Genomic DNA, 50,103 nt, shown 5'->3' with positions numbered 1-50,103 from the left:
TGGATCCGGATCAGCGCGGATACCAGCAGCGGCGCAGCCGGGATGGCAACGGCCGCTGCCAGGATGTTCCTGACGGTGGCCGGTCGCCGGTCCCCGTCCATGGTCGCGGCGAACGGCCGCTGTCCTTCCCGCTCCAGGACGATGGAGACGGCCAGCCGTTGCTCCGGCGCGGGCAGCTTCATCCGGTACTGCCCGTCAACGTCATTGAACGGAGAAACGTAGAAGGCCTTGGGCACGCTGGCCCGGCCGGAAGGATCCGTTTCCAGGAGGTAGCAGTGGCGTTCGCCGTAGGTGTTGTGGACTTCGGCGATGACACACTGCAGCTCCCCGGACTTCCGGTAGCACCAGAAGAGGGTGAGGGGGTTGAAGACGTGGCCGAAGACCCGGGCGCTGGTCAGCATCCGGATGGCCCCGCCGTCGGGCTCTATCCCCCGGGTCCGCAGGAACCGTTCCACGTTGCTGCGGATGGTGGCGTCGGGATCGCCCAGATGGTCGGCGGCCCGGAAGACAGCCAGCGGCCGCATGAGCCGGGGCAGAACCGGGAGCCGGTCCACGTCCACAAACCAGCTGTAGCTCCGGTAGGTGAAAGCATTCTTCAGCGGACTCTGGCGCACGTGGGAGATGGACGTGCGGTAGATGGCTGCCGTCGAGCTCATGCGCCCTCCGAGGCAGAGAGCAGTTCGGGCTCGGGTGCCTGAGCCGCGGGCCCGTCCCAAGTTCGTCCCAGGCTCGCAGCGGCACGGACACCGGCCAGGGCGCCGTCCTCATGGAACCCCCAGCCCAGGTAGGCGCCGGCGTAGGCGATGCGGTCATCACTCAGGGCCGCAATGCGCTGCTGTGCCCGCAGTGATTCGGGGGTGTACTGGGGGTGCTCGTAGACCAAGTGTTCCAGGACCCGGCCTTCCGCGATGAGCTCGGACTCCCCCAGGCTCACCAGGTACGGCAGGCCATCGGCCGGCTCCAGGCGTTGCAGCCGGGTGAGGTCGTAGCTGACCAGGACCTTGTCCGGGCGGGCTTCGCAGTCCGGGAGACGGTAGTTCCAGGACGCCCTGGCATTGTCCGCGGCGGGCAGGACGGCCGGGTCCCGGTGGAAAAGGGTGTGGTTGACGGAGTACGGCATCTGGCCGAGGGCTTCCCTCTCAGCCGGTGTGGCGTCCGCGAGGAAGCCCAGGGCCTGGGCCGGGTGCGTGGCAATGACCACGGCCTCAAAATCCTCGACTCCGTGATCGGTGTCCACTTCCACGCCGAGGGCGTGGCGCCGGATAGCGGTGACCGGACTGCTAAGCCTGATGTCCGGGAGCGTGGCGGCCAACTTCTCCACGTACTGCCCCGAACCGCCGGTGACCGTCCGCCACTGCGGCGAACCCTTGACGCCCAGCATGCCGTGGTGTCCCAAAAACGTGAAGAGGTATCGCGCCGGATAGGACAGTGCCGTGGTGGGATCGCATGACCAGACCGCGCTGACCACCGGCGTCATGAAATGGGAGATGAAGTACTTGCTGAAGCGTTCCTTTGCCAGGAAGTCACCGAGGGTCAGCTCCGCGCCGCCCGCACCAGGGCCGGCGTCGGACGCTGGAGGCGACTCAATCAGAGCGCGGGCCCTGCGGTAGAAGCGCATGACCTCCAGCAGCATCAGCAGGTAGCGTCCGCGCAGCAGGCTGGACGGGCGGGCGATGATCCCGCGGCCGCCCCCACGGGCCCCGGCGTACTCCAAGCCGCAGCCGTCACAGCGGACGGACATACTCATTTCGGAGTCCTGCGTCTCCACGCCCAGCTCGGCGAACAGCCGCAGCAGGGTGGGATAGGTCCGCTCGTTGTGGACGATGAAGCCGGTGTCGATGCCGAGGACGGATCCATCCGGCTGCGCGACATTGTGGGTGTGGGCGTGGCCGCCCAGCCTGCTGTCCGACTCGAAAAGGGTGACGTTGTCGTGCCGGTTCAGGACATACGCGGCCGTCAGGCCGGCCACTCCGCTGCCCACGACCGCGATGCGCCGTCCCTGCGGCTTGAAGGTCGAGTTCCCTGCCAAAGACACTGTTCTGCTCCCCTGCTCGTCTTGCGTGTGCGCCTGCTCGCTGCAAACTCTCTAGGGGCAGTTCGGTGCCGTGGGGCCGGTGGATGACTGAGTTTGCCGTAAATCTTTGTGCCAGAATGAAGCGGGCGTTCCATCCCCGGCACACCGCAGTGCCAAGGCGGCCCTGACCGAAGGACAGCGTTGGTAAATCCCGTACATCTGAAGACCCTCCTGGAAGTGACCCGGCTGGGCTCGTTCGCGGCCGCAGCGGCACGCCTGGGCTACACGGCGTCGGCTGTCTCGCAACAGATGTCCGCCCTGGAACGCGAGACGGGCGTGGTCCTGTTCCAGCGTTCGGCCCGCAGCGTGGTCCCCACGGAAGCGGCGGAAGTGATGACCCGGCACGCCGCGAAGGTGCTGACGGACATCGAAGCCCTGATGGCGGCAGCCTCCAAGACACACAGCAGCACCAGCCAGGAGCTTCGGCTGGGAATCTTCCCCAGCCTGGCAACCTACGTCCTCCCGCGGATCCTGAAGAATCCGGCATGGAAGGACCTGGCCATCGACCTCAAAGTATCGGTGGCCGAACCGGCCCAGACCATCCAGGGACTGCGCACCGGCGGAGAGCTGGACGTGGCGCTGGTCTTCCAGGTGGGCCAGTCCGGGCTCGCCTGGCCGCACACCATTAACCGGCAGTGGATCGGCGATGACAACTTCCGCGTAGTGCTCCCCGCGGGCTGGGGATTCCGCACGGACGCCAAGGTGGCGGCGGACCATCTGTCCGAGCTGCCCTGGATCATGCACCACCCCGGGAGCCCCGACGCCGTCGTGATCGAGCGGCTCTTTGCCAGCTGCAACCTGCATCCGCGCGTGGTGGCCCACAGCGACGACTTCCATGCCAGCCTCGAAATGGCGGCCGCCGGACTGGGCGCGGCGCTGGTGCCCGAGCTCGCATTGCGGAACCGGCCGGCCGGCGTTGTAGTGCTGGACGTTCCCGAAATCCGGCTGGCCCGGAACGTGTTTGCCCTGCTCATCAACGAGAAGAAGACCGCCCGGGTGCAGCTGTTTGTGGACCTGCTCGCCGAGACGATGGCTGCGGCGGGGTCCTCAGGCAATTAGCCCGGAATGCTGGAAAGCGCAGCACTTGGGGTCTATGTTGAAGGTATGAACAGGGTAGCGAGCCAGCACTTTGGAGAAATCGAGCTCAACCACGGCAGGGATCACAACATCGCCGCCAAACATGAGCTGGGTGGCCAGGTACTGGAACTTGACCTGAACATCAACGCACACGACCACTTTGACGAAGCGGCCATGCACAAGGTGGACTACCGGCTGCGGTTCCTCCCCGAGCTGGTGGATGAGGTGCGGCAGATGATCGCCGACGAGCTGGAGCAGGAAGGCACCAGCCCCCAGGAATACCTTCACTTCCACTGCAGCGCCCTCAAGGACGAGCAAATGCAGAAAGTCTTCGGCGTGGAGGAACGCAGCCAGCTCACCAACGACGTCTTCCTCAAAGCCCTCAAGCTCGGCCACGTGGGCATTTTCCCCGGCCAGCCCGAGCGCTACTTTGTCATGGACTTCACGCTGGGCTCACACTTCACGGACGAGGTCCTGGTGGTAGCCGCCGACGAAGACGGCGTGGTGGACGACGAAATCCTCTGGGAGTCCTGAGCGCCCAGCCGGGGTGAAGCACTGCCGCGGTGCGGCTCCCGTGTTTGGCGGGACTTTCGACCCTTACCTCATTGAGGCCATGTGAGTCCATGATGAACGCATGCATGAATTCCCTGCCGGGCGCCCGGGCGCCGGGGCTGAGGGCTGGAGGGAACGGAACACCGACGATCCATTCCTCCGGTACGCCGCGCGCTTCGACCGGCCGGTCGGCGAGATCCCGGACGTGTTGCGGAGCTCCGTTGCCGCTCCGGCAGATATTGCCCGCACGCTGGGGCTGCCCGCGGCAGCGGTCGAAGGACCGGCTTCCTACTTCGCTGATTTTACGGCGCCCCGCGCAGCCCGCCATGTAAGGGTCTGCACCGCTGCCGCCTGCTTTGCAGCAGCCGGTGGCGCGCACCTCGCTGAGGTGGAGGCGGCGCTGGGAGTGGAGGCCGGAGCCTGCAGCGCGGACGGCTCTGTGTCGCTCCAGGCCGTGCGCTGCCTGGGCTACTGTTTCACTGGTCCCGCGGCACTGGACGGCGTGGACCCGCATGCCGGGCCGGAACTGGCGGCACAGTTGCTGGGAGCAGCCCCGCGGACGGCCCCGCCCATCCCGGTTTCTTGCGCTAGCCCGTTTCCCGTGGTGACCGCCGGGCTACTCGGCGGTTTGCAGCCCTGGCAGGTATGGCCGGACGTGGCCGCCTCCGGAACACCTGAGGACGTCCTGGACCGGGTCGAGGCTGCCCAGTTGCGAGGACGGGGCGGCGCCGGTTTCCGTGCCGCCGCCAAATGGCGGGCCGCCCTCGAACACCCTGCGCCCCGGGTAGTGGTGGCCAATGGCGATGAGGGCGACCCCGGTTCCTACGCCGACCGGCTGCTCATGGAAGAGGATCCGCACCGCGTGTTGGAGGGCCTGGCCTTGGCCTGCTTCGCCGTCGGCGCTGCCACGGGCATCGTGTTCGTCCGCTCGGAGTACCCGCACGCCGCCGCCCGGCTGCGGGAAGCGGTGGCCGAAGCACGCGCTGCCGGGCACCTTGGCCCGAACGTCGCGGGAAGCGGGTTCAGCCTGAACTTCCATGTGGTCGAGGGCGCAGGGTCCTATGTGTCCGGTGAGGAAACGGCCCTGATTAACGGGCTGGAAGGGCTGCGCGGCACAGTGCGGCCCCGTCCGCCGTTCCCTGCCACGCGCGGACTCTACGGCCAGCCCACTGTGGTCAACAACGTGGAAACGCTCAGCGCAGTCCCATGGATCGTGCAGCACGGCGGGCCCGCGTATGCGGCGCTGGGAACCCCGGATGAGGCCGGCACAGTGCTCGCCTGCCTGTCGGAACGGTTCCTCCGGCCCGGAGCCTACGAGGTGGAAATCGGCACGCCCGTCCGGCGGATCGTGGAGGAACTCGGCGGCGGGCTTCGCGACGGCAGGGAACTGCGTGCGCTGCAGATCGGCGGGCCGCTGGGCGGCTTCCTCGGCCCGCAGGACATCGACGTGCCGCTGAGCGACGCCGCACTGTCCCGGTTCGGCGCGGCCCTCGGCCATGTGGGGATCGTGGCCTTCGACGATAGGCTCACCGGCGCGCAGGTGCTGCAGAACCTGTGGGACTTTGCCGCGGCGGAGAGCTGCGGACAGTGCTCACCGTGCCGGGTAGGGTCTTGGCGCGGCCGCGCCTTGGCGGAACGGCCGGATACCCCGGACATCGGCCGCGAACGCGGCGAGGTGCTGCGCAGCATGGCCGCTGGCAGCCTGTGCGCCTTCGGCCGCCGCGTACCGGCGGCAGTACGAAGCCTTGCCCGCGTCTATGGGCTGACCGGGTGGCCCGCATGAAACTGCTTATTGACGGACAAGCCGTCGAAGTGCTCCGCGGAGCTACGCTGCTTGACGCCGTGCGGGCCGCGGGTTTGGCCCTCCCGGCGTTGTGCCATGACGACCGGCTCAGCTCGGTGGCCTCCTGCCGGACGTGTCTGGTGGACGTCGCCGGCCGGGGACTGGCCGCCGCCTGCAGCACCCCGGCCGAGGACGGACTGCGCATCGCCGTTGAGGCATCCCGGGGGAACCGGCGCGATGCCTTGCAGGCCATTGTCGCGGGGCTGCCGCCGCGGGCTCTGGATGTACCGGCAGACCGCAGCGAACTCGTCCGGCAATGCGCCGAGTATGGGGTGACATCCCCGGACCGTTCCGTCCTGCCACCGCAGCGCGGCCTCGACCATTCCCACCCTTACGTCAAACTCGACCGTGACCTCTGCATCGCCTGCGGGCGGTGTGTGCGCGCGTGTGCAGAAATCCAGGGCACGTTCGCCCTGACGCTCGTGAACCGCGGCGCCGACACGGTGGTGGCCCCGGGCACGGGCGGTCCCTGGGCGGAATCCGATTGCGTTTCCTGTGGGGCCTGCGTGGACACGTGCCCTACCGGCGCACTGTCTGAACCTGGGCTCCTGCTTAATCTGTTGCCGGTTGAGCGGCAGACCAGGACCACGTGCGGCTATTGCGGGGTCGGCTGCAGCCTGGAGGTCTCCACCCGCGACAACGCGATCATGACCGTCACCCCGGTTGGTGATGGGTCCGTCAACCGCGGCCACGCCTGCGTCAAGGGACGCTTCGCCCACGGTTTCCTCAGCTCCCCGGATCGCCTGACCACCCCGCTGATCCGCCGCAGCGGCACGCTGGCCCCGGCAACCTGGGACGAGGCCGTGGAGTACGTGGCCACACGGCTGGCCGGGATCAGGGACTCCGATCCTGACGGATTCGCGCTCATCTCCTCGGCCCGGGCCACCAACGAGGAGAACTACCTGGCCCAGAAGTTCGCCCGGGCCGTCTTGGGAACCAACAACGTGGACAACTGCTCCCGGCTTTGCCATGCTCCCTCCGCGGCCGGCCTGGCCGCCACGTTCGGGCTGGGCGGCGGGACAAACCCGTTCGATGACCTGGACCGGTGTGACGCGGTCCTCCTGGTCGGTGCGAACCCGACGGCGGCCCACCCGGTGGTCGGTTCGCGCATCTTCCAGCGGGTCATGGACGGCGCCCGCCTGGTGGTGGTGGATCCCCGCCGCACCTTCCTGGCCCGGCACGCAGACATCCACCTCCGGCCCCGTCCAGGAACCAACGTGGCTGTGTTCAACGGACTCGCGCACGTACTGGTCCGGGAAGGGCTGGTGGACACCGCGTTCCTGGATGCGCACGCCACCGGCTATGAGGAGCTGTTGGCTTTGCTCGGCGACTACCCGCCGGAAAGGGTGGCCGATATTTCCGGCGTCCCGGCGGATGACCTGGTGCAGGCGGCCCTGACGTACGGGCACGCGCTGGCGCCGGCCATTTTCTACGGCCTCGGCGTGACCGAACACCTGCACGGCACGGACGGGGTTCGGACGCTGTCCAACCTGGCCCTCCTCCGCGGCGCCGTGGGGCCGGGCGCCGGCGGAGGGGTTAACCCGCTGCGCGGCCAGAACAACGTCCAGGGCGCCTCGGACATGGGCGCACTGCCCGATACGTTGCCCGGTTACCAGAAGGTTCTGGACCCGGTGGCGAGGGCCCGATGCGCCGAGGCCTGGCGGACACAGGTACCGCCGCGGCCCGGGCTTCGGATCCCGCAGATGTTCGCTGCCGCCCGGACCGGGTCGCTGAAGGCGCTCTGGATCATCGGCGAGGACGTGCTCACCACCGACCCTGACAGCGCGTCGGTACGCGCGGCCCTGGACGCCTGCCCGCTAGTGATCTGCAACGATCTGTTCCTTACCGCCACGGCAGCCACCGCCGACGTCGTCTTCCCCGTGGCCTCATGGCTGGAAAAGGACGGCACGTTCGTCAATTTCGACCGGCGCTTCCAGCGGGTCCGGGAGGCGGTGGCACCCCCGGCCGGGGTCCGGACCGACTTTGCGGTGCTGCACGCCGTCGCGTCCCGGCTGGGCGCGGACCTTGGCTGCGCCACACCGGCGGAGGCCATGGCCGAATGTGCCGCAGTGGCACCAGTGTTCGGCGGTATCACTCATGCACGCCTGGACCGGGACGGCCCCCTCCACTGGCCGTGCAGTTCTGCGGACTCCCCCGGCACGCCGCGGCTCTACCGGGACCGTTTCGCCACCCCGGACGGCCTGGCACACTTGGCCGCCAGCCCGTACCTGCCCCCGGGAGAACAATGCGACGCCGATTTCCCGTTCCTTCTTATTACCGGGCGCAGGGCTGAGCATTACAACTCCGGCAGTATGACCCGCCGCACCGACAACCTGCGCCTGCTCTCCCTCGAGACGATCGACGTCGAGCCTGGAGATGCCGTGCTGTTGGGACTGAACAACGGCGATCCCGTCCATCTGAACAGCAGGCACGGAACAGCGGTCCTGCGTGCCAGGATTACCGATGATGTGGCACCCGGCCAGGTGTTCGCCGGTTTCCACTTCCCTGGTGCCGCCGTCAACAGCCTTACGTCGCCCTCGGGGGACGAGGTCACGGGATGCCCTGAATACAAGGTGACCGCAGTCAGCCTTGCCGGACCCCGCTGACCGGGTCTCGCCCGGGGCGGCCTGCCCCTCAGCCGTGGTCGGCCAGATAGGTGATCAGGCCACGCACTGTCGCCACCGCGGGGTAGTCGCGTTCCGGAATCTCCACGCCCGTGGACCTGGCGATGGTCTCCACCAGGCGCAAAAAATCCAGTGAGTCCAGTTCCAGGTCCTGGCGCAGCCTGGCGCTCCCCTCAAGATCTTCCGGTTCGACCTCGGGTGCCACCTGGCGGATAGCTGCCTGCGCCGCCTTCCGGGCGTCCTCGTGGTTCATAGCTCCTCCGGTTTCTGCAGCAACTCATCGATCCGAGACAGGAACCGGCCGCCGCGCAGCCCGTCGCTGACCCGGTGGTCAGCGGAAAGCGTCGCTATGACAGCGTGCCGTACCCCGAGCATTCCGTCGCGCGCCCACGGCTGCTCCAGGACCTTTCCGAAGCCGACCATGGCCACCTGGGGTGGGTAAATGACGCCGTACACACTTTCCACGCCGAGGTCGCCCAGGTTGGTCACGGTGAGCGTGGGATCTGCCATCTCGGCGCGCTGCAGTCGGCCCGCCCGGGCTCGGCTGACTAGGCCGCGCAGCTGGTCCATGAGTTCGTCGAGGGTCAGTGCTTCCGCATTGTGCAGGGCAGGTGCCACCAGCCCGCCGCGGCGCAGTGCCACTGCGACGCCAAGGTGGACACTGGTGCTGGGCCGGAACTCGCCATGGGTGAAGAAGCCGTTCATGTCCGGCACGTCCTTCGCAGCCAGCGCCGTCGCTTTCAGGAGCAATGCCGAGGGGACTAGGCGGGCCGAGACCGGACGCTGCTGGTTGACCGACTGCATCCATGACATGGCGGCTTCCAGATCAAGGGTAGCGGCCAGGTAATAGTGCGGGATTTCCTTTTTCGAACGGGCCATCAGCGAACCGATTGCCTGCCTGAGCGTGCCGGTTTTGGTCTCCGACGCCTCTTTCCGGCTCCGCCGTGGAGCAGGCCCGGCCGGTGTTTCCGCAGGCTGGGAAGGCGCAGGCGCAGGCACCTCCTGCGCCCCGGCGGCGGAGTGCGAGGCACGGCGTACGTCGGATTCAATGACGGCACCGCCCGGACCTGTTCCCTGCAGGCCCCGCAGATCGATGCCAAGCTGGGCCGCCACCCGGCGGGCCAGCGGCGAGGAGCGCAACCCGCGCCCCTCCGCCGGACCGCGTTGGGCTGCTGGAGCCGTGGACTCACCGCGGACCGCACCGTCGGCGGCGCTTTCGACGTCGGCCCGGGTCACCTCACCGTTCCTGCCGCTCCCGCGGACCGACCCGACGTCGACACCCAGCCTGTGTGCCAGATGCCGTACCGGGGGCGAAACGTGCACGCCATGTTCGGGCGGCTCGAACGGAAAGACCCCGGTGTCCTCAGCCGCGGCCGCCGGTGCGGGAACCAAAATCGGCGGCCCGGCCGGGGCCTTTTCGGCGGGTGTGGCGGTGATCCTGGCGATCGGTGTCCCCACGTCCACCGTGTCACCGATCTCCACCAGGAATTCGGCCACAACACCCTCTTCGAAGGACTCCACGTCCATCACGGTCTTGTCCGTATCCACCGCCGCCACCAGATCGCCCTTGTGGACATAATCGCCGGGTTTGACCAGCCACTCCACCACCTTGCCGTGTTCCATGTCGGCGCCCAGGGACGGCATCCGGAACTCAGCCACCGGACCCCGCCGCTCTCCGCGAGGCGGCCACTACCCGTTCAACCGAGGGCAGGGCTGCCAGTTCCATATGTTTGGCGTACGGCACAGGCACTTCCGCACTGCAGACCCGCTCCACCGGGGCATCCAGGTCGAAAAACGCGTGCTCGCTGATCCTCGCAGCTATCTCCGCCGAGATACTGCCGCTCCGCCAGCCCTCGTCAACCACCACCGCCCGGTGGGTCCTGCCCACGCTGCGAAGGATGGTTCGGTCATCGAGTGGCCGAAGGACCCGCAGATCGATGACCTCCGCGTCAATGCCTTCCCCCGCCAACTGCTCAGCGGCGTCCAGCACAGCGGGAAGCGTGCCCCCGTAGGTGATGAGCGTGATGTCCTCACCCGGGCGCAGGACAGCAGCCTCATCAATGCCGACCGGCCCGGCGTCGTCCGCCAGCTCCCCGGCCACGTTATATAGCGAGCCGTGCTCAAAGATCAGTACCGGGTCCGGGTCCTCCAGCGCGGTCCACAGCATCCCGCGGGCATCGGCAAGGGTGGCAGGAGTCAGGATGCGCAGGCCCGGAATGTGCGCGTACCAGCCTTCCAGGCTGTGCGAATGCTGGGCGCCCAGCTGGCGGCCGGCCCCGGTGGTCATCCGGATAACCAGCGGCACGTTGAACTGCCCGCCGGACATATGCAGCAAGGTGGCGGCATTGTTCACAATCTGGTCCAGCGCGAGCAGGCTGAAGTTGACGGTCATGACTTCCACGATGGGACGCAGCCCGCCCAGGGCGGCCCCGATGCCCGCGCCTACGAAACCGGATTCAGACAGCGGAGTATCGCGGATGCGGTCGGGCCCGAATTCTTCCAGCAACCCAAGACTGACGGCGAAGCTGCCCCCATAGCGGCCCACGTCCTCGCCCATCAGGAAGACCCGGCTGTCGCGCTGGATGGCATCACGGAGGGCAGCGCGCACCGCTTCCCGGTAGGTGGTCTTCATCCTGCCACCCGGCTTTCTCTGGACTTGCTGTCTCGGCCTTGTCCGCTGCCGCCGCTGATGGCCGGCTCGCTGGTCACGAATCTGGTGAGATCCTCCACCGGTTCGAGGGTGCCTGCCTCAGCGAACCCGACGGCGGCCGTTATCTCGGCGTCGACCTCCGCCTGCAGCGCGGCCCACTCCTCCTCCGGCAGCTGGCCTGCGGCCTCCAGCGTGGCCTGGAGCAGGCGAATAGGGTCCCGCTCCATCCATCGGGCCACCTCCGCTTTCTCCCGATACAGCTCAGGGTCGAACATCGAATGTGCCCGGAAGCGGTAGGTGCGCAACTCCAGGAAATGCGGGCCACCCCCGGAGCGGACCGCGTCCACAGCCCGGCGCGAAGCCTCTTCCACGGCGAGCACATCCATGCCGTCAACGCTCCAGGCCGGAATCTCATAGCCTGCGGCCTTCAGGGCCAAGTCCGTCTGGGACTCGGAGCGGACCAGGGCCGTACCCATGGCATAGAGATTGTTCTCGCAGCAGAAGAGCACCGGAAGCTGCCAGAGGGCGGCCAGGTTCAGGCTTTCGTGGAACTCCCCCTCAGCCACCGCACCTTCACCAAAGAAGCATGCGGTGACCCGGCGCCGGCCGGCCAGCCTGTCGGCCAGGGCAAGCCCGACGGCGAGCGGCAGCCCGCCGGCTACGATCGCATTGCCGCCATAGAACCGGGTCGCGGCGTCAAACAGATGCATGGACCCTCCCCTGCCGCGGCAGCATCCTTCGGCATGGCCGTACATCTCGGCCAGAATGGCGCTGGCGGATACACCCCGGAGGAGGGCGTGCCCATGCTCCCGGTACGTGGCCACTACTGCGTCCTCAGCTGTGAGGGTTTCGATCACGCCGGCCGCTACGGCTTCTTCGCCGATGTAGACGTGCAGGAAACCGCGGATTTTGGCAGCGCTGTACAGTTCAACGCACTTTTCCTCCAGCCGGCGCACCCGCAGCATCTGCTGCAGAAGATGCCGTGCATTCCCAGCCTCCGAAACTGACTGGCTTTGCAGGGGACTCATGACCGCTCGCCAACCGCCGGTTCGAGGGTTGAAAGGTCGCCTTCCGGAAGCCCCAGTTCGCGTGACTTCAGGAGACGTCGGAGGATCTTTCCGCTCCGCGTTTTTGGCAGGTTGGTGGTGAAGTCGAGCAGTCGGGGGGCCACCGCCGGCCCAAGCCTCTTCCGGGCGAACCCGATAATGTCGAGCCTGAGCTCCTCGGAGGGTTCCGGGCCCGGCCGGAGCTCAACAAAGGCCTTCACCACTTCCCCGGCCACCGGATCGGGAACGCCAATCACGCCCGCTTCGGCCACTGCAGGGTGCTCCATCAGGCAGCTTTCCACTTCGAAAGGACCGATCAGGTGGCCCGAAGACTTGATCACGTCATCTCCGCGGCCCACGAACCAGAAGTACCCGTCCCCGTCGCGCTTTGCCAGGTCTCCTGTGAGGTACCAGCCGCCGGCGAAACAGCGGCGGTAACGCTCCTCGTCATTGAGGTAGCCGCGGAACATCGAGGGCCAGCCGGGACGCAATGCCAGCTCCCCCACGGCGCCGGGCCCGGTGACGAGCCGGGCCTCGCCGTCCTGGATGACCGGCGTTCCGTTGGCATCCCGGGCCACCAGCGCCGCCTCGATGCCGGGGAGCGGCCGTCCCATGGATCCGGGACGGATTGGCGTGGCAGCATAGTTGGCGATCATGATTCCCCCCGTTTCGGTCTGCCACCAGTTGTCGTGCACGGGCAGGCCCAGCACGTCCCGGCCCCAGAGAACAACTTCGGGATTCAGCGGCTCACCCACGCTGGCCACGAACCGCAGCGCGGACAGGTCATAGCCTGCCGCCTTCTCTGCTCCGGCCTTCATAAGCATGCGCAATGCTGTCGGAGCGGTGTACCAGACTGTGACCCGGTGTTCGGCGAGGATCCTGTACCAGCGGTCCACGTCCAGTTCCTCTTCGTCCACCACGGCCGTGACGCCGTGCACGAGCGGGGCAATGATGCCGTAGGAGGTACCCGTCACCCACCCCGGATCGGCGGTACACCAGTAGATGTCGTCAGGATGCAGGTCCAGGGCGAAGTATCCGGTGGCGTAGTGGGCGGTCACGGCGTCGTGAACGTGGATTGCACCCTTCGGCGTCCCGGTGGTCCCGCTCGTGAAGTGGAGCAGGGCCATGTCCTCGGGCTGCGTGGCTGCAATGGGCTGGTCCGGCGGGGCGGCCTGCAGTAGTTCCGCGAGGTCCAGGGTGCCGGGCTCCGGGTTCCCTTCGGCATCCACCAGCAGGACAAAGCGGAGCTCCGGGAGGGAGTCCCGGATAGGTGCCACCTTCTTGCGGTACAGCGCCCTGGTGGTGATCAACGCTCGTCCCGAGCCCAGGTAGAGCCTTTGCCGCACCGGTTCCGGTCCGAAGGCGGAGAACAGCGGACAGAAGACGCTGGCGTTCTTGAACGTGCCCAGGACGGCGGTGTAGAGTTCCGGGCTGCGGCCCAGAAGCGAGAAGACCCGGTCACCTCGTCCGATGCCCAGCGTCCGGAGGACGGAGGCGAACCTGTCGGTGTCCCCGGCAAGCCCGGCATAAGTCAGGGAGCGGATGCTGCCGTCCGCCCGGACGAACCGGAGTGCTTCGGTTCCGGCCAGATGGCCTGCGGCATGGCGGTCAACTGCCTCGTAGGCGATGTTCAGGCCTCCGCTACCCGGGAGTCCGGCCAAAGCCCGCCGCACCCCATCCCAGGTGAAGGCCGCCCGCTCGGCCTCGTAGTCGGCCAGGTTGGGCTTCACCCGCAAGGACCCCGTGTCCTTGGTGATGACGGGCCATCGGGTGGAGCGTTGGGTTCCTGCACTCATGGTTCCATCCGACGCCCGCACCGGGCCTCGGGGGTAGAGTCCAAGGTCCCCCAGCCGGCAGCCCGGTCAGCAGCGGGTTGAGGCACGGCTTAGAAGCCGGTCGGCTCGGTTTCGAGCTCGGGCTCTGTGGGCACGTGTTCGTGGTGCAATGGCTCCAGCGCCGTTGTCCGGGGAAACCACAACAATGCGTCATAGCGCTGGCCCATGGCGGTGGGGACGTAGTTGCCCCTCTCGCGATGGGGGTCGTAGACAACCCCGATGGCCCGGTGTCCGCGCCAGGAGGGGAGCCAGCGGCCCGCACGGTCCGCGCCGAATATCAGTGTGGACGGGCTCTGGAGGGCTGAGTGAAGGAGGTCTTCGTGGCTGCCGGGCATGGCTTCCGGGACGTTCATGACCTGTTCTGGGGAACCCCAGGAACGTGCGGCAGTGACGGATCCTTGATATGAGGCAAAGCCGACGAGGACCACGGATCCGTGATGCCGCCTACGCATCAGCTGGCCGATGTTGACCATCCCGCCCAAAGCCATATCCGTCGCCCTGGCATCACCTATGTGCGTATTGTGGGCCCAGACCAGGCCCTTTGAGCCGGGACCGTGGTGGCGTGCCAGCCGGTCTATAGTGTCGCTCATGTGGTGGTCACGGATGTTCCAGGACTGCTGGTCACCGCGGATCATGGTCCGGTAGTAGCGCTCGGCATTCGCTGCGACGATGGCGTTCTGCACCGCGTCAAAAGCTGCAGGGTCGTCCTCCACCCGGCCCAAGGTCTGCCGGTGCACCTCGGCAAGGAGCGCGACCACGTCCGCCTCGCACGACTGCGGCACCAGCCGTGTGCTCGCGGCATACCGCTGGGGGTCTTCCCGGAACGGTACAAAACATTGCCACGCCTTCAGTGCGGCAGGTACGGCTTCGGGTGTGTTGGCGTCGAGCCAGCCGAAGATCTCCCGCAGGGAATCCCAGAGAGAGTAGACATCCAGCCCGTAGAAACCGGTGCGCTGATTCTCCGCCCGGGCCAGGTTCCAGTCGCGCAGCCAGGTAAGAAACTCCGCCACCACCTGGTTGGCCCACATCCAGGTGGGCCACCGTTCGAAGCCAGCCAGGAGCTGCCGCGCGTCGAGGTCCTGATCGGTTTGGCCACGGACCCAGCAGTTGATGCGCCAGCAGTCCGGCCAGTCGCCCTCCACCCCGATCCAGCTGAACGTGTGCTCTTCGATGAGCCGGCGGCTCAGGGCCGCCCGCCACTGGTAGTACTCCTGCGTGCCGTGCGACGCCTCGCCAAGGCACACGAAGCGTGCCGGCGAGCATAATTCCACCAGATCGTCGAGGGGGCCGGACACCGTTTCCAGTGGCCGGGCCAGGGCTCGGATCTCCTCCAGTTCCGATGCGTGGGCATAGGGTCGGCGCTCGTTTCCGACGTTCACTGCAATAGCTCCTCAGCGGGTTCTCCCTGCCGGGACGGCAGCAGGTACCGGCTAAACCAGCCAGCCGCCAGGGTGGCCGCGCGGGCCAGCGTGCCGGGTTCTTCAAAGAGGTGGGTGGCCCCCGGAACGATTTCGAGCCGGGTGGGGGCCCGCATCAGCGCCATGGCTTGCCGGTTGAGCGCCAGCACCTGGGTGTCCGCCCCGCCCACGATCAGCAGGGTTGGGGCCCGCACGGCCGCGAGCCGGTCGCCGGCCAGGTCCGGTCGGCCTCCCCGGGACACGACGGCGGCGATGTTGGCATGCGGTTCGGCGGCTGCCCGGAGAGCAGCGCCTGCACCCGTGCTTGCCCCGAAGTAGCCAATCCGCCCATGCCACCCGTCCTGCTGCCCCTCAAGCCACCGGGTGGCAGATCCCAGCCGCTGTGCCAGCAAGGCGATATCGAAGACGTTGGCCCGGTTGACCTCCTCCGCCGGGGTCAGCAGGTCGAGCAGCAGGGTGCCCAGCCCGGCGCCGTGAAGAACGGAGGCCACGAACCTGTTGCGGGGACTGTGCCTGCTGCTGCCGCTGCCATGGGCGAAGATAACGATGCCCTCACACCCTGCCGGCCGGTACAGTGTGCCGCTCAGGCGAAGCCGACCGTCGTAAATCTCGACCTCCTCCTCGGCGCCCTCGGCCAGGGCACCCTTCTGCCGAACACGGTGCAGTGCGCGGGCGGCGGCGTCGAGCAGCCGCACCACCTCCTCATCCTCCGTGGGTGAAAAGTCGTGATAGTAGTACCCCACTGCGCGGAAGTCCCGCGGTGAAACCAGGCATATGACCTCATCCGCGTCCTTAAACGAGGCCACCGTCCGGGCGGGCGCCACGGGCACGGCCAGGATCACCCGCGCCGCACCGAACTGCCTGGCCACCTGGCAGGCCACCCGAGCCGTGGAGCCCGTGGCAATCCCGTCGTCCACCACGATGACGGTGCGCCCGTGCACTTCGGCCCGGTTCCTCCCCTGGCGGTACCTGGCCAGGCGCTGCTCCAGGAGTTTGCGTTCTTTCGTTTCAACCGTGCGGAGGTCCTCCTCCGTAACACCGGCCAGGGCAATTGTTCGCGTGTCCAGGACCCGGGCGCCGCCTTCCCCAATGGCACCCAGGGCAACCTCCGGCTGGAACGGAACCCCCAATTTCCGCACCACAACCACATCCAGCGGCGCATCAAGGGCTCTCGCCACCTCGAAGGCCACCGGCACACCGCCGCGGGGCAGACCCAGCACCACCACGTCCTGACCCCGGAGCCCGGCAAGCCGCTGTCCCAACCGCCGGCCAGCATCGGTCCTGTCCAGAAACTCAAACATCATCTCTCACCGTTCATGGACTGTTTCCTCCCCTTGCAGGGGAGCCGCCCTACGGGCCCAAGACGCGCAGGACAAAATGGGCGTCCGACACACTTTTGGCTACCAACGCGGCCCGCGTCCCCGGCCAGTGCGGCTTCTCCTTGTCCGGTTTCGTATTCTCGCGACTACCGGCCTTGGCCGGTGCGGGCCGTACCGCGGCCAAGCGCAATGCCCAACGCGAGCATGAGGACTCCCAGTATGGCGTGGAGCCAGTTATCTGCTGTGTTGACGGGGATGAAGTTGGCTGCGGAGGCCTGATCAATCAGAAGCCCGTACAGCCAGATCACAAGGTATAAAGCTCCTCCGCCGATCAGGAAATACTTCGACTGGGCGGGGGTCCTTCCCATGAGCAGGCCGGCTGCCCCGAACGCCAAGTGGACAATGTTATGCAAAATGGACACTTGGAAGATGCCCAGGAGCAGGGCACCTGAGCCGTGGCCTGCGAAGGTCAACTGTGAATAATTTGTCGTGATGCCGGGGATGAAGCCGAGGACTCCCACGAGGGCGAAAACGGCACCGGCGGCAAGGGTTGTGATCTCGACGAACGTTCGGTGGTGGGCACCGATGCCCGGGTGTGCTGATGACGCAGACATCTTGGTCTCCCTCATATGGGTGTTCCTGTGCTGATAAGGGTCCTGGTAGGCTGGCGCTGGCCGAGGATGTGTCAGCCCTGTTCCGGGGGCCCATGATTCATGGTTCAATGCCAGACATGGAGGAAGTCAGAGGCTTTAGTCCTGCTCCCCTGAAGGTTGACGACCTTGTCTTATGTCCAGGCTCTCGCTGCGGGCCAACGTCAGGTCGTGATCATAGTGGTTTTGGCCGTTGGAAGGCCCCACGTCGGTTCGGTCTGGCTCGGACAGGCGCCTGCACGAAGAATCCCAGACATATGGGCCCCCGATCTGCCTGTTGACTTCCGCGGGTCCGGACCTGCGTCTGCCCCGCAAGTGGAGTCTTTCGTCCCTGTTGCCAGCTTCTTCGCAAGTCGCTAGTGGAAGGACACCGGCCCATGCCGGCCTTCCCGTCTCTGCTGGATTCCATGGAACGCATGTTTGAGTCAACAGATACCCCGTCCCCGATCCGGGTCGAGGAAGTTATCGACGGCAAGAACCTGGTGGTACGCGCCGAGATACCCGGCGTTGATCCCGACAAAGACGTCGAGATCACGATGGCCGACGGATTCCTGCACATCCACGCCGAACGCCGTGAAAAAGAAGAACACAAGGACAACGGCAACTTCCGGTCCGAATTCCGCTACGGCTCATTCAGCCGCAACATCCCGCTCCCGGACGGAGTGAAGGAAGAAGACATCAAAGCCAGCTACACCAACGGGGTCCTGCACCCGCGGATGACATGACAGGCCCCCCGGACCACCCCGGATCCGGGATCGACATCAAATCGCTCTGTTCGCTCCTGGATCCGGCCACCCGGCAATGGTTCATGGACCTCAGCGGGAGCGGCATTGTGCCTCGCAAAACAGCCGCCGAAGTGTGTGAGGCTCGCGGCACAGCGGGTGCGGAATCATGGCGGGAACAATCGTGAACGGCTCGTCTGGGCGGCGTTCCTCCTCGGAGCGGTACTGCTGCTCAACGTGGGCAACGCCATCGTCTACGGTGGCGGCGACCCGCTCGCCGCCCTGGTCCTCGCGTCGGTCCAGTTCATCATCACGCTGTGGGGGTATCCGCTCCCGCGGCCCGTGGACTGGGTGCCGCTGCTGGCGCTGGCAGTCACCGTGGGCTTCTTCGAAGCGGTCTTCTTCAGGGGATTCATCGAGACCCGGCTGGAGGCCAGCTTCGGCCCCATTGCAGGGGTCGCCGGAGCCGCCGCCCTGTACGCCGCCAACGGCATGGCCTACCACGTCGGCTACGGCATGGGGGGGACCGAAATGCTCCTGCTTTTCGGGCTCGGGATCGTTTATGCGGTTGCCTTTGCCGTCGCCCGGAACCTCGTGGTCCTCTGGCCACTGCTGGTGCCCCTCGGATCCTTCCACCAGCGCCGTACCAGGCCGGCGGGAGCATCCCATGGCCGCCGGCTCCCAAGGAACAGGCCAGAAAGATGACCGGGGTGACAATGCTGCCCCGGCCCTGCAGTTCACTATCGCCCATGGCACTGTGACGCATCAGAGTCTTTGGCCCCGCGGCGGACAGCGGGACCGGGACTTCAGCCCGAAGAGTCGGCTGAGTGGCTGCCACGATTGACCGCAGACAGGCTCCGGAGGGGGTGCGCAAACCGGTTAGAACGCGACGGCGGCCGGTCACCTTTCGGTGACCGGCCGCCGTCGGCGTTAACGCGGTGGGTTACTTCGCGGACTCCAGCAGGCCGGCGCGGACCGTCTTGGTGGCCTTGACCAGGTTGCGCAGGGACTCTTCGGTCTCGGCGTAGCCGCGGGTCTTCAGGCCGCAGTCCGGGTTGACCCAGAGCTGGCGTGACGGGACGTGCTTGACGGCGGTGGCCAGGAGCTCGGTGACCTCGGCTTCGCCCGGAACGCGCGGCGAGTGGATGTCGTAGACGCCCGGGCCAACGCCGCGGCCGAAGCCGTGGGACTCGAGGTCGTGGACAACCTCCATGCGGGAACGTGCCGCTTCGATGGAGGTGACGTCTGCGTCGAGGCCGTCAATGGCGTCGATGATCACGCCGAACTCCGAGTAGCAGAGGTGGGTGTGGATCTGCGTGGCGTCGGCCGCACCGGCGGTGGCCAGGCGGAAGGAATCCACTGACCACTTCAGGTAGGTGGCGTGGTCGGCCTTGCGCAGCGGCAGGAGTTCGCGCAGTGCGGGCTCGTCCACCTGGATGACCTTGATGCCGGCAGCCTCGAGGTCCGCGATTTCGTCGCGGAGGGCCAGGCCAACCTGGTTGGCGGTCTCGCCCAGCGGCTGGTCATCGCGGACGAAGGACCAGGCCAGGATGGTGACCGGACCGGTGAGCATGCCCTTCATGGGCTTGCTGGTCAGCGACTGGGCGTACTCGGCCCAGGCCACCGTGATGGGGGCGCTGCGGGTGACGTCGCCCCAGAGGATGGACGGGCGGGTGCAGCGTGAGCCGTAGGACTGGACCCAGCCGTGGACCGTGACGTCGAAGCCTTCGAGATTCTCGGCGAAGTACTGGACCATGTCGTTGCGCTCGGGCTCGCCGTGCACCAGGACGTCGTAGCCGAGCTCTTCCTGCAGCTCAACAACGCGCTTGATCTCGTCCTTCATGAGCTGCTCGTACTGCTCGTTGGTGAGGTCGCCCTTGTTGTTGCGGGCACGCGCCGAGCGGATCTCGGACGTCTGCGGGAAGGAGCCGATGGTGGTGGTGGGCAGCGGCGGGAGGTGCAGGGCCTCTTCCTGGGCGGCTTCGCGGACTGCGTAGGCGGAGCGGCTGAAGTCCGCTGCGGTCAGGGCCTCGGTGCGGGCCCGGACGTCGTCGCGGCGGACGCCTTCGGCGATGGCGCGGGCTGCGATGACGGCGGATGCCTCGTCGATGGCTGCTTTGGCGGAGGCCGGGTCGGCCAGGTAGGACGCGAGGGTCTTGACTTCCACGGCCTTCTGGTCGGCGAACGCGAGCCAGCTGCGCAGCTCCTCGGAGAGCTGGCCTTCTTCGGTGACGTCGTGCGGGACGTGCTGGGTGGAGGTGGAGGTGCTGACGGCGATCCTGCCGGCGGCAGCCTTCAGTTCGTCCAGCTTGGCGGCGGCGGCGGCCAGGTCGTTGCGCCAGATGTTGTGGCCGTCAACGACGCCGGCAACCAGGGTCTTGTTGCCAAGGCCGGCCAGGGCCGCTGCGGACGGGACCGCGCCCTTGAAGGCGTCAATGTGCAGGGCGTCGATGTTGGTGGCGGCAAGTGTGCCCAGCTGGCCATCGAGGGCGCCGTACGGGGTGGAGACAAGGATCTGCGGGCGCTTGGCCGCACCGGAGAGGACTTCGTAAGCGCGGGCAACGGCTGCTTCGATTTCGGTGGCCGGGGTGTCCTGGTCCACAACCAGGGCGGGCTCGTCCAGTTGGATCCAGCTGGCGCCTGCGGCGGCGAGCTTCTCGAGCAGCTGCACGTAGACCGGCAGGACGTCTTCGAGGCGGGACAGCGGAGCGAAGCCGGCGGGGGCCTCATCCGAAGCCTTGGAGAGCAGCAGGTAGGTGACCGGGCCAACGATGTACGGGCGGGTCTCGATGCCGTTGGCCAGGGCGAACTCGAATTCCTCAACGATGCGGTTGGAGGCGAGGGTGAACTCGGTCTCCGGGCCGATCTCCGGAACGAGGTAGTGGTAGTTCGTGTCGAACCACTTGGTCATTTCCAGCGGCTGCTGGTCCTTGGTGCCACGGGCCAGGGTGAAGTAGCCGTCGATGTCGAGCTGGCCTGCGGCGTTGAGGAGCTTGCCGAAGCGGGCCGGGACAGCGCCGAGGTGGGCGGTGGCGTCCAGGACCTGGTCGTAGTAGGAGAAGGTGCCCGGAACAGCGGCGGCTTCGGTGAGGCCCAGTTCCTGCAGGCGCTTGGCGATGGTCAGCTGGATGCCCTTGGCGGCTGCGTCCAGGGCAGCAGCGTCGATCTTGCCGGCCCAGTAGGCTTCGATGGCCTTTTTGAGCTCGCGGCGGCGGCCGATGCGCGGGTAGCCGAGGAGTGACGCGGCCGGGAACGGGGTGGTGTTCTGTTCAGTCATGGGAGATTCCTTGAGTATTAGTGGAAGCTGTGAATGGTCTGGCGGATGTTGGAAGGTCAGCTGGCGAGCTGGCGCCGGAGGGTGGCGCTGCGGCGGCCAGCTGACCGGGACTGGCGCGGAAGCGCCAGTTTGTCCAGCACCTCCAGCGCGCTCTGGTGTTCGTTGAAGGTGTAGATGTGGATGCCCGGCGCTCCGGCCTCGAGGGCCGCGTTGGCCAGGTCCACCGTGGCCCGGACACCGATCCGGAGTCGTTCGGAATCAGTGTCCGCGGCGGCGAGCCGAGCCAGGAGTTCCGGTGCCGGCTCAACGCCTGTCAGCTCGCCGAGCCGTGTGACCCGGCGCAGGCTGGTGAGCGGCATAACTCCCGGGATGATGGGGATGGTGACCCCTGCCCGGCGTGCGCGGCTAATGAGGTTCGCGTACTGCTCGGTGTGGAAGAAGACCTGGGTGATGGCAAAGTCGGCTCCGGAGCGCTGCTTGGCGAGCAGCACCTCGACGTCGTGGGCTTCAGTGGGTGATTCCGGGTGCCGGGTGGGGTACGCGGCGACGCCTACGGCGATCTTGCCCGCACACAGCAGGGCCGACCGCCGCTGTTCAACCCGCCGGATAAGTTCGATCAGGTCCTGCGCATACCGCAGTGACCCTGCGGCGAGCGGTGCACCGTCCTTGGGCTGGTCGCCCCGGAGGGCCAGGATGCCCCGGACGCCGGTGTCCAGGAGGTCACCGATGATCTCCGCCAGTTCCTCCGGCGTGTTGCCCACGCAGGTGAGGTGGGCGAGGGGCCGGAGCGTGGTTTCCAGGAGGAGCCTGTTGATGAGTTCGACGGCGGTGTCCCGGTTCGAGCCACTGGCACCGTAAGTGACGGAGACATAGTCCGGCTCGGTGGTTTCCAGTTCCCGGATGGTGGTCCAGAGCGACTCGGCCGCGGCCGGCGAGCGGGGCGGGAAGAGCTCGTAAGAGAGCGCCACGGGGGCAGTCTCGGTGAGGTTCGGATGCGTTTCAATAAGGCTTGGCGGTGACATTTGCGTCCTTGGCTTTGGGCCATTGCCGGCTACCGGTCAGCAAATGTGACGGTGAAGCCGGGAATGAATTTGAGTTTGGGAACACGGAAAACTCCACAGGGACGCAGCCGCGACTGTTACGCCTGTAATGAAGTTGTCCGTGAGCAAATGTCAGGCCCACATGGGGGCACCCACACCCTCCACAATCGGAGGATCGCTGACACGTTACCTCGGTAACTTGTATAGAACTCTAGGAGCCCGCGGGGCACCCTTCAAGTCCGCCGCCGAATTAAGACGCAGCTTTACGGCGTGTTTCGCATTGGTGCAGAATTTTCTTCGCCATATTGGTCAACGGATTCATCGGGGCATATTGCAGACCCGCCGCTGCCGTGGCCTGTTACCAGGGCCGGTCAACACCCGACCCGGAGCCATCGTCCCGGAGGTACTCGTCCCGTTCCTGCCCGGAATTCCGCTCGCTTTGGGCTTCCCTGGCGCTGTCCCTGAGCTGCTCAAGCTGGCTCAGCTGGCCCGGATCCGCCGGAAGCGCGTCCTGCCCGGGCCCTTCCGGCGGTTGCGGCGTGGTGTTGTCCGCAGCCGCTGCATCGGCCTTTTGCTGCAGCCGCTCCGCCGCCTGTTTCAGTTGCTCCCCCGCGCCGGATTCGGCGCTGGCATCAGCGGCGGCATCCGCGCCGGAGGCAAAGCAGCCTTCCGGAGCAGCCTCCGCCACCGCAACGCCTTCGGCGAACAGCCGGGCCGCCGCCGTTGCGTCTTCTGTTTTGGCCTCGGCGTCACCGAGGCGTTCGATGGTGAGGGCCAGGTTGACCCGGACGACGCACTCGTCGGCCGGGCCCGCCAGGTGCAGTGCTTCCTCGAAGCGTTGGCGGGCGGCAGCGAAGTCCCCGGCGAGGAACAGGCCGTCACCCTCGGCGAACGGCGCCTTGTGCGGTTCGATGAAATTGGCGGTCCTCAGTCCGCCCGCAGCATCCGCCACGCCGCCGGCGTCCCCGGCCGCGAAGGACCGGGCAGCAGTGTCGGCGAGGATGCCCACGCTGAGCATCTTCGCGGCCAGGCACAAGACCAGGAGTGCGGGCAGCGCAGACCACCATAACAGCCGACGGCGGCGCTCCCGCCGGTCCCGCGAGGTCACCGGCGGTCCCGGTATCTGCGGTGCCGGTTCCTGGGGTGCCGGCGTGGGCGTTGGCCGCATCATGCTCGAACTCCCGCTCCGGGCCGGAGCGCCCGCCATTGGCGGAGCACCAGGAAGGCTTCGCGGAGAGCCAGCAGGAACGCTCCGGCGGCGAGGAGCCAGTACAGCTCTGTCCGGCCGGCGACGCCGCCATCCGCCGTTGCCCGTTCAAAGTCCCCGGGATCAGCTGCCTGCATCATCGGCGCCACCGGGTCTCCGGCCGAACGGTGGACATAGGGCACCCCCAGCTGACCGGCAATCCCCTGCAGGCGGCGTTCGTCGATGACCGATAAAGCATCCATGCCGGTTCCGGACGACCGGTCCTGGATGTAGCCTGCGCCGGCGTCCTGCCCCGAACCCTGCCCCGTGTTTTCCTTCATCCGGCCGCCGTCCGCGGTGCCGTAGCCGAGCACCGCGCCGCCGTCCACCAGGCCGCCGTCGAGCCTGATCGCCGCCGGCGCCTTGGCGCTGGTCTGTTCCCCGTCGCCCAGGTAGTAGACCAGGCGCGGCCGTTCGGGATGGCTGTCCCGCGCCGCGCGCAGCCGCTCCGCCAGCAAGGTTCCGGCAGCGGTGACGCTGCTGCCCTTCGAAAATGCCGTGACCTGCGGCTGCAGGACGGACACGCTGGTGTCCAGGGCGGTGGCATCGGTAGTGAGGGGCATCCGGACACTGGCGTTACTGTCGAACGTCAGGAGCGAAAAGCGGGCTCCGGCCAGTTCACCCGCGATGGCCATGATGTCCTGCCGCACCCCGTCCAGCCGGGGCGAGCCGTCGCCGTAGTCTTCGGCAGCGATGCTGCTGCTGGTGTCCACCACAAAGAAGACGTTGACATCCGCCGCGGCGGCCTGGGAGCTTCCGCCGGGAACACCCGGCCGGAGCGACGCGGCCAAGAGCAGCAGCACCAGGGCGCTCCTGAAGAGCCAGTCGCGGCGCGTACCGTCAGAGTGCACCCGCGACGCTTGGACGAGACGCCAGACCAGAAACAGCACGGTCGCGGCGATGAGCGGGGCCATAACCCACCAGGGCAGGATCGGTTGCAGCGTCATGGCCGGAGCCTCCACGATGCGCCCGCCAGTACCAGGCCGGACAGGAGTGCCAGCGTCAGGGCCAGATCGGGCCGGTCCGAGACCACGGCCCGGGGCGCACCCTTCGTGGCGATGGCTTCGGTTTCCTGCACAGATCGGACGATGTCCGCCACAGCCTCCGGGCTGTCCAGCTGGTGGTACGCCCCGCCGCTGGCTTCGGCCGCTGTGCGCAGCCTGGCTCCGGGCTGGCCGGGGCCGGGTCCGTAGTCAAAGTCGCCGGGGTTCAGGGCGTAAACGCGCACAGCGCGCTCCTTGGCCAGGGCGGCCGCCTGTTCCAAGGTGAAGATGGGATCGCCGGACAGGTAGTTGTCCGTTGCCAGGACGATGGACCGCGAGCGCCGCTGGCCGGCGTCAGGAGTGCCGGTCTCCGCTCTGCGGGCATCCGCGGCGCCGGTGTCCGGGAACCCGTTGACGCAGGATGCCAGGCCGTCGCCGATCAATGACGATCCGCGGCCGTTCCAGGTGCCGTCCAGGAACCCCGCGCTGCCGGGGCTTCCCTCGAACGCGTCTTGGGCCAGCTGGAGTTGTTCCTGGACATACCCGTACTCGTCGGTGAGGGGGAAGACCTGGACGGCGCTGCTGTCGAAGACGGTGAGGCCGATCCGTTCGCCGTCGAACTCCTTCGCCAGTTCGGCAAACACCTGCACCACAGCCGCGTCGGCGCTGCTCATGGAGCCCGACGTGTCCAGGCACAGCATGATGTCCCGGTTGCGTTGCTCCGGCTGGATGGTGGTCAGTTCCACCGGACGCGCCGCCGCGGCCACCGCAGAGACCAGCAGGGTTGCGGCCGCGAGAGCGGCTACGGCCAGCCAGCGGCGGTGCCGGCGGAGGGCCGCCTGGTATTCGGGCAGCGCGGTGAGGCGGTCCGCATTGGCCACCGGCCGCCGTCGAGCGTTTGCGTGGCGGTCCGGGCGGAAGGCGCGCCATCCTGCCAGGGCCGCGATGACCAGCGCCGGAGGGATCAGCCACCAGAACATCAGTTCCATTGCCGCACCGCCTGGCGGGCAGTCGCGGCCGATTGCGTGACCGGCGGCAGCGGTTCCAGGCCGAACTCGCCCGGGTAGATCTTGCGGACGGCCTCGGCCACTGGCGGCAGCGGGTGCCCGTGCAGCTCCGCAAGGGTCATCCTGGGGGCGTCAATGCCGGTGACGTCGCGGGCGAACCGGCGGACCAGCAGGCTCAGTTCCTGGTGCGACTCCCGTGTGGTCAGCAGCCCGGCGGCGGCGTCTGCCGTGACGGCGTCGATCCTTTGCAGGTAGGCCTCCTTGAGGCCCGCAAGGTCCGACGGCGGAGTGAACCGGGGCGCCTGCTCCGTCACCTTTGGTTTGCGCGTGCTCAGGAAAACGTACGCGTACCAGCCCAGGACCGCCGCCAGGAGGGCGAGTCCGGTCCACAGCCACGCCTGGCTGTACTGGAGGGGTCCGTGGATGCCCGGGTCAGCCTGCACGCCGGTGCCTTTCCAGGAGGGCGAAGAGTTCCGTCATGACCGCACTGCTGCCGGTCACGTGGCCTTGGGTGATGCCGGCGCGGCGGAGCATGGCGTGCCGGGCCGCGTCCCGTTCCCCTGTTGCCTTGGCATAGGCCGCCGCGATTGCCGGGGATGCTGCCAGGTGTGCTGGCAGCATCGAGGAGTCTGCCACGCTGAAGGCGTCCTGGCCGGTGTTTCCTTCCCCGGCCAAGTCAGCGTCCCGGATGGTGAGCCAAAGGACCTCGTGCTGGGCACGCAGCCGGCGGAGCAGCTGTTCGGTGTCGGGGCCGGCGACATGTTCGTCGGACACCACAAACAGCAGGAACCTGCCCTTGACGTTGCGGGCCACGTATTCCAGCTGGTCCTCGATCCTGCTGGGGCCAGAGTCCAGGGAGGTGGATGAGTCAACCTCGCGCAGGAGCCGTTCCAGGTGCGGCTCACCGGCTTTGGCCGGGATGGAGCGTGTCCCGTTGCGGTCGCCGCAGACCAAACCCACAACGTCGCCGTGCCGGTGCGCCAGATAGCCCACCACGCCGAGCGCCATCACGGCGATGTCCTTCTTGGTTTCGCCGTCGCGGGACTCGGCAGCCATGCCCCGTCCAGTATCGGCAATGAGCAGGACGGTCTGGCGCCGTACGGCGACATACCGCTTGATGAGCGGCGATCCGAACCGGGCGGAAGCCTTCCAGTCGATGTCGCGGACATCGTCCCCGGGGATGTAGGCGCGCAGGTCATCAAAGTCGAGGCTGCGGCCGCGGAAGACGGAACCGTATTCGCCGTCGAGCATGCCGCGGGCTTTCCGGTGGGCGAAGATGGCCATCTTCGCCTTCACGCGCTGCAGGAGACTGGTCACTGCTGGCTCAGGGAGTCTGGACGGAGGCGACGACCGCGTCGATGATCGTCTCCACCGGCACCTGCTCCGCAACGGCGTCGAACCCCAGGATGAGGCGGTGCCGGAGCACACGGTGGGCGAGGGACTTCACGTCCTCCGGGATCACGTGGTCCCTGCCGTTGAGCAGTGCCACTGCCCGGGCGGCCTGGCTGAAGGCAATGCTGGCGCGCGGGCTGGCGCCGAATTCGATGAAGCCGGCGAGCCGCTGGTCGATGTACTGCCCGGCATTCCGCGTGACGAACACCAGGCCCACGATGTAGTTGATGACGGCCGGGTCGATATAGATCCGCTTCACGAGAGCCTGGACGCCGATGACGGCGTCCAGTGAGGCGGCGGCCGCCGGCTTCTGCTCGGCGCTGAAGACTCCGGCGTCGATCCGCCGGATGATTTCCGTTTCCTCGGCCGGCGTGGGGTAGTCCAGTACGTCCTTGAGCATAAAGCGGTCCATCTGAGCCTCCGGCAGCTGGTACGTGCCTTCCTGTTCGATGGGGTTCTGCGTGGCCAGCACCATAAACGGGGACGGCAGCCGGTACTCCTCTCCCCCGATGGAGGTCTGCCGCTCCTGCATGGCCTCCAGCATGGCGCTTTGGGTCTTGGCGCTGGAACGGTTGATCTCATCGAGCAGGACGATGTTGGCGTGCACCGGCCCCAGTTGCGTGATGAACGTGCCTTTGGCGGCGTCGTAGATCTGCGTGCCCACGATGTCGCTGGGGAGCAGGTCCGGCGTGCACTGGATCCGGCGGAACTCTGCGCTGACTGCTTCGGCCACGGTCTGGGCGGCGGTGGTCTTCGCCAGGCCCGGAACGCTTTCCAGCAGGATGTGCCCGCCGGTCATCAGGCCCACCAGCAGGGATTCACGCAGCCGTGCCTGGCCCACCACTTTGGCATCGAAGCTGCGGGAAATGTTCGCCACTACCTGCTGTGCACGGGCCAGTTCCGCCGGTTCGATTCGTGCGGGCGCACTGGTTTGAAGCAATGGATTTCCCCCTGATGGCTGGTGGTCTACGGATGTTGGCCTGGGTGTGCTGCCGTGCGGCTGCACTCCGTCCGCCATCCTATCCAAGACACCTCCCGGTCCGGCCGCAATGGGGACCCCTCCCCATCGCGGCTCTGCAGGTCTATTCTTTTGCCATGAGTGAGCTTCCAGCCAGTTACAAAGAGTTTCTCGCCGACAAGAGCGAGCGGTTCATCCTTGCCGTCAAGCCTGTCCTGCAGCAGTCCGCTGCCGACAAATCCCATGGTGTCCGGGTCACCTACAACGCGGGTCCCACCGGCCACCAGGCCCACCTCGATGACAGCATCCCCTTCGGCGTGGTGGTCGAGGACATCGACTGAGGTTCCGGCCGGCATCGCAAGCCGCGCATCACTAGCCCTTCACTGCACCCGAGAGCGCAAAGGAACTGCCCGCGCCCCTGGCCACAATGACGTACAGGGCCAGCACCGGGACTGAATACAGGATGGAGAAGGCGGCCAGCTGGCCGTACGCCACTGCGCCGTGCTGTCCGAAGAAGCTGAAGATCGACACCGCCGCTGGCTGCCGGGCTTCGGACAGGAGCAGGACGAACGGGACGAAGAAGTTCCCCCAGGCCTGGATGAACACAAAAATGAACACCACGCCCAGCCCCTGCCGCATCAGGGGCAGGACGATGGTCCGCAGCGCCGTTAGTCCTGACGCACCGTCCACCCAGGCCGCTTCCTCCAACGACACCGGGACTGCGTCCATAAAGTTCTTCGTCATCCAGATGGCCATGGGCAACGTGGTGGTGGCCATAAAAAAGATCGTGGCGGGCATCGAATCCAGCAGTTGAAGCTGCACAAACAACCCGTACACCGGCACCATGATGGCCGTGATGGGAAGGCAGGTTCCAAACAGGACGGTGTACATAAACGGCTTGTTGAACCTGGACTGGTAGCGGGACAGCGGGTAGGCAGCCAGGACTGCTGCCACGAGGTTCACGGCCGCTGTGCCGGCGGACAGCACCAGGCTGTTCCAAAGCGGCTGGAACAGCAGCCCCGGCGTCATGATGGCGGCAAAGTTATCCAGGGAGACCCTGCCCGGGAGCCTTGCCTCGTGTCCGGCGGAGGCATCAAGGGACGCAAACACGAGCCAGAGCAGCGGCAGGACAAAGCAGGCGCCGATCAGGAACAGGGACACGTCCGCCGGTATCCGGGCACGCTGCCGGGCACGGGACACCGCGCCCGTCCCGGACCGCAGCTGCCCCCGTGCGGATGTCCCCGCCGTCGTCGTCATGGTTTGCCCTCCCGCAGGAGCCGGACGTAGGCGGCACCGAACACCACGCCAATGAGGATGAGCACCGACGCCACCGCCGTGCCGTAGCCGATGTCGCCGAACTTGAAGGCCTCCAGGTAAGCCAGCACCGGCAGCGTGGTGCTGGCGTTGGCGGGTCCGCCCGCTGTCATCACCCAGATGAGGGTGAACACCGCCAGCGTCTGCAGGGTGATGAGCATGAGGTTGGTGGCGATGCTGCCGCGGATCATGGGGATGGTGATGAAGGCCAGCCGCTGCCAGCCGCCGGCACCGTCCATCAGCGCGGCCTCCGTGACCTCACCGGGGATGTCGTTGAGCGCGGCGCGGTAGACGAGCATGGAGAACGCCGTGCCACGCCAGATGTTGGCAAGCAGGATGGCGACCATCGGGAACGAATACAGCCAGTCGGTCTGCCCGAGCCCCAGCCCGCCCAGCAGCTGGTTCAGGGTCCCGTCCCGGCTGAAGTAGGCGTAGGCGGCAAAGGCCGCCACGATCTCGGGGAGCACCCACGCAGCCACCACCGCAGTACCGACGACGGCGGCCACCGTCCGGCGGGCCCGCCGCATCAGCACCGCGAGGGTGAGCCCCAGCAGGTTCTGGCCCAGGATGGCGGAGCCGCCCACGAACAGGACAGTCAGGCCCAGCGAGAGCGGCAGCATGGGGTCCGACAGGAGCCTGGCGTAGTTGTCGAACCCGATCCAACCCGGACTGCGGGCATTGCGGCCGGTCAGGGCTGCATTGGTGAATGACGCGTGGAAGGCCCACAGCACGGGGCCGGCCAAAAACACGAGCAGCAGAACCACTGCCGGGAGTACGGGGAGCAGCCGTGCCTGGCGCCGGAGTCCGGAGTGACGCCGCCGGTGGCCGGACCGGTCACGCCTGAGGGAAACCGCCACAGGCTACTGGGCGACGGTCTTGGCCTCACCCACGATGCCCTTCACCGCCGTGTCATAGTCGGCGGCCGCCTGCTCCGGGGATTTCGCCCCCGTGATCACCGCTTCCGTGGCCTCCTGGACGGCCGCGGAGATCCGCGGGTAGTCGGCAGTTGCGGGACGGTAATGCGTGACGGCCACCAGCTCGGACACGTCCTTCACAAACGGGTTGGCCGCCTGGTACCCGGCGTCGGCTGCGACGTCCTTCCGCACGGCGATCTGGGAGCTGGCGACGTTGAAGGCCAGGGAGTTCTTCCGGTTCAGGGCCGTGGCGAGGAACTCAAAGGCGAGGTCGGGGTTTTTGGTTTCCGCCCCTACCGCCAGGGTCCAGCCGCCGGACATGCTGACGCCGCCTGGTGCCTGGCCGTTCTGGGTGGGGAATGCTGCGACGCCCATGTCCTGCCCGTACTCGGCCCATTCGTAGCTGCCGCCCTTCTGCCAGAACGACGGCGCATAGGAACCCTCCACAGTGGCGCCCATCTTGCCCTGCGGCAGCCATTCGCCGAAGACCTTCTTCCACACATTCGCGTCGAGGGCCTCCGCCGGGGAGACGGCCAGTTTTTCGTCGTAGAGGGTCTTGAGGAACGCCAACGAGTCGGTGAACCCCGGGGAACCGACTACCCACTTCTTGGCGTCGGCATCGTAGAGTTCGGATTCCGTTCCGTAGAGCAGTTCGTAGAAGCTCTGCATGACGGTGCCTTCGCCGGTGGCCTTGCCGGCGTACATGTTGAACGGCACCACGGAGGCGTCACTGGCCTTGATTTTCCGGGCGGTGTCCAGGATGTCCTGCCAGGTGCGGGGCTCCCACGGGACGCTGACGCCAGCGGCGGTGAGCACCTTTTTGTTGTACCAGATAGCTCGCGTGTCGGTGCCCAGCGGGACCGCGTACGTGCCGCCGTCGTCCCCCAGGCCGGCGGCCTTGGCGCCGGCATCGAAGGTATCCCAGTCCTTCCACCCCTCAAGGTGGCTGTCCAGCTTCAGCAGGTACCCGGCGTCGACGTCGGAACGCACCTTGAAGGTGTCCTCGTAGAAGACGTCCGGGGCGGTGGAGGGCGAACGGAGAGCGAGGGCAAGCTTGGTGCCGTAGTCGTCGTCGTTCGCCTGGATGGGCTCCAGGGCAACCGTGACGCCCTGGTTGGCGGCCTCAAACTCCTGCTTGGCCGACTGGAAGAGCGTGTCCAGGGCAGTGAAGGAATCGGTCTTTTGATAGACCACCTTCAGCGTTTTGGTCTCCGCTTCGGGGGCTGCAGGGGAACATGCCGTCAGCACAAAGCCCGCTGCAGCGATGAGTGAGGTGATTTTGAGGGCCCGGCGCATTGGTGCTCCATTCAGTCAATGGCTGCCGTCCCCTGTACCTGCGGGCCCCAGCCGCGGCGATATCCACATGCTAGACGGGGCTCCGGCCAGTGGCAAGGAGATCCCGTTCAGACGTCCGGTTCAGACTTCCAGGAGAAGCCGCTGCGCCCGGGGCGCCAGTGTATGCTCCAGGACCAGGCAGGCAGCCCCAACGGCGCCGACGTCCTCACCGACTCCCGTGCCGACAACCTCGATGGTGTGGATCAGGCGGGCCGCACTGTTGGCGTCCACGAGCGCCGGGATCTTCTCCAGGTAGCGGTCGGCGATCCGGCTCCAGAAGGGCCCGCCGAACACAACCCGCTCCACATCCAGCGTGTTGGTGACCACGGAGACGGCCCGGGCCACCAGCACGGCTGACTTGTCGATGATCGCCAGGGCCTTGGCGTCGCCGGCATCGGCAAGGTCGCACAGCTGGGAGAAGCTCTGCTGCACTTCGGCTCCGCTGGTGTGCTTTCCGGAGCCGTCCAGGATGCCGGCGGCAACGGCCTCCGCCACGAGCACCTGCGGGATGGCTGAGGACTTAACGCAGCCGCGCAGTCCGCAGTCGCAGACCGGGCCATCGGGGTCCACCACGATGTGGCCGATCTCGCCGGCGTTTCCTGACGTTCCACGGACCACCTCATCGTTGAGGACGATGCCGCAGCCGATACCGGTGCCCATGTACATAAAGATGAAACTGCCCGAGCCGCTGGGCCCGCCGGCCCAGGTCTCGGCGACGGCGGCGCTGGTGACGTCCTTATCCACGAGGACGGAATAGCCGGTGGCTTTGGCCAGGGCGTCCCGAAGTTCCACGCGGTCCCAGCCCGGCAGCAGCGGCGGGTCCACCACGGTGCCGTTGTCCAGGTCGATGGGTCCCGGAGCGGCCAGGCCCAGGCCGGCGATCCGGCTGGTGTCCACGCCGGACTCGGCAACGAGCTGCTCGATCTCGGTGGCCATGGTGGATATAACGGCGGCAGGATCATTCCCGCCGGGTGTCCTAATCCGTGAATGCTGTACAACGGCGCCCACAAGATCGAGGACCACGAACGTGGTGACGGCGGGGTCCAGGTGGACGCCGATGGCATACATTCCGCCCGGGTTGAGGCGAAGCATGGTGCGCGGTTTGCCGGGGCCGCTGCCTTCTTTGCCCGCTTCGACGATCAGGTGCTGGTCCAGCAGGCGGCGGGAGATGTTGGAGATGGTCTGCGGCGAGAGGCCCACAATCTGGGCGAGCTCCACGCGGCTGAGCCCCCCGGATGACCGGCGGATGGCATCCAGGATGACCGTGAGGTTGAAGTCCCCCATGCGCGGAAGATTAGTCCCGCGCCGTGGCGCCGAGGGCTGGCGGATTTCTGGCACGGTCTCCCCTAGGTTTTCGGCCGCGTATTCATGATGATGTCTGAATGGTACGTTACCTCCTGATCAACGCCCAGAGCCGGAGGTGGGGCCGCGCCGCGGCCGGGGCGCCACCTTGCCGTGCTGGCGCGCCTATGGCCGCCGGGTGCTGACCGCCACCGTGAACTTTGGATTGCCGCCCCTCACAGTGGTGGGACCCACCAGCCGCTCCAGCGCAGGGAGGTACTGCAGGTGCCGGTTGAACACCGTCCACAGCTCACCGCCCGGCGCCAGGACCCTGGCCGCCGCCTCGAAGAGTTTGATGCCCGCCCCGGCATGCACACTGGCGCCCAGGTGGAAGGGCGGATTCAGGAGGACCAGGTCGGCGCTTCCGGCCGGGAGCGTGCTCATGGCGTCATCCTGGAGGGCGGTAATCCGTTCCTCGAGGCCGTTGGCCTGCGCCGTGGCCCGGGCGGACGCGACGGCGGCGGCGGACCGGTCCGTGGCCGTGACCCTTGATGCCGGGTTCTGGCGGGCGTACATGGCTGCGAGGATGCCGGTGCCGCAGCCCAGATCGATGGCGTGCCCGGCTTCAGGCATCTCCGGCAGGAAGGTCAGGAGGAACCTGGTCCCGATGTCCAGTTTCGCTCCAGCAAAGACGGCACCGTGCGCAGCAACGTCCAGGTCCAGCTCGGCAAGGCGCTCGACGGCGGGACTCCACTCGTGCGTCTCAGTTTGCCGGGCGCCGCCGGCAAGGATGATCCGGGACTTCTGCCGCGCCAGCTGCGGCTGGACCGTCTCGAAGTGGCGTTCCAGGACCGCGTTCATTCCCAGGGACATGTGTTTGATCCGCCCGCCGGCGAGCAGCACCACGTCAGGGGCGGCATAACGCGCCACGGCGGCAGCGATTTCTTCAAGCTCCGCCAGCGTCCGCGGCAGTTGAAGCAGCACCAGCTCCGCGCCGGACAGCAGCTCCTCCCCCAGCGGCAATTGTTCGAACCCGGTGGCGTCGATGGCTCCGGGATCCGCCGCTGCGAGCCCCACAGCCGCAGCGTTGTTCCGCAGGGCGCGCTCCCCAGTGATGAGATCCTCGTGCACACGGACCCGGCTGACCCCCAGCGTGCCAAGCGCACCGAGGGTGAGAGCACCGTAGCGGTCGCCGATCACGGCCAGCCGGGTACCCGGTTCCGTGCGCGCTGCGGCGGCTTCGAGCAGCAGCCGGTCCGTGGCGTCCCAGGCCTGGAGGTTCGGGGCTTCGACATCCGGGTGGCGCCGGAGCGTGCCGAAGATGTCCTCAAGAGTGTTCTGTGCCACTGGTTCCTGCCGTCTGGTCATGTACTGGTTGTTGATGCGGTTGGTGCAAGCGCGGGCAGTTTGAGGAGGGCGGTGACGGCCGCCCGGCCCGCCCTGTTGGCGCCGATGGTGGACGACGACGGCCCGTACCCCACCAGATGGACGCGCGGCTCGATTGCCACCTGGGTCCCGTCCATGGCGATGCCGCCACCGGGTCCCCGAAGGTGCAGCGGCGCCAGGTGTTCGAGCTCGGCACGGAATCCGGTGGCCCACAGAATGACGTCGGCACGGAGCAGGCTCCCGTCGGCGAGCCGGACGCCGTCGGGCTCTATGGCGGTGAACATGGGGCGACGGTCCAGCGCACCCCGTTGTGCTGCCGCCCTCAGCGCCGGGGTCCAGATGAGGCCGGTCACGGCCACCACGCTTTGCGGCGGCAAGCCCTGCCGCACGCGCTCTTCCACAAGTGCGACGGCGTTGTGGCCGGCCTGGGCGTCGAACGCGGCGTCACGCCAGTCTGGTTCCCGGCGGGTGAACCAGCTGGTGCTGGTCACCTGCGAGACCTCGTCCAGCAGCCCGACGGCGGAAATTCCGCCTCCCACCACGATGACGTGCAGGCCGCGGAACTCCTCGGCGGAGACGTAATCGGCCACGTGCAGTTGCCGGCCCCGGAACGTGGCCCGGCCCGGGTAGATGGGCCAGAACGGCCGGGTCCACGTACCGGTTGCGTTGATGACTGCCTTCACTGACCAGTCGCCGCTGTCGGTGCTGATCCGCAGGCGCCCTGCCGGATCGGCGTCTTCCCTGGCGACCGAGGTCACCTTGACCGGGCGCAGGACCTCAATTCCGAGGTCCTGCTCGTAGCCGGCGAAGTACCGGCTCAGGAACTCCGAGCTGGGTTCCGTGGGATCCACGTCAGGCTTCGCGATGCCGGGAAGGTCACTGATGCCGTTGACCGTGGCCATGACCAGGCTTTTCCAGCGGTGGCGCCAGGCGCCGCCCGGGCCTTCCTCGGCGTCGAGGACCTTGTATTCAACCCCTCGGCGCTGCAGGTGGTAAGCGGCGGAGAGGCCCGCCTGGCCCGCGCCGATGACCACAACGTCGGTGCTTCCGTTGTCCATGCTCGTGGCCGGTTTCTGCTAGACCTTCTTCACCACGGAGGATTTGAGCTGCATCGGTCCCACACCGTCCACTTTGCAGTCGATGTCGTGGTCGCCCACACCGTCCATCAGCCGGATCCCGCGGACTTTGGTGCCAACCTTGATGACACCGGAGCTGCCCTTGATTTTCAGGTCCTTGATCACCGTGACCGTGTCGCCGTCGGCGAGGATGTTGCCCACTGCATCCTTGATGACCCTCGGCCCGGCCTCTGCCGTGGCCTCCGCCGCCTCGGCGGACCACTCGTGGCCGCATTCCGGGCAGACCAGGAGCGCACCCATCTCGTAGGTATAGGCGCTGGAGCATTCGGGGCACGGTGGCAAGGTCTCATTCACTCCCCCATGATAATCGCGCCACTGCGCTGACAGGCACGCGCCGGCGTCGTACTGTTGGGCCTAGGCGGACGAAAGGCGAGAACATGAAAACAGAAAAAGGGGCAGCGTCGCTGTTGGCGAACGCACTGGGCATCGTCCTGGGGACGACGGAGATACCGCTGAGGGTGCGGGCGTGGGACGGGTCCGAGGCGGGGCCGCCCGAGGCCCCGGTCCTCGAATTCAGGTCACGCCGCGCCCTGCGCCGGATCCTGTGGTCGCCGGGGCAGCTCGGGCTCAGCCGCGCCTACGTCGCCGGGGACATCGATGCCCCCGGCGACATCTTTGCAGCCTTCGCGGCGCTCAGCTCGGTGGGCAAGTTTTCCGAGCCCGGCCCCTTCCGGCCCCTGACTCCGCGTGAACTGGCCACGCTGGTCAGCACGGCGGTCCGGCTGGGCGCGCTGGGCCCCAACCCTGCTCCGCCGCCTGAGGAGGCCAAGGTCACCCGGAAGGGCCGGCTCCACACCCGGAAGCGCGACGCCGCGGCCATCTCGCACCATTACGACGTCGGCAACGACTTTTACGCCCTCGTGCTGGGACCCTCAATGGTTTACTCGTGCGCTGTGTGGGCGGATGGACCCGGCGGCGGCGGCACCCCTGCCGAACGGGGCCTTCCGGCAGGACTGGATGACGCGCAGAAGGCCAAGCTGGATCTCGTCTGCCGGAAGCTTGGGCTGAAGCCCGGGATGAGGGTACTGGACGTGGGGTGCGGCTGGGGCAGCTTCGCGTTGCACGCGGCGCAGCATTACGGCGTCTCGGTGGTGGGCGTGACGCTCTCCACCGAACAGGCCGTGCTGGCGCGCAAACGTGCAGCCGACGCCGGCCTGACCGAAAACATCGACATCCGGGTCCAGGATTACCGGGATATCGCCGACGGGCCGTTCGACGCCATCAGCTCCATCGGCATGTCCGAACACGTGGGCCGGGAACAGACACCCCACTATGTCGACGTGCTGCACGGCTTGCTCCGTCCCGGCGGCCGGCTGCTCAACCACGCCATCTCCTGGAACGCTGGCCCCATCAAGCCCGACCCGGATTCGTTCATTCCGCGCTATGTCTTTCCGGACGGCGAGATGATCAGCCTCGGCGAGATGGTCAGCGCACTGGAGACCGGCGGGTTCGAGGTGTTGGACGTGGAGACCCTGCGCCAGCACTATGCTCTGACCCTGCGGGCGTGGGTGCGCAGGCTCGAAGAGAACTGGGACGAAGCCGTCCGGCTCACCAGCCTGGGCCGGGCGCGGGTGTGGCGGCTCTACATGGCATCAAGTGCCCTGGGCTTTGAAACCGGGATCACGGGCGTCAACCAGGTCCTGGTCCAACGTGCCGGCGGGGACGGGCCGCCGCTGCGCCGGAGTGATTGGATCTAAGCACTCACTACTGGGCGCACACTTCTCCGGGCTCCGTGTCTGGGAGACAAAAATGAGCCACCCGACCGGGTGGCTCATTTTTTTGGACCTGCGTCCTGTTTGGTGGAGCTGAGGGGACTCGAACCCCTGACCCCCTGCATGCCATGCAGGTGCGCTACCAGCTGCGCCACAGCCCCAAACCTGTGCTCCTCCGCGGTTCAGACCGCCCGAAGCAACCTGATTAGCTTAATAGAAATCTCCGCGCTGCGCCAATCGGGAGGGGCATTTTCCGGCAATAAAAAAATCCGCCGGAATCTTTCGATTCCGGCGGATTATCCGGTGGAGCTGAGGGGACTCGAACCCCTGACCCCCTGCATGCCATGCAGGTGCGCTACCAGCTGCGCCACAGCCCCGGACCTTCGTTACTCCGCGGTCTCCCCGGAGCAACTCAAATATCTTAGACCAGCTTTTCCGAAAATTCCAAATCGGGCATATTCGGGCCGGCAAGGCCTGCTATTCGGAGTCGGAGGCCGCCGTCGCCTTGGCTGAAGTGTCTTCGCCCAGCTGCAGGTCAACTACCGGGCAGTCCTTCCACAGGCGCTCCAGGGCGTAGAAAACGCGGTCCTCTTCATGCTGGACGTGGATGACGATGTCCGAGTAATCCAGCAGTACCCAGCGCCCGCCGGAGCGGCCTTCGCGGCGTACCGGACGGAGGTCCTGCTTGGAAAGTTCTTCTTCGATGCCGTCAACGATGGCGTTGACCTGGCGCTCGCTCGGCGCGGATGCGATGAGGAAGACATCTGCCAGTGCCAGCCGTTCGCTGACATCGAGGGCCACAATGTCGTGGGCAATCTTGTCCGCGGCCGCCTTGGCGGCTTGGCGGGCAATGGCGATGGATGAATCTGTTGCAGTCATGGGACTCCTTGTAGTTTTCTAAAGCTTCGTAAGAGGGCGTTGCCCGGTCAGCTGGAGATGCCGCTGACGATGAGAATAACGCCGGAAATAAGGGCCACGATCCCAAAAGCCAGGACGAGGACCTGCATAAGCCTGAGCCGCTTCGCACGGGCCAGGCCGGCCGTTGCCGCATCCAGCGGCTCCAGCCCGTGGGCTGACCGTGCAGGGATGCGCGGCAGGTCATCGAACAGATCGTCCGGCTCCCCCACTGGCGTAGAGGCCACGATGGGCTGGACGGGGACGACGCGCTTCGGTGCCGCGGCGGCCCTGGCAGCAGCTTCCGCACGCGCGATCACCCGGGAACGGCCCGAAGCGGCCGCCTGCGCAGAACCCGCGGCCGGCTCTTTGGACGTAGTGGACGGCCGGCGGCCCTTGCCGCCAGGCCGGACCTTAGGTCCGGCCTGGGTCGCCAGCGGCACGTAGGAGGTCGCCGGGGGTTTCATCACAGGACGGTCGACGCCGGGTACCTGCACGAATTCCAGCGGCGTGACCATGGCCAGGTTATCGGCGGTTGCCGGGCCCGTCTGGGGAACGGATTGCGTGGCCGCGGCCTGCGGATTGGCAGCCTGCGTGGGTACTGATACTGGCTGTGCAGGGGCGGCCTGCTCGGCCAGCTTCCGCTTGGCCATCGCCCGGCGGTTAAGCACCGCCGCGCGTTCGGCCAGGGCGATCTGTTCCGCAAGGATGTCCGGATCCACTGCTTCGGGGTCCAGCGAGGCGATGTGTTCCATCTTGGCTAGCTGGTTCTTGGCCTGCTCGGCAATAAGCGTGCGGGCCGCGAGTGCCTGCTCCACGCTCATGCCAGCCGGAACACCTGCACCGTTCGCCGGCGCGGCGGGCCCGGACATATCGGCGGATACAGCAGTATCGTGACCTGGCTTCGTTGCGGCTGGCTTCGCTTGACCCGGCTGTGCTTGGCCTGGCTTAGGTTGGCTCGCCGCAGGTTGGCTTGGCAGGGGCTGCCCCATCGGAGCGGCAATGATGGGATTGGCCGAGGTGACGGCCTGTTCCTTCAGTTGCTGGAGTCGCAACTGCCTGCGCGTGGGAGGGCCTCCTGCGGAAAGCTGGCCCTCTTTCTCCTCGAGTTCCTTGATGGCACGCAGCGCCGCGCGGTCGCGGGCCCGGATCTGCGAGGACCGCTGCGCTGGAGTCTGCTCGGGGACGGAATCCACCGGGGCGTCAGCCGCGCGCCGTTGTTTTGAGGCAGGCGAAACCTGGCCCGGGCCGTTGGACCCGGGAGCCGTGTTCTCATCTCTGGCCTGCCGCAGTTCGCGGCGGCTGCGGACGGGGGGCTTTTCCTGACTCATTGCGGACTCATTCAGTACTGGCTGGCTCGTCTGTTTCGGTAGTTCGGACGTCCTCGGGATCTGGTCCCTCGGCGTACAGACCATATTTGGCGATGTATTGGACCACTCCGTCCGGCACGAGGTACCAGACGGGGTTGTTCCCGGCTACACGGACACGGCAGTCCGTGGACGAGATGGCCATGGCGGGCACCTCGAGGAGGCTGACGTCCTTGCGGCCCATGCCGTCAAGCACATGTCCCGGCCGCGTCACACCGACAAAATGGGCCAGTGACCACAGCTCGTCGATGTCCTTCCAGGAAAGAATCTGCGCCAGTGCATCCGCACCGGTGATGAAGAACAGATCCGCATCCGGACGTTGGGTCCGGAGATCCCGCAAAGTATCAATGGTATACGTGCGACCGGGCCGGTCAATATCCACCCTGCTGACGGTGAAGCGGGGGTTTGATGCCGTGGCGATCACCGTCATGAGGTAGCGGTGCTCAGGCTCGCTGACCTGCTTGTGCGACTTTTGCCACGGCTGCCCGGTGGGGACAAAGACCACTTCATCCAGGCCGAACTTGGCGGCCACTTCGCTGGCTGCAACAAGGTGGCCGTGGTGGATGGGATCAAACGTCCCGCCCATCACGCCCAGCCGCAGCCGCCTTTGCGCACCGTCACGGTGCAGAACACGGGAAATTTCAGTGGCCTTGGCCGTGGTCGTGCTTGTTGGGGTGCTGGCGGTGCGGATCGGCGTGCTCATCCGTTACGGTGTGCCGGTTGCCCAGGTTCGAGTAGGAGAGCGTAACGAACATCATCACCAGCAGGATGGCGAAAATGGATACGCCGAACACCCACGGCTCAGCCCAGATCGGAGCGGGTGCGTGTTCTCCGCCTTCGGCAACGGTCATGGCGATCTGCTGGAGCAGCATTTTCTCCCCTAAGGTTCAAGGATGTGGCAGCGGATTGTCCCGCCGTTCCGGACTTCTGTCTATATTACCGCGTTGCTACCCGCGGACCTGGCCCTCGCCCTGCACGATCCACTTAGTGGTGGTGAGCTCAGTCAGTCCCATCGGGCCGCGGGCGTGCAGCTTCTGCGTGGAGATGCCAACCTCGGCACCGAGGCCCAGCTCGCCGCCGTCGGTAAACCGCGTGGACGCGTTGACGATGACCGCGGCAGAGTCAATCTCGGCGATGAACCGTTCCGCGTTGGCGAGGTTGTTGGTCAGAATGGCCTCAGTGTGGCCGGTGGTCCAGGTCCGGATGTGCTCGACGGCGTCATCCAGGCTGTCCACCATTGCTACGGCGAGGTCCAAGTCCATGTACTCGGTTCCCCAATCCTCATCCGTTGCCGGCACGGACTCAACAGAAGAAGGCAGCGCCGCACGGATGCGCTCGTCGGCGTGGAGGGTGACCCCGGCGCCGCGCAGCGCGGCGGCGACGGCGGGCAGCACGGTGGACCGCGAATGGACCAGCAGGGTCTCCACGGTGTTGCAGACACTGGGCCGCTGGGTCTTGGAGTTCAGCAGGATCTCCACCGCCATGTCCTCGCTGGCGGATTCGTCGATGAAGATATGCACATTGCCCTCGCCGGTCTCGATGACCGGCACGGCGGCGTTCAGCACCACGGACTGAATCAGATCCCGGCCGCCGCGCGGAATCAGGACATCAACACGGCCGCGGGCCCGCATCAGCGCATTCGCACCTTCACGGCCGTACTGGTCCACAGTCTGAACGGCATCCGGAGGCAGCCCGACGGAGTCCAGCGCTTCGCGGAGGATCTGGACCAGTGCCTCGTTGGTGAACGCGGCAGCAGTACCGCCGCGGAGGATAACGGCGTTCCCGCTCTTAAGGCCAAGACCGGCAATGTCTACCGTCACATTGGGACGGGCCTCGTAAATTGCGGCCACGACTCCCATAGGCACGTTGATCTGGCGCAGGCGCAGCCCATTGGGGAGGGTCTGGCCACGGACCACGTTTCCGACCGGATCCGGCAGGCTGGCCAGGTTCTCCAGGGCAGCCACGAGTCCGTCGATCCGGCTTTCGGTCAGGGTGAGGCGGTCCAACAGGGCCGCCGACGTGCCGTTGGCTTTGCCGGCCGCGACATCCTTGGCGTTGGCCGCCAGGATGAAGTCCTTCCGCGTCAGCAATGCGGCACCGATGGCCCGGAGGGCACTGTCTTTCCGGGCGCGGGTGGCCCCGGCCATCTGGCGGGCTGCCTGCCGTGAGCGGTCAGCGATGGCGTGGACGGCTGCCTCAACCTCCGCCGGAGTGGGGGTACTCCCCTGTTCCGGCCCCGAAGGAACCGCATTTGAATCGTTGGAATTGCCAGGGGCTTGGGAAATCAGTGCCTCAGTCATCCTTCAAGTCTAGGCGAGCGGACCGCTCAGACCAGAACCAGGTCGTCGATATGGACAACCTCACGGTCAAATCCGCGGCCCAGGGACTCGCCCAGTTCCTGTGTGGAGCGGCCCAGCATCTGGGGAAGCTCTTCGGAAGAGTAATTAACCAAACCGCGCGCGATGACGGTACCGTCGCCGGCCACCATCTCGACGGCGTCGCCGGCTTCAAAGGTGCCGTCCACCGACGAAATTCCGGCGGGGAGCAGCGAATAGCGATTGTCCCGCACAGCATGCACGGCGCCGTCGTCAAGAAAGAGCCGGCCCTGGACATGCGCCAGGTGGGCGAGCCACATCATCCGCACAGACTTCCGGCCGCTGTTGACGGTGAACCAGGTCCCTACGTCCTCACCGGACAGTGCGGCTGCTGCGTTGGCGGTGGAGGTGACCAGCGCCGGTATGCCGGAATCGGCGGCCATGATGGCAGCCTCGACTTTAGTCTGCATGCCGCCGGTGCCTACGCCTGCCTTGCCCGGCTTCCCGATGGTCACTGCCTCAAGATCTTCGGGGCCGTCCACCTGGGAGATGCGCTTGGCGCCCTTGGCGGGCGGGCCGTCGTATATCGAGTCGACGTCGGACAGCAGCAACAGGGCGTCGGCGCGGACCAGATGGGCCACGAGCGCCGAGAGCCTGTCGTTGTCGCCGAAACGGATCTTGTGCGTAGCGACGGTGTCGTTTTCGTTGACCACCGGCACCACGCCGAGGTTGAGGAGGCGGTTCAATGCACGGAAAGCGTTGGCGTGGTGGCTGCGACGCATGAGGTCATCTGCGGTCAGCAGCACCTGGCTGACGGTGACTCCATGGGCGCCGAACGCGTGCGTGTAGCGCGCCATGAGCAGGCCCTGGCCCACGCTGGCGGCGGCCTGCTGGGTCGCGAGGTCACGCGGGCGCTTCACCAGCCCGAGGGGCGCAAGGCCTGCGGAAATGGCTCCCGAGGAAACCAGGATAATTTCCGTGCCGGCGTTATGTTTGGCGGCCAAGACATCTGAGAGGGCGGTCAGGGACTCTTCCGAGATGCCGCCCTTGATGCTGGTCAGCGACGACGACCCTACTTTGACAACGATCCGGCGGGCCCGGGCGAGCACACTGCGGTCGTCTTTGGGTTCCTCGATAATTACTGCGGAATTTTCGGTCATTTCAGCGGCCTCACTCGTCATCTTCAACGCCCAGTCCACTCTCAGTGACCGGCTTGGCAGCGCGGCGGCCGCTGACCGATTCGGTCCAGATCCCGGCCTTGCGCTCGGCCTCGAGCTCGGCGCGGGCGGCAGCCTTGGCATCCTTGCGTTCCTGCTGCTCGTCACGCTTCTGGCCACGTGTGGGGCGGTCGCCGACGTCCGCGAAACGGATATCCGTGCCACGCGGTGATGCGAGCATTTCGGCTCCGGCGCTCATGGTGGGCTCCCAGTCGAAGACAACGCCGTCATCTTCGCCAATCACGACTGCGTCGCCCGGCTTGGCGCCCTGCTTGAACAGTTCGTTTTCGACGCCGAGCTTGGCCAGGCGGTCAGCGAGGTAGCCGATGGCTTCCTCGTTGGTGAAGTCGGTCTGCTTGACCCAGCGGACAGGCTTGTCGCCCAGGACGCGGAAGAGCGGCTCGAGGTTCTTTTCCTCGCGGCGGATCTTGAAGCCGGCTTCGTTGACGGCGCGGGGCCGCAGGATGGGCGGCTGGACCTTGGGCGGGGCGGCCGCGAGGGCGGCACGGGCGGCCTGCACGATTTCCGCCATGGCGAAGCCCAGCTGGCGGAGACCCTCGTGGCTGGTGGCCGAGATCTCGAAGACCCGGTAGCCGCGTGATTCGAGTTCCGGGCGGACAAATTCAGCCATGTCCTTGCCGTCCGGAAGGTCCACCTTGTTCAAGGCGACCAGGCGCGGACGGTGGTTCAGCGGAACCACTTCGCCGTCGGCACCCGCGAAGCTCATGTCTACGGAGTACTTTTCCAGCTCGGCCTCGATGATGGCCAGGTCTGCCAACGGGTCACGGTCCGATTCCAGCGTGCCGCAGTCCAGTACATGCACCAGGGCGGCGCAACGCTCCACGTGGCGCAGGAAGTGGTGGCCAAGGCCCTTACCTTCGCTGGCGCCCTCGATAAGGCCCGGAACGTCTGCAATGGTGAAGCGGACGTCGCCGGACTGGACAACACCCAGGTTCGGGATCAGCGTGGTGAAGGGGTAGTCGGCGATCTTGGGCCGCGCAGCGGACATGGCCGCGATCAGGCTGGATTTGCCGGCAGAGGGGAAACCCACCAGCGCGATATCCGCGATGGACTTCAGTTCCAGCACAATGTCACGGGCGTCACCCTCGATGCCCAGCAGGGCGAAGCCCGGGGCACGGCGCTTCTGCGAGGACAGCGAAGCGTTACCCAGGCCGCCCTGGCCGCCGGCGGCCGCCACGTATTCTGCTCCTTCGCCGACCAGGTCCGCCAGGACGGTGCCGTCCTTGGATTTGACCACGGTGCCGTCGGGCACGGGCAGGATGAGGGTCTCGCCATTCTTGCCGCCGCGCCAGTCGCCCATCCCGGACCCGCCGTTGGTGGCGTGGCGGTGCGGGGAGTGGTGGTAGTCGAGCAAGGTAGTGGTCTGGTGGTCAACGCGCAGGATGACGTTGCCGCCGTCGCCGCCGTTACCGCCGTCGGGTCCGCCCAGTGGGATGAACTTCTCCCGGTGGACGGAGACACAGCCGTGGCCGCCGGTACCGCCGGATACGTGCAGTACTACCCGGTCTACAAAGCTCGCCACGTGGATCTCCTCAGTGCTGTTTCCTGGACGCCCAAGGGCGCCAAGACGATTGTAATGCGGTTAAAAGAATAGTGGAGCGGACCAAATGGCCCGCTCCACCGTTTCAGAACTATTTGTTACTCTGCAGCTGCAGCAGCAACGATGTTGACTACGCGGCGACCGCGGCGGGTGCCGAACTGGACGGCTCCCGGGGCCAGTGCGAACAGTGTGTCGTCGCCGCCACGTCCAACGCCGGCGCCCGGGTGGAAGTGGGTGCCACGCTGGCGAACGATGATCTCGCCTGCGGAAACTACCTGGCCGCCGAAGCGCTTGACGCCGAGGTACTGGGCGTTGGAGTCACGACCGTTGCGAGTGGAACTCGCGCCTTTTTTATGTGCCATTTGAAATGCCTGCCTTTAAATTCTGGGGAATCTGCTGAAGAACCTGAACAGTAACGAAGAGTTACTTGATACCCGTGATCTTGACCTTGGTCAATTCCTGACGGTGACCCTGGCGCTTCTTGTAACCGGTCTTGTTCTTGAACTTCTGGATGACGATCTTCGGACCACGGAGGTCTTCGAGGATCTCAGCCGTAACCGTTACCTTGGCCAGGTCCGCAGCAGCAGAGGTGACTTTGTCACCGTCTACCAGGAGCAGTGCGGGCAACTCAAAGGTGCTGCCGGCTCCACCGGGGACGCGGTTCAGGGTAACGAAGTCTCCAACGGAAACCTTCTCTTGGCGGCCGCCTGCGCGGACAATCGCGTACACCACTTGGGAACTCACTTCTCTCGACGTTTATTACTAAATTTGCGTGCTGAACCCTGTTCCATAATTGGCTGGGTTCTCGCTGTGCCTCAACGCCGTGGGGTCGTAACCCAAGTGTTGGCGTAAGCACCGAAGATCTAGAATACGCTAATTTTGCCTTCGGCCGCAAATGAGGCTGGTTACGGCAGGTTGTCTGTGATAGGACCCACAAGCAGGTACTGCACTGACAATCCAAAACCGTGCCTGACTATCGTACAGGCCGCACGGGCCCCAGCCGGTCAGGAATGAATTCGCGGCGCGTCGAAGAAATCCACCTCGAACCGGCACGACTGCCTGAAAGCCACCAGCATCGCCGCCCGTTCATCCGCGGAAGCACTCCGGCCGGCGTCGTCAGCCAAGGCGATGGCGTCACGCGTGGCCTGGGCGAAATCCTCGTCAGCATAGGCCCGCAGCCAGTCGGCATAAGGATGTGCTGCCGGTGCACCCGCAGCCAGGAACTCCGCGTGGAGAGTCTGTCCCACTTCGGCATACAGCCAGAAGCACGGCAGTACCGCCGCCACGAGGACCGCGTAGCTGCCGGAGGCAGAGGCCGCCAGCAGGTGGTCCACGTAGGACTTGGTGACAGGTCCGAGGACGGAGTCCACTGTCCTGGTGCTTAGCCACGTGCGGTGCAGTTCGGACTCGACCTCAAGGCATTGCTGGGCCGACTTTGCCCAGAACAACTGGGCGGCTTCCGTGGGCGCCAGCGCGCTGGCCCGGGCAAGAACCCGCGAATAGCCGTTGAGGTAGATGGCGTCCTGGGCGAGGTAATAGGCGAACTGTTCCTCAGCCAATGTGCCGGCCGCCAGGTCGCGGATGAAATCCAGCCCGTAGATGGCTGCAAGATCCGGCTCCGACGCCCGCCGCAGCGTCTCTGCGAATTCGCCGGCTGCCGGAACCTGTTGCATGTGGTGGAAGTGGTTGATGGGGCCGTTGCCCGCGCCCACCTCAAGTTGGTCAGCGGCCTGCAGCGCGCCCACCAGCCAGGGCTTCACTTTCCGCAATGAGGCTTCCCAATCCCCCAGCCGCGCCTGAGCCGTGGCCATGGCCGCTGACAGCGAGCAGCCGGTGCCATGGCTGTTGCGCGTGGGGATCCTGTCCCCGCTCACTTCCACCACCTCCCGGGCGAGCAGCCCGGCAGCGTTGACCAGGGCATCCGGGCACGCACCGCCGTCGAGATGGCCGCCCTTGACCAGGACGGTGGCACCGGTCGCGGCGGACAACCGCTGCCCCTGCCCGAGCGCGTCGTGCCATTGCCTCGCCTGCGGCTCCCCCACCAGGATGGCCAGTTCCGCCAGGTTGGGGGTGATCAGGTCCGCGAGCGTGAGCAGCTCCCGCAGGGCCGCCTCGGCAGACTCCTGCAGCAGCCGGTCGCCGCTCGTGGCCACCATCACCGGATCAAGAACGACGACGGCGGGACGCACCTTTTCCAGCCAGTCGCGGACCACGCCTATCACCGCAGCGTCGCCCAGCATGCCGATCTTGACCGCGTCGATGGTGATGTCATCGCTGATGGCATCGAGCTGCTGGCCCAGGAAGGACGCCGGCGGGACGTGAACCGCCTGGACCCCCTGGGTGTTTTGGACCGTCAGCGCGGTGATCGCCGCCATGCCGTAGCCGCCAAGGGCTGCAATGCTTTTGAGGTCGGCCTGGACGCCCGCGCCCCCTGAAGGGTCCGATCCGGCAATGGACAGCACCCGCGGGACGTCACGCAGCACCCGGACCGCAGAAGATCGGCCTGGTCCGGGCTGGACCTCAGCCCGGGTTGCTGGGGTCTCCGGCAGGGTCGCCGCGGGTGTTGCAGGAGGAAGGACAGAAGTTGAAGCCAAAGGAGACATCCCTTCGCCGGTGCTAACCGGACAGGTTCAACGGGTGTGGATCTCAGCCGGCTCTCTGCGCGGCACCCCGTGTCAGTCACCAGCCTAGCGTTCCTCGCGACTTAACGCCGGACGCCCGGACGCAGCCTGTGATTCACAGGCTGCGTCCGGGCGCCGTTGTTTGGCTTGCCCTGCTGCTTGGTCAGAGCTCCGAGGCCGGAACCCCTACGCCCAGGATGATGGGCGCGTTGGCGGCAACCGGCTTGTCGGCCACAGGAGCCTTGACGGGCTCCGGTGCCTTGGCGGCGTGGGTGTGTCCGGCGGCAGCCGCCGGAACGGCTTCGTGATGCTCTACGGACGTGGCGTTGGCTGCGCCCTGGGCACGGCTGGCACTCCGGTTCCGCCGGGGACGGCGGGCGCGGGGCTCCTCGGTGTGGTCGGAGTAATCCCTCTCCGCCGCGGCTGGCTGCTGCTGGCGGGCAGGTTCGGCCGCCCGGCTTTCAGTTGCATGAACTGCCGGCGGCGTGCTTTCCGCTACAGGAGCCGGCTCACCAAGGTGGGCGAAGGCCTCCGCGAGGCGGTCAAGTGTCAGGGCAGGTGCGTGCGGCTGGTCATCGTGGTGCGCAACGAACGGAAGCACCACCTGCTCGCCGCCGAATGTCAGCACTGCGGCCGGGCGGCCGTTGGAGTCCGTTTCGGACTGCCCAACCGGAGCCGGCACCTGAGCCGCAGGCTGCCGGCCCGCGGCAGCTGATGCGTGAGCCACCTCGTCGTCATGCAGATGCGCAGCGTGGGCTGCGGCCGCAATGTTCGCAAGCGCTGCCCGCGTGGCCTCCGCCTTCGCATGGCGCTCGGCATCGCTGGCTTCCGGGTGGACCGTGTGGATCTGCACCGGAGCTGCCGGTGCTGTTTCCAGCGGCTGGCCACCCCGTCCGCGGCGGCGCTTCCGGTCAGTGCGGCCACCCGGCTGGCTGTCCGGGCGCTGGCTGTCAGTCCGCACGCTGTCAGTGCGCTGGGCTTCCGGGCGGCTGTCTACCCGCTGCACGTGGTGCTCCGCGGCTACCGTGTTGGCGCGGCGGTGTTCCACGGGGTCGTCGTGGGTGACAATTCCGCGGCCTGCACAGGTTTCACACTGCTCGCCGAAGACTTCCAGGAGCCCGGTGCCCATGCGCTTGCGCGTCATCTGCACGAGGCCCAGCGAGGTCACTTCGGCCACCTGGTGCTTGGTCCGGTCGCGGCCCAGGCATTCCACCATGCGGCGCAGGACAAGGTCGCGGTTGGATTCGAGGACCATATCGATGAAGTCGATGACGATGATGCCGCCGATGTCGCGGAGCCGGAGCTGCCGGACCACTTCTTCAGCTGCCTCGAGGTTGTTCTTGGTGACGGTTTCCTCGAGGTTGCCGCCGCTGCCGGTGAACTTGCCGGTATTGACGTCCACCACGGTCATGGCTTCGGTGCGGTCAATGACCAGCGAGCCGCCCGAAGGCAGGAAGACCTTGCGTTCCAGGGCCTTGTGGATCTGCTCATCGATCCGCCACGCAGCGAAGATGTCCTGGTCCTTGGTCCACTTTTCCAGGCGGCCCACGAGGTCCGGGGCCACGTAGGTGACGTAGGCCTCGATGGTGTCCCAGGCCTCTTCACCGGAGACGATCAGCTTGGAGAAGTCCTCGTTGAAGACATCACGGACCACCTTGATGGTGAGGTCAGGTTCGCCGTAGAGCAGCTCCGGCGCGAGGATCTTGGTGGACGTGGACTGGCTTTCGATGCCCTCCCACTGCGCGCGCAGCCGGTTGATGTCGTGCGTGAGCTCCTCTTCCGAGGCGCCTTCGGCAGCGGTGCGGACGATGACGCCGGCGTGCTCCGGGAGGCGGTCCTTGAGGATGCGCTTGAGGCGGTTTCGCTCGACGTCGGGCAGTTTGCGGGAGATTCCGGTCATGGAGCCGCCGGGCACATAGACCAGGTAGCGGCCGGGCAGCGAGATCTGGCTGGTCAGGCGTGCACCCTTGTGGCCCACGGGATCCTTGGTGACCTGGACCAGGACGGTGTCGCCGGACTTGAGCGCGTTTTCGATCCGGCGCTGCTTGCCTTCGAGGTTAACTGCCTCCCAGTTCACTTCACCGGCGTACAGGACGGCGTTGCGGCCGCGTCCGATGTCAACAAACGCCGCTTCCATGGACGGCAGGACGTTCTGCACCTTGCCGAGGTAGACGTTGCCGATCAGGGAGTCCTGCTGGGTCTTGGAAACAAAGTGCTCGGCCAGGACGCCGTCTTCGAGGACGCCGATCTGGATTCTGTCGTCGCGCTGGCGGACGATCATCTGCCGGTCAACTGATTCGCGGCGGGCCAGGAACTCGGCCTCGGTGATGACCGTGCGGCGGCGGCCCGTGTCGCGGGATTCGCGGCGGCGCTGCTTCTTGGCTTCGAGGCGCGTGGAACCCTTGACTGAGGTGACGCGGTTGTTGACCGGCGCTTCGGTCGCGGCGCGCGGCGCGCGGACACGGGTCACCGTGTTGGGCGGGTCGTCGCCTTCGCCTCCGGTCAGTTCCAGATCCTGGTCGCCACGGCGGCGGCGGCGGCGGCGGCGGGACGTCACGCCCTCATCGGCCTGCCCGGCGGACTCCTCATCGGTTTCTTCGGCTGCGCCTTCGGTTTCCCCGTCAGCATCGCTTTCGCCTGTGCGGCTGCGGCCACGGCGGCCACGGCTGCGGCGCCTGCGGCGGCCGTTGGCGTCGTCCGCTTCGCCGTCTTCGGCGTCGTCCTCTTCCGGCTCTTCAACCGCGGCAGCAACCGGCGCGGGGCGGACCACGGTGCTGAGGTCGGGGGCCTGGAAAAGCACCGATGTGGTGGACGCCGGCTCAAGGAAGAGTGAACTGAACGGGCTGGCAGTCTCAGCAGCAGCCGGCTCTTCAAGCGGCGCGGCGGCAGCGTTGACCGGGGCAACGGCGGCAGCATTGACGGGGGCGACGGCGGCTGCTGCGGGCTCGGCGGCCTCCGCAGCGGCGACTTCCTCTGCTTCCGGGGCCGGCGTTGCTGCAGTTGCAGGGGCTGCCTGCTCTGGAGCTGCCTGTTCCACGGCCGCGGGTGTGATGTCGGGGGCAGAGGTTTTGCGCGTGGCCACGCGGCGGCGGCGGACAGGCTTGGTCTCCGCTGCAGCCTCGGGGGCTGCGGCTCCGGCCTCGGGTTCGACGGCGGGCTCTACGACGGTCTCGGTAACAACGGCGGCAGGTGCCTCCAGAACCTCAGCAGCGAAGGCCGGCAACGGTTCGGCGGTCTCGACCTTCTTACGTGCGCGGGTGCGGCGGACCGGCGCCTTAGGCTCCGGTGCGGCGTCCGTCGCAGGCTCAGCCTCGGCCGCCTCCTTTACCGGTGCGGA

Annotated in this window: 44 protein-coding genes, 2 tRNA genes and 1 riboswitch; of the genes, 8 read left to right on the top strand and 38 right to left on the bottom strand. The window is 66.8% G+C overall.

The annotated features are described in order from the left end of the window. Together V6M49_RS03205 and V6M49_RS03200 are read right to left on the bottom strand one after the other, a co-directional pair. The coding region (locus V6M49_RS03205) for a DUF1365 domain-containing protein (protein ID WP_332759999.1) at positions 1-656 on the bottom strand (656 nt) is incomplete at its 3' end. Beyond that, positions 653-2,029, bottom strand: a complete 1,377-nt coding sequence (locus V6M49_RS03200; RefSeq protein WP_332759998.1) for an NAD(P)/FAD-dependent oxidoreductase — start codon at positions 2,027-2,029, stop codon at positions 653-655. The genes V6M49_RS03200 and V6M49_RS03205, both read right to left, overlap by 4 nt. A 186-nt stretch (positions 2,030-2,215) precedes the next feature. On the opposite strand from V6M49_RS03200, the gene V6M49_RS03195 reads away from it, so the two are divergent. The 4 genes from V6M49_RS03195 to fdhF all read left to right on the top strand — a co-directional run bounded on the left by V6M49_RS03195 (position 2,216) and on the right by fdhF (position 8,152). Continuing rightward, entirely contained in the window at positions 2,216-3,133 is a 918-nt protein-coding gene (locus V6M49_RS03195) for a LysR family transcriptional regulator (RefSeq protein ID WP_141140796.1), read from the top strand. A 45-nt stretch (positions 3,134-3,178) separates the two neighbouring features. Further along, positions 3,179-3,685 (top strand): DUF2004 domain-containing protein, encoded by a 507-nt coding sequence (locus V6M49_RS03190; RefSeq protein ID WP_141140797.1) that lies wholly within the window; start codon positions 3,179-3,181, stop codon positions 3,683-3,685. A 100-nt stretch (positions 3,686-3,785) separates the two neighbouring features. Then, a complete protein-coding gene (locus V6M49_RS03185; protein ID WP_332759996.1) occupies positions 3,786-5,486 on the top strand; it encodes an NAD(P)H-dependent oxidoreductase subunit E in 1,701 nt (566 codons plus the stop codon). After that, entirely contained in the window at positions 5,483-8,152 is a 2,670-nt protein-coding gene (fdhF, locus tag V6M49_RS03180; RefSeq protein WP_332759995.1) for a formate dehydrogenase subunit alpha, read from the top strand. Before V6M49_RS03185 ends, fdhF begins: the two co-directional genes overlap by 4 nt. Before the next feature lie 28 nt (positions 8,153-8,180). Here fdhF and V6M49_RS03175 read toward each other — a convergent pair whose 3' ends face one another. The 8 genes from V6M49_RS03175 to V6M49_RS03140 all read right to left on the bottom strand — a co-directional run bounded on the left by V6M49_RS03175 (position 8,181) and on the right by V6M49_RS03140 (position 17,052). Beyond that, positions 8,181-8,423, bottom strand: coding sequence for an acyl carrier protein (locus V6M49_RS03175; protein ID WP_141140800.1), 243 nt, complete (start codon positions 8,421-8,423; stop codon positions 8,181-8,183). Then, positions 8,420-9,829: a 2-oxo acid dehydrogenase subunit E2 gene (locus V6M49_RS03170; RefSeq protein ID WP_141140801.1), complete on the bottom strand. Its 1,410-nt coding sequence runs from the start codon at positions 9,827-9,829 to the stop codon at positions 8,420-8,422. Before V6M49_RS03170 ends, V6M49_RS03175 begins: the two co-directional genes overlap by 4 nt. Next, the gene (locus tag V6M49_RS03165; RefSeq protein WP_141140802.1) at positions 9,822-10,802 is read right to left on the bottom strand and encodes an alpha-ketoacid dehydrogenase subunit beta; all 981 of its coding nucleotides are present in this window, start codon (positions 10,800-10,802) and stop codon (positions 9,822-9,824) included. Before V6M49_RS03165 ends, V6M49_RS03170 begins: the two co-directional genes overlap by 8 nt. Then, positions 10,799-11,848 (bottom strand): pyruvate dehydrogenase (acetyl-transferring) E1 component subunit alpha, encoded by a 1,050-nt coding sequence (pdhA, locus tag V6M49_RS03160; RefSeq protein ID WP_141140803.1) that lies wholly within the window; start codon positions 11,846-11,848, stop codon positions 10,799-10,801. The genes V6M49_RS03165 and pdhA overlap by 4 nt, the downstream gene beginning before the upstream one ends. Then, complete coding sequence (acsA, locus tag V6M49_RS03155; RefSeq protein WP_332759994.1) at positions 11,845-13,662, bottom strand: acetate--CoA ligase; 1,818 nt, start codon at positions 13,660-13,662, stop codon at positions 11,845-11,847. The genes pdhA and acsA overlap by 4 nt, the downstream gene beginning before the upstream one ends. Positions 13,663-13,751: 89 nt before the next feature. Continuing rightward, positions 13,752-15,080 carry an erythromycin esterase family protein gene (locus V6M49_RS03150; protein ID WP_332759993.1) on the bottom strand — a complete coding sequence of 443 codons (1,329 nt, stop codon included), beginning with the start codon at positions 15,078-15,080 and terminating at the stop codon, positions 13,752-13,754. Beyond that, positions 15,077-16,420 carry a phosphoribosyltransferase gene (locus tag V6M49_RS03145; protein ID WP_332760005.1) on the bottom strand — a complete coding sequence of 448 codons (1,344 nt, stop codon included), beginning with the start codon at positions 16,418-16,420 and terminating at the stop codon, positions 15,077-15,079. Before V6M49_RS03145 ends, V6M49_RS03150 begins: the two co-directional genes overlap by 4 nt. Positions 16,421-16,584: 164 nt before the next feature. Further along, complete coding sequence (locus tag V6M49_RS03140) at positions 16,585-17,052, bottom strand: DUF4383 domain-containing protein (RefSeq protein ID WP_141140805.1); 468 nt, start codon at positions 17,050-17,052, stop codon at positions 16,585-16,587. A gap of 452 nt (positions 17,053-17,504) precedes the next feature. On the opposite strand from V6M49_RS03140, the gene V6M49_RS03135 reads away from it, so the two are divergent. Together V6M49_RS03135 and V6M49_RS03130 are read left to right on the top strand one after the other, a co-directional pair. Next, positions 17,505-17,813, top strand: coding sequence for an Hsp20/alpha crystallin family protein (locus V6M49_RS03135; RefSeq protein WP_332759992.1), 309 nt, complete (start codon positions 17,505-17,507; stop codon positions 17,811-17,813). A 135-nt stretch (positions 17,814-17,948) separates the two neighbouring features. After that, positions 17,949-18,515 (top strand): CPBP family glutamic-type intramembrane protease, encoded by a 567-nt coding sequence (locus V6M49_RS03130; protein WP_332759991.1) that lies wholly within the window; start codon positions 17,949-17,951, stop codon positions 18,513-18,515. A 238-nt stretch (positions 18,516-18,753) separates the two neighbouring features. On the opposite strand, the gene metE is transcribed toward V6M49_RS03130, so the two are convergent. The 8 genes from metE to V6M49_RS03090 all read right to left on the bottom strand — a co-directional run bounded on the left by metE (position 18,754) and on the right by V6M49_RS03090 (position 27,695). After that, the gene (gene metE / locus V6M49_RS03125) at positions 18,754-21,087 is read right to left on the bottom strand and encodes a 5-methyltetrahydropteroyltriglutamate--homocysteine S-methyltransferase (protein ID WP_332759989.1); all 2,334 of its coding nucleotides are present in this window, start codon (positions 21,085-21,087) and stop codon (positions 18,754-18,756) included. Between the two features lie 56 nt (positions 21,088-21,143). Further along, positions 21,144-22,109, bottom strand: coding sequence for a methylenetetrahydrofolate reductase (locus V6M49_RS03120; protein ID WP_141140809.1), 966 nt, complete (start codon positions 22,107-22,109; stop codon positions 21,144-21,146). A 376-nt stretch (positions 22,110-22,485) separates the two neighbouring features. After that, entirely contained in the window at positions 22,486-23,298 is an 813-nt protein-coding gene (locus tag V6M49_RS03115; protein WP_332759986.1) for a hypothetical protein, read from the bottom strand. Next, complete coding sequence (locus V6M49_RS03110) at positions 23,295-24,320, bottom strand: VWA domain-containing protein (RefSeq protein ID WP_332759985.1); 1,026 nt, start codon at positions 24,318-24,320, stop codon at positions 23,295-23,297. Before V6M49_RS03110 ends, V6M49_RS03115 begins: the two co-directional genes overlap by 4 nt. Then, on the bottom strand, positions 24,317-25,345 hold the full coding sequence (locus V6M49_RS03105) for a vWA domain-containing protein (RefSeq protein WP_332759984.1): 1,029 nt from the start codon (positions 25,343-25,345) through the stop codon (positions 24,317-24,319). The genes V6M49_RS03110 and V6M49_RS03105 overlap by 4 nt, the downstream gene beginning before the upstream one ends. Continuing rightward, positions 25,336-25,806: a hypothetical protein gene (locus V6M49_RS03100; protein WP_332759983.1), complete on the bottom strand. Its 471-nt coding sequence runs from the start codon at positions 25,804-25,806 to the stop codon at positions 25,336-25,338. The genes V6M49_RS03105 and V6M49_RS03100 overlap by 10 nt, the downstream gene beginning before the upstream one ends. After that, complete coding sequence (locus V6M49_RS03095; protein WP_332759981.1) at positions 25,796-26,680, bottom strand: DUF58 domain-containing protein; 885 nt, start codon at positions 26,678-26,680, stop codon at positions 25,796-25,798. The genes V6M49_RS03100 and V6M49_RS03095 overlap by 11 nt, the downstream gene beginning before the upstream one ends. 7 nt (positions 26,681-26,687) lie before the next feature. Further along, entirely contained in the window at positions 26,688-27,695 is a 1,008-nt protein-coding gene (locus V6M49_RS03090) for an AAA family ATPase (protein ID WP_141140814.1), read from the bottom strand. A 155-nt stretch (positions 27,696-27,850) separates the two neighbouring features. Here V6M49_RS03090 and V6M49_RS03085 point away from each other — a divergent pair, with 155 nt between their 5' ends. Beyond that, positions 27,851-28,054 carry a hypothetical protein gene (locus tag V6M49_RS03085; protein ID WP_056341538.1) on the top strand — a complete coding sequence of 68 codons (204 nt, stop codon included), beginning with the start codon at positions 27,851-27,853 and terminating at the stop codon, positions 28,052-28,054. Between the two features lie 31 nt (positions 28,055-28,085). Here the strand turns inward: V6M49_RS03085 and V6M49_RS03080 are convergent, their stop codons facing one another. The 7 genes from V6M49_RS03080 to V6M49_RS03050 all read right to left on the bottom strand — a co-directional run bounded on the left by V6M49_RS03080 (position 28,086) and on the right by V6M49_RS03050 (position 35,373). Beyond that, positions 28,086-28,970, bottom strand: a complete 885-nt coding sequence (locus V6M49_RS03080) for a carbohydrate ABC transporter permease (protein WP_332759980.1) — start codon at positions 28,968-28,970, stop codon at positions 28,086-28,088. Then, the gene (locus tag V6M49_RS03075; RefSeq protein WP_332759979.1) at positions 28,967-29,884 is read right to left on the bottom strand and encodes a carbohydrate ABC transporter permease; all 918 of its coding nucleotides are present in this window, start codon (positions 29,882-29,884) and stop codon (positions 28,967-28,969) included. The genes V6M49_RS03080 and V6M49_RS03075 overlap by 4 nt, the downstream gene beginning before the upstream one ends. A 3-nt stretch (positions 29,885-29,887) precedes the next feature. Beyond that, on the bottom strand, positions 29,888-31,237 hold the full coding sequence (locus V6M49_RS03070) for an extracellular solute-binding protein (RefSeq protein WP_332759978.1): 1,350 nt from the start codon (positions 31,235-31,237) through the stop codon (positions 29,888-29,890). 120 nt (positions 31,238-31,357) lie between these two features. Next, positions 31,358-32,560, bottom strand: coding sequence for an ROK family transcriptional regulator (locus V6M49_RS03065; protein ID WP_056340516.1), 1,203 nt, complete (start codon positions 32,558-32,560; stop codon positions 31,358-31,360). A 183-nt stretch (positions 32,561-32,743) separates the two neighbouring features. Continuing rightward, the gene (locus V6M49_RS03060; protein ID WP_332759977.1) at positions 32,744-33,904 is read right to left on the bottom strand and encodes a class I SAM-dependent methyltransferase; all 1,161 of its coding nucleotides are present in this window, start codon (positions 33,902-33,904) and stop codon (positions 32,744-32,746) included. Positions 33,905-33,921: 17 nt separating this feature from the next. Further along, complete coding sequence (locus V6M49_RS03055) at positions 33,922-35,001, bottom strand: FAD-dependent oxidoreductase (RefSeq protein WP_141140819.1); 1,080 nt, start codon at positions 34,999-35,001, stop codon at positions 33,922-33,924. A gap of 18 nt (positions 35,002-35,019) precedes the next feature. Continuing rightward, positions 35,020-35,373, bottom strand: coding sequence for a zinc ribbon domain-containing protein YjdM (locus V6M49_RS03050; protein WP_141140820.1), 354 nt, complete (start codon positions 35,371-35,373; stop codon positions 35,020-35,022). Positions 35,374-35,456: 83 nt separating this feature from the next. Between V6M49_RS03050 and V6M49_RS03045 the strand changes: the two genes are divergently transcribed. Further along, the gene (locus V6M49_RS03045) at positions 35,457-36,776 is read left to right on the top strand and encodes a cyclopropane-fatty-acyl-phospholipid synthase family protein (protein WP_332759976.1); all 1,320 of its coding nucleotides are present in this window, start codon (positions 35,457-35,459) and stop codon (positions 36,774-36,776) included. A 100-nt stretch (positions 36,777-36,876) separates the two neighbouring features. On the opposite strand, the gene V6M49_RS03040 is transcribed toward V6M49_RS03045, so the two are convergent. The 13 genes from V6M49_RS03040 to V6M49_RS02980 form a co-directional block, all read right to left on the bottom strand. Further along, positions 36,877-36,952, bottom strand: a tRNA-Ala gene (locus V6M49_RS03040). A 143-nt stretch (positions 36,953-37,095) separates the two neighbouring features. Continuing rightward, positions 37,096-37,168 (bottom strand) — tRNA-Ala (locus V6M49_RS03035). Between the two features lie 100 nt (positions 37,169-37,268). Beyond that, positions 37,269-37,670, bottom strand: coding sequence for a ribosome silencing factor (gene rsfS / locus V6M49_RS03030; RefSeq protein WP_058932218.1), 402 nt, complete (start codon positions 37,668-37,670; stop codon positions 37,269-37,271). 47 nt (positions 37,671-37,717) lie between these two features. Next, the gene (locus V6M49_RS03025) at positions 37,718-39,016 is read right to left on the bottom strand and encodes a hypothetical protein (protein ID WP_332759973.1); all 1,299 of its coding nucleotides are present in this window, start codon (positions 39,014-39,016) and stop codon (positions 37,718-37,720) included. 7 nt (positions 39,017-39,023) lie between these two features. After that, positions 39,024-39,755: a nicotinate-nucleotide adenylyltransferase gene (nadD, locus tag V6M49_RS03020; RefSeq protein ID WP_332759972.1), complete on the bottom strand. Its 732-nt coding sequence runs from the start codon at positions 39,753-39,755 to the stop codon at positions 39,024-39,026. Then, positions 39,694-39,924 (bottom strand): hypothetical protein, encoded by a 231-nt coding sequence (locus tag V6M49_RS03015; protein WP_056340536.1) that lies wholly within the window; start codon positions 39,922-39,924, stop codon positions 39,694-39,696. Before V6M49_RS03015 ends, nadD begins: the two co-directional genes overlap by 62 nt. Positions 39,925-39,999: 75 nt before the next feature. Next, the gene (locus V6M49_RS03010) at positions 40,000-41,352 is read right to left on the bottom strand and encodes a glutamate-5-semialdehyde dehydrogenase (protein ID WP_141140823.1); all 1,353 of its coding nucleotides are present in this window, start codon (positions 41,350-41,352) and stop codon (positions 40,000-40,002) included. 26 nt (positions 41,353-41,378) lie between these two features. Beyond that, positions 41,379-42,527: a glutamate 5-kinase gene (gene proB / locus V6M49_RS03005; protein WP_141140824.1), complete on the bottom strand. Its 1,149-nt coding sequence runs from the start codon at positions 42,525-42,527 to the stop codon at positions 41,379-41,381. 10 nt (positions 42,528-42,537) lie between these two features. Continuing rightward, positions 42,538-44,127 (bottom strand): GTPase ObgE, encoded by a 1,590-nt coding sequence (obgE, locus tag V6M49_RS03000; RefSeq protein ID WP_104060827.1) that lies wholly within the window; start codon positions 44,125-44,127, stop codon positions 42,538-42,540. 116 nt (positions 44,128-44,243) lie between these two features. Then, the gene (rpmA, locus tag V6M49_RS02995) at positions 44,244-44,507 is read right to left on the bottom strand and encodes a 50S ribosomal protein L27 (protein WP_056340543.1); all 264 of its coding nucleotides are present in this window, start codon (positions 44,505-44,507) and stop codon (positions 44,244-44,246) included. Between the two features lie 61 nt (positions 44,508-44,568). Continuing rightward, on the bottom strand, positions 44,569-44,877 hold the full coding sequence (gene rplU, locus V6M49_RS02990) for a 50S ribosomal protein L21 (protein WP_018773353.1): 309 nt from the start codon (positions 44,875-44,877) through the stop codon (positions 44,569-44,571). Between the two features lie 272 nt (positions 44,878-45,149). Next, positions 45,150-46,748 (bottom strand): bifunctional hydroxymethylpyrimidine kinase/phosphomethylpyrimidine kinase, encoded by a 1,599-nt coding sequence (thiD, locus tag V6M49_RS02985; RefSeq protein WP_332759966.1) that lies wholly within the window; start codon positions 46,746-46,748, stop codon positions 45,150-45,152. Further along, positions 46,731-46,828: riboswitch (TPP riboswitch) on the bottom strand. (Overlaps the previous gene by 18 nt.) A gap of 101 nt (positions 46,829-46,929) precedes the next feature. After that, on the bottom strand, positions 46,930-50,103 hold a 3,174-nt coding region (locus tag V6M49_RS02980), incomplete at its 5' end, for an Rne/Rng family ribonuclease (protein WP_332759965.1).

It is taken from the genome of Pseudarthrobacter sp. (assembly GCF_036675385.1).
Classification (GTDB): domain Bacteria; phylum Actinomycetota; class Actinomycetes; order Actinomycetales; family Micrococcaceae; genus Arthrobacter.
The sequence above is the reverse complement of the archived record's forward strand: the minus strand, read 5'-3'. Positions and strand labels throughout refer to the sequence as shown.

What these genes read in the sequence shown, in the direction of transcription:
- V6M49_RS03190 (WP_141140797.1), top strand. Translation starts at nt 3,179, where the DNA reads ATGAACAGGGTAGCGAGCCAGCACTTTGGAGAAATCGAGCTCAACCAC.
- V6M49_RS03185 (WP_332759996.1), top strand. Translation starts at nt 3,786, where the DNA reads ATGCATGAATTCCCTGCCGGGCGCCCGGGCGCCGGGGCTGAGGGCTGG.
- fdhF (WP_332759995.1), top strand. Translation starts at nt 5,483, where the DNA reads ATGAAACTGCTTATTGACGGACAAGCCGTCGAAGTGCTCCGCGGAGCT.
- V6M49_RS03175 (WP_141140800.1), bottom strand. Translation starts at nt 8,423, where the DNA reads ATGAACCACGAGGACGCCCGGAAGGCGGCGCAGGCAGCTATCCGCCAG.
- V6M49_RS03165 (WP_141140802.1), bottom strand. Translation starts at nt 10,802, where the DNA reads ATGAAGACCACCTACCGGGAAGCGGTGCGCGCTGCCCTCCGTGATGCC.
- pdhA (WP_141140803.1), bottom strand. Translation starts at nt 11,848, where the DNA reads ATGAGTCCCCTGCAAAGCCAGTCAGTTTCGGAGGCTGGGAATGCACGG.
- acsA (WP_332759994.1), bottom strand. Translation starts at nt 13,662, where the DNA reads ATGAGTGCAGGAACCCAACGCTCCACCCGATGGCCCGTCATCACCAAG.
- V6M49_RS03145 (WP_332760005.1), bottom strand. Translation starts at nt 16,420, where the DNA reads ATGTTTGAGTTTCTGGACAGGACCGATGCTGGCCGGCGGTTGGGACAG.
- V6M49_RS03140 (WP_141140805.1), bottom strand. Translation starts at nt 17,052, where the DNA reads ATGTCTGCGTCATCAGCACACCCGGGCATCGGTGCCCACCACCGAACG.
- V6M49_RS03135 (WP_332759992.1), top strand. Translation starts at nt 17,505, where the DNA reads ATGTTTGAGTCAACAGATACCCCGTCCCCGATCCGGGTCGAGGAAGTT.
- metE (WP_332759989.1), bottom strand. Translation starts at nt 21,087, where the DNA reads ATGACTGAACAGAACACCACCCCGTTCCCGGCCGCGTCACTCCTCGGC.
- V6M49_RS03120 (WP_141140809.1), bottom strand. Translation starts at nt 22,109, where the DNA reads ATGTCACCGCCAAGCCTTATTGAAACGCATCCGAACCTCACCGAGACT.
- V6M49_RS03115 (WP_332759986.1), bottom strand. Translation starts at nt 23,298, where the DNA reads ATGATGCGGCCAACGCCCACGCCGGCACCCCAGGAACCGGCACCGCAG.
- V6M49_RS03110 (WP_332759985.1), bottom strand. Translation starts at nt 24,320, where the DNA reads ATGACGCTGCAACCGATCCTGCCCTGGTGGGTTATGGCCCCGCTCATC.
- V6M49_RS03105 (WP_332759984.1), bottom strand. Translation starts at nt 25,345, where the DNA reads ATGGAACTGATGTTCTGGTGGCTGATCCCTCCGGCGCTGGTCATCGCG.
- V6M49_RS03085 (WP_056341538.1), top strand. Translation starts at nt 27,851, where the DNA reads ATGAGTGAGCTTCCAGCCAGTTACAAAGAGTTTCTCGCCGACAAGAGC.
- V6M49_RS03080 (WP_332759980.1), bottom strand. Translation starts at nt 28,970, where the DNA reads ATGACGACGACGGCGGGGACATCCGCACGGGGGCAGCTGCGGTCCGGG.
- V6M49_RS03070 (WP_332759978.1), bottom strand. Translation starts at nt 31,237, where the DNA reads ATGCGCCGGGCCCTCAAAATCACCTCACTCATCGCTGCAGCGGGCTTT.
- V6M49_RS03065 (WP_056340516.1), bottom strand. Translation starts at nt 32,560, where the DNA reads ATGGGGGACTTCAACCTCACGGTCATCCTGGATGCCATCCGCCGGTCA.
- V6M49_RS03055 (WP_141140819.1), bottom strand. Translation starts at nt 35,001, where the DNA reads ATGGACAACGGAAGCACCGACGTTGTGGTCATCGGCGCGGGCCAGGCG.
- V6M49_RS03045 (WP_332759976.1), top strand. Translation starts at nt 35,457, where the DNA reads ATGAAAACAGAAAAAGGGGCAGCGTCGCTGTTGGCGAACGCACTGGGC.
- rsfS (WP_058932218.1), bottom strand. Translation starts at nt 37,670, where the DNA reads ATGACTGCAACAGATTCATCCATCGCCATTGCCCGCCAAGCCGCCAAG.
- V6M49_RS03025 (WP_332759973.1), bottom strand. Translation starts at nt 39,016, where the DNA reads ATGAGTCAGGAAAAGCCCCCCGTCCGCAGCCGCCGCGAACTGCGGCAG.
- nadD (WP_332759972.1), bottom strand. Translation starts at nt 39,755, where the DNA reads ATGAGCACGCCGATCCGCACCGCCAGCACCCCAACAAGCACGACCACG.
- V6M49_RS03015 (WP_056340536.1), bottom strand. Translation starts at nt 39,924, where the DNA reads ATGCTGCTCCAGCAGATCGCCATGACCGTTGCCGAAGGCGGAGAACAC.
- V6M49_RS03010 (WP_141140823.1), bottom strand. Translation starts at nt 41,352, where the DNA reads ATGACTGAGGCACTGATTTCCCAAGCCCCTGGCAATTCCAACGATTCA.
- proB (WP_141140824.1), bottom strand. Translation starts at nt 42,527, where the DNA reads ATGACCGAAAATTCCGCAGTAATTATCGAGGAACCCAAAGACGACCGC.
- rpmA (WP_056340543.1), bottom strand. Translation starts at nt 44,507, where the DNA reads ATGGCACATAAAAAAGGCGCGAGTTCCACTCGCAACGGTCGTGACTCC.
- thiD (WP_332759966.1), bottom strand. Translation starts at nt 46,748, where the DNA reads ATGTCTCCTTTGGCTTCAACTTCTGTCCTTCCTCCTGCAACACCCGCG.